The 47,826-nt window shown below is 59.3% G+C and carries 40 protein-coding genes and 1 pseudogene; 30 read left to right on the plus strand and 11 right to left on the minus strand.

Annotated elements, in window-relative coordinates:
- Positions 1-24 precede the first annotated feature (24 nt).
- From NKI20_RS25625 to NKI20_RS33805, 4 genes and pseudogenes are all read left to right on the plus strand, one after another.
- Positions 25-279 carry a hypothetical protein gene (locus tag NKI20_RS25625; protein WP_502898159.1) on the plus strand — a complete coding sequence of 85 codons (255 nt, stop codon included), beginning with the start codon at positions 25-27 and terminating at the stop codon, positions 277-279.
- The gene (locus tag NKI20_RS25630; RefSeq protein ID WP_352835566.1) at positions 269-856 is read left to right on the plus strand and encodes a type II toxin-antitoxin system VapC family toxin; all 588 of its coding nucleotides are present in this window, start codon (positions 269-271) and stop codon (positions 854-856) included. Before NKI20_RS25625 ends, NKI20_RS25630 begins: the two co-directional genes overlap by 11 nt.
- Before the next feature lie 152 nt (positions 857-1,008).
- Positions 1,009-1,262: pseudogene (locus NKI20_RS25635) on the plus strand (SMC-Scp complex subunit ScpB); the annotation flags it as partial.
- A 41-nt stretch (positions 1,263-1,303) separates the two neighbouring features.
- On the plus strand, positions 1,304-1,597 hold the full coding sequence (locus NKI20_RS33805) for a hypothetical protein (RefSeq protein WP_502898160.1): 294 nt from the start codon (positions 1,304-1,306) through the stop codon (positions 1,595-1,597).
- Here NKI20_RS33805 and NKI20_RS25645 read toward each other — a convergent pair.
- A complete protein-coding gene (locus NKI20_RS25645; RefSeq protein ID WP_352835572.1) occupies positions 1,588-2,931 on the minus strand; it encodes a D-tagatose-bisphosphate aldolase, class II, non-catalytic subunit in 1,344 nt (447 codons plus the stop codon). The two genes, NKI20_RS33805 and NKI20_RS25645, sit on opposite strands and share 10 nt — an antisense overlap.
- Positions 2,928-3,908, minus strand: coding sequence for a tagatose kinase (locus tag NKI20_RS25650; RefSeq protein WP_352835575.1), 981 nt, complete (start codon positions 3,906-3,908; stop codon positions 2,928-2,930). The genes NKI20_RS25645 and NKI20_RS25650 overlap by 4 nt, the downstream gene beginning before the upstream one ends.
- Before the next feature lie 307 nt (positions 3,909-4,215).
- Between NKI20_RS25650 and NKI20_RS25655 the strand changes: the two genes are divergently transcribed.
- From NKI20_RS25655 to NKI20_RS25700, 10 genes are all read left to right on the plus strand, one after another.
- The gene (locus NKI20_RS25655) at positions 4,216-5,535 is read left to right on the plus strand and encodes an ABC transporter substrate-binding protein (RefSeq protein ID WP_502898158.1); all 1,320 of its coding nucleotides are present in this window, start codon (positions 4,216-4,218) and stop codon (positions 5,533-5,535) included.
- Between the two features lie 235 nt (positions 5,536-5,770).
- A complete protein-coding gene (locus NKI20_RS25660; RefSeq protein ID WP_352835578.1) occupies positions 5,771-6,541 on the plus strand; it encodes an L-iditol 2-dehydrogenase in 771 nt (256 codons plus the stop codon).
- 52 nt (positions 6,542-6,593) lie between these two features.
- Positions 6,594-7,607 (plus strand): zinc-dependent alcohol dehydrogenase family protein, encoded by a 1,014-nt coding sequence (locus tag NKI20_RS25665; protein WP_352835580.1) that lies wholly within the window; start codon positions 6,594-6,596, stop codon positions 7,605-7,607.
- 153 nt (positions 7,608-7,760) lie between these two features.
- The gene (locus tag NKI20_RS25670) at positions 7,761-8,768 is read left to right on the plus strand and encodes a LacI family DNA-binding transcriptional regulator (RefSeq protein ID WP_352835658.1); all 1,008 of its coding nucleotides are present in this window, start codon (positions 7,761-7,763) and stop codon (positions 8,766-8,768) included.
- A gap of 439 nt (positions 8,769-9,207) precedes the next feature.
- Complete coding sequence (locus tag NKI20_RS25675) at positions 9,208-10,872, plus strand: N,N-dimethylformamidase beta subunit family domain-containing protein (protein ID WP_352835582.1); 1,665 nt, start codon at positions 9,208-9,210, stop codon at positions 10,870-10,872.
- An 83-nt stretch (positions 10,873-10,955) separates the two neighbouring features.
- On the plus strand, positions 10,956-12,545 hold the full coding sequence (locus tag NKI20_RS25680; protein ID WP_352835584.1) for an ABC transporter substrate-binding protein: 1,590 nt from the start codon (positions 10,956-10,958) through the stop codon (positions 12,543-12,545).
- Between the two features lie 172 nt (positions 12,546-12,717).
- On the plus strand, positions 12,718-13,659 hold the full coding sequence (locus NKI20_RS25685; protein ID WP_352835587.1) for an ABC transporter permease: 942 nt from the start codon (positions 12,718-12,720) through the stop codon (positions 13,657-13,659).
- A 9-nt stretch (positions 13,660-13,668) separates the two neighbouring features.
- Positions 13,669-14,559, plus strand: coding sequence for an ABC transporter permease (locus tag NKI20_RS25690; protein ID WP_352726486.1), 891 nt, complete (start codon positions 13,669-13,671; stop codon positions 14,557-14,559).
- Between the two features lies 1 nt (position 14,560).
- Positions 14,561-15,556 (plus strand): ABC transporter ATP-binding protein, encoded by a 996-nt coding sequence (locus tag NKI20_RS25695; protein WP_352835661.1) that lies wholly within the window; start codon positions 14,561-14,563, stop codon positions 15,554-15,556.
- Positions 15,553-16,551: an ABC transporter ATP-binding protein gene (locus tag NKI20_RS25700; RefSeq protein ID WP_352835591.1), complete on the plus strand. Its 999-nt coding sequence runs from the start codon at positions 15,553-15,555 to the stop codon at positions 16,549-16,551. The genes NKI20_RS25695 and NKI20_RS25700 overlap by 4 nt, the downstream gene beginning before the upstream one ends.
- Before the next feature lie 358 nt (positions 16,552-16,909).
- Here NKI20_RS25700 and lhgD read toward each other — a convergent pair whose 3' ends face one another.
- The 3 genes from lhgD to NKI20_RS25715 all read right to left on the minus strand — a co-directional run bounded on the left by lhgD (position 16,910) and on the right by NKI20_RS25715 (position 20,743).
- A complete protein-coding gene (gene lhgD / locus NKI20_RS25705; protein ID WP_352835595.1) occupies positions 16,910-18,112 on the minus strand; it encodes an L-2-hydroxyglutarate dehydrogenase in 1,203 nt (400 codons plus the stop codon).
- 26 nt (positions 18,113-18,138) lie between these two features.
- Positions 18,139-19,605, minus strand: a complete 1,467-nt coding sequence (locus NKI20_RS25710; protein ID WP_352835598.1) for an NAD-dependent succinate-semialdehyde dehydrogenase — start codon at positions 19,603-19,605, stop codon at positions 18,139-18,141.
- A 268-nt stretch (positions 19,606-19,873) separates the two neighbouring features.
- Positions 19,874-20,743 (minus strand): SMP-30/gluconolactonase/LRE family protein, encoded by an 870-nt coding sequence (locus tag NKI20_RS25715; protein ID WP_352835601.1) that lies wholly within the window; start codon positions 20,741-20,743, stop codon positions 19,874-19,876.
- 385 nt (positions 20,744-21,128) lie between these two features.
- Here NKI20_RS25715 and NKI20_RS25720 point away from each other — a divergent pair, with 385 nt between their 5' ends.
- The 6 genes from NKI20_RS25720 to NKI20_RS25745 all read left to right on the plus strand — a co-directional run bounded on the left by NKI20_RS25720 (position 21,129) and on the right by NKI20_RS25745 (position 29,871).
- Positions 21,129-21,902 (plus strand): ATP-binding cassette domain-containing protein, encoded by a 774-nt coding sequence (locus tag NKI20_RS25720; RefSeq protein ID WP_352835604.1) that lies wholly within the window; start codon positions 21,129-21,131, stop codon positions 21,900-21,902.
- Between the two features lie 39 nt (positions 21,903-21,941).
- Positions 21,942-22,988 carry a sugar ABC transporter substrate-binding protein gene (locus tag NKI20_RS25725; protein WP_352835606.1) on the plus strand — a complete coding sequence of 349 codons (1,047 nt, stop codon included), beginning with the start codon at positions 21,942-21,944 and terminating at the stop codon, positions 22,986-22,988.
- Positions 22,989-23,109: 121 nt separating this feature from the next.
- A complete protein-coding gene (locus tag NKI20_RS25730; protein WP_352835608.1) occupies positions 23,110-24,096 on the plus strand; it encodes an ABC transporter permease in 987 nt (328 codons plus the stop codon).
- A gap of 400 nt (positions 24,097-24,496) precedes the next feature.
- Positions 24,497-25,789: an alanine racemase gene (locus NKI20_RS25735; protein ID WP_352835611.1), complete on the plus strand. Its 1,293-nt coding sequence runs from the start codon at positions 24,497-24,499 to the stop codon at positions 25,787-25,789.
- A gap of 387 nt (positions 25,790-26,176) precedes the next feature.
- Positions 26,177-26,911, plus strand: coding sequence for a GntR family transcriptional regulator (locus tag NKI20_RS25740; protein ID WP_352835614.1), 735 nt, complete (start codon positions 26,177-26,179; stop codon positions 26,909-26,911).
- Positions 26,912-28,260: 1,349 nt separating this feature from the next.
- Positions 28,261-29,871, plus strand: a complete 1,611-nt coding sequence (locus NKI20_RS25745) for an ABC transporter substrate-binding protein (protein WP_352835616.1) — start codon at positions 28,261-28,263, stop codon at positions 29,869-29,871.
- Positions 29,872-30,039: 168 nt separating this feature from the next.
- On the opposite strand, the gene NKI20_RS25750 is transcribed toward NKI20_RS25745, so the two are convergent.
- Both NKI20_RS25750 and NKI20_RS25755 read right to left on the minus strand, forming a co-directional pair.
- Positions 30,040-30,804: a GntR family transcriptional regulator gene (locus NKI20_RS25750; RefSeq protein ID WP_352726479.1), complete on the minus strand. Its 765-nt coding sequence runs from the start codon at positions 30,802-30,804 to the stop codon at positions 30,040-30,042.
- A gap of 301 nt (positions 30,805-31,105) precedes the next feature.
- Positions 31,106-31,888 (minus strand): HpcH/HpaI aldolase family protein, encoded by a 783-nt coding sequence (locus tag NKI20_RS25755; protein WP_352835619.1) that lies wholly within the window; start codon positions 31,886-31,888, stop codon positions 31,106-31,108.
- Positions 31,889-32,067: 179 nt separating this feature from the next.
- On the opposite strand from NKI20_RS25755, the gene NKI20_RS25760 reads away from it, so the two are divergent.
- On the plus strand, positions 32,068-32,982 hold the full coding sequence (locus NKI20_RS25760) for an SDR family NAD(P)-dependent oxidoreductase (protein WP_352835622.1): 915 nt from the start codon (positions 32,068-32,070) through the stop codon (positions 32,980-32,982).
- Positions 32,983-33,294: 312 nt separating this feature from the next.
- Here the strand turns inward: NKI20_RS25760 and NKI20_RS25765 are convergent, their stop codons facing one another.
- The 4 genes from NKI20_RS25765 to NKI20_RS25780 form a co-directional block, all read right to left on the minus strand.
- Positions 33,295-34,311 (minus strand): ABC transporter ATP-binding protein, encoded by a 1,017-nt coding sequence (locus NKI20_RS25765; protein WP_352835664.1) that lies wholly within the window; start codon positions 34,309-34,311, stop codon positions 33,295-33,297.
- A gap of 44 nt (positions 34,312-34,355) precedes the next feature.
- Positions 34,356-35,357 carry an ABC transporter ATP-binding protein gene (locus NKI20_RS25770; protein ID WP_352835625.1) on the minus strand — a complete coding sequence of 334 codons (1,002 nt, stop codon included), beginning with the start codon at positions 35,355-35,357 and terminating at the stop codon, positions 34,356-34,358.
- The gene (locus tag NKI20_RS25775; RefSeq protein ID WP_352835628.1) at positions 35,354-36,127 is read right to left on the minus strand and encodes an ABC transporter permease; all 774 of its coding nucleotides are present in this window, start codon (positions 36,125-36,127) and stop codon (positions 35,354-35,356) included. Before NKI20_RS25775 ends, NKI20_RS25770 begins: the two co-directional genes overlap by 4 nt.
- 92 nt (positions 36,128-36,219) lie before the next feature.
- Positions 36,220-37,239, minus strand: coding sequence for an ABC transporter permease (locus tag NKI20_RS25780; RefSeq protein ID WP_050578024.1), 1,020 nt, complete (start codon positions 37,237-37,239; stop codon positions 36,220-36,222).
- Positions 37,240-37,708: 469 nt separating this feature from the next.
- Between NKI20_RS25780 and NKI20_RS25785 the strand changes: the two genes are divergently transcribed.
- The 9 genes from NKI20_RS25785 to NKI20_RS25825 all read left to right on the plus strand — a co-directional run bounded on the left by NKI20_RS25785 (position 37,709) and on the right by NKI20_RS25825 (position 47,673).
- Entirely contained in the window at positions 37,709-38,749 is a 1,041-nt protein-coding gene (locus NKI20_RS25785) for a threonine ammonia-lyase (protein ID WP_352835631.1), read from the plus strand.
- Positions 38,724-39,185 (plus strand): RidA family protein, encoded by a 462-nt coding sequence (locus NKI20_RS25790; protein WP_352835634.1) that lies wholly within the window; start codon positions 38,724-38,726, stop codon positions 39,183-39,185. Before NKI20_RS25785 ends, NKI20_RS25790 begins: the two co-directional genes overlap by 26 nt.
- A gap of 49 nt (positions 39,186-39,234) precedes the next feature.
- Positions 39,235-40,914, plus strand: a complete 1,680-nt coding sequence (locus NKI20_RS25795) for a GMC oxidoreductase (protein ID WP_352835637.1) — start codon at positions 39,235-39,237, stop codon at positions 40,912-40,914.
- Between the two features lie 32 nt (positions 40,915-40,946).
- Positions 40,947-41,993: an amidohydrolase family protein gene (locus NKI20_RS25800; protein WP_352835640.1), complete on the plus strand. Its 1,047-nt coding sequence runs from the start codon at positions 40,947-40,949 to the stop codon at positions 41,991-41,993.
- A gap of 76 nt (positions 41,994-42,069) precedes the next feature.
- Positions 42,070-42,294, plus strand: a complete 225-nt coding sequence (locus NKI20_RS25805) for a transposase (protein WP_352835643.1) — start codon at positions 42,070-42,072, stop codon at positions 42,292-42,294.
- A 78-nt stretch (positions 42,295-42,372) separates the two neighbouring features.
- On the plus strand, positions 42,373-43,416 hold the full coding sequence (locus NKI20_RS25810; protein ID WP_352835645.1) for a zinc-dependent alcohol dehydrogenase family protein: 1,044 nt from the start codon (positions 42,373-42,375) through the stop codon (positions 43,414-43,416).
- Positions 43,417-43,726: 310 nt separating this feature from the next.
- Positions 43,727-45,268, plus strand: coding sequence for an acetolactate synthase large subunit (locus NKI20_RS25815; RefSeq protein WP_352835648.1), 1,542 nt, complete (start codon positions 43,727-43,729; stop codon positions 45,266-45,268).
- 202 nt (positions 45,269-45,470) lie between these two features.
- Complete coding sequence (locus tag NKI20_RS25820; protein WP_352835651.1) at positions 45,471-46,553, plus strand: LacI family DNA-binding transcriptional regulator; 1,083 nt, start codon at positions 45,471-45,473, stop codon at positions 46,551-46,553.
- Positions 46,554-46,719: 166 nt separating this feature from the next.
- The gene (locus tag NKI20_RS25825) at positions 46,720-47,673 is read left to right on the plus strand and encodes an ABC transporter substrate-binding protein (RefSeq protein ID WP_023704384.1); all 954 of its coding nucleotides are present in this window, start codon (positions 46,720-46,722) and stop codon (positions 47,671-47,673) included.
- Positions 47,674-47,826 lie beyond the last annotated feature (153 nt).

Consider the following 47,826-nt stretch of genomic DNA (forward strand, 5'->3'; position numbering starts at 1 on the left):
ACGGCCGCCGAAAGCCAGGAGCGGATCGCCCACACCCGGAACCGTCTGGTGCTCGAACAGGCGAGGGCCGTCGGCCTTCTTGGCGCGGCCAAGAACACACGCCTTTCCGGCAGGGTGCCGTCGGAACTGATCGAGGCGGCAAAGAAGCGCGCTCATGTGACCTCCGACACTGAATTGCTTGAGCTCGCATTGTCGCGGCTAGCTCTCGAGGACGATTTTGGCGCCCGGCTCGTCGGCCGCAAGGGCAGCATTTCCGCGGACATTGATCTTGACGTTTGATCTCGGGAGCGCACTGCGTTCCCTCAAACCACAGCGGCGTGCCGGAGGGCTGGAACGGCGGCCGGATTCCGCTCTGTCCTGGGCAGGTGATCAGCCGCCTGTCGGCGGTGCATTGCTTCTCGACACGAGCGTCTATCTGGATGTCCTGCAGGGGCGCACGCCTGAAGTGGTCGATGACCTTTTGACCTATCGGCTCTGTCAGCACTCGGCCGTCTGCCTTGCCGAGCTCAGCCATTTGTTCGGCCGGCTGGGCCATCCCACGACGAAGTCGGTCCTGAAAGTGGTTGCGGACACGATCGAAGATATTCCAGCGCACCGGCTGCACGCACCCGACGCCACCGCCTGGGGACGCGCCGGTATGCTTGCCGGCCTGCTGTTCCGGCTGAGCCGCCTGCCGAAAGGGGAGGGGCATGAACGCCGCTTCCTCAACGATGCGCTGATCTTTCACCAGGCCGGTCTGCTGGGCGCGACGGTCCTGACCGGCAATGTTCGGGATTTCGATTACCTCAACCAACTTGTTCCGTCGGTGCGTGTGATCTTCTACCGGCCGGTGACAGACTTGCGCCCGCAGGGTTGAAAGCGTCCATGGGAGATATGCCCGTGCACCGTGATCGTCCACCCTCCTTTGATGACCACCAGTCTTCAAAAGGCTCGCTGACACTCTCCTGCGACCGTTGAAACGCGGGCGGCAACGGCCATTTCTAACGTAAGGACCCACACAACCGATAACTGGATCACATGCCGCCGGAGGCGCGCTGGCGCGAATGGATGCATGGGGTCGAAGCAGCCATCTTTGCGTCGAGCGAGCCGTCGGCCGCGAAACACTCGCCCGGATCGTCGGCAAGAGTTGCAGCATCGACCTCCTCATCGACGACATCCGCGAGGAGTTGCGCGGCCGTCCCAATGATCTGGTTGCCGTCGGCGGCGGCTGGAGACACCTGACCCGGCCGGCCTATGCCGACGCCATCCACGCCACTGCCGGTGCCGCCAGTCCAAACGGCACGTTCACCGGAACTGGTATGGCATGGCAGCAGGTACCGCCAACGACAGTCTGCTACAAGATGCCAGACGGTTGGCAAGACCCACCACCATGGCCGAAGTTGTCGCCACCACGACCGGCGCGGCGAAGAACGAAGAAGCGGCGTCCAAGTCGGTATCCCTGGCCCAAGCCTCATCGGCAGGTGTAACCGCCATCGATGGGAAGGTGAATACCTGTGATCATGGATGCGGCATCGCTGAGCAGGAAGACGATCGGCCCGGCAACCAATATAGGCGTTGGTGGCGATCAGCACCGTTCTTGGCTGGTGACTACGGATGATTGCCTAACCGAGGGACACTCGATGGGGCGTCGTTGCAGCCCTCCGGAGTCGGAAGTGTGTCCCTACGGCAAGCCGCGTCGTAGTCGGCCAGTACCTGGCCGATCGCGACTTGAAGAATAGCGTCGGGATTCCCCGCGGACCCGAGCTCGATCGGGACCATCGGCAGGAATTGTCGCATCAGCGTTTCAGGAATGCTGACGCGGTCGAGCACCTCGCGCAGGCGGCCAACGGCAACGCCGGCCGTGGGATTGCTCCAATAATAGCGGATTCGGTCGCTGTAGCTGTAATGCCGCTGGAGGTAGATGCTCGCTTCATTGCCGTGATAATGACTGTGCCAATGGCCAGGTGCTGCCAGCATCACACGCTCCATGGTGCGGGCAAGCGACCTGTCGCCGTAATCCGCGATCATTTCGGACGCGATCAGGTCAAGCCCGTAAAGCGCCTCGCGCAAGGCAAATGTCAGGCCGGGGCCGACCTTGAGGATGGGAAAGCCGTTGCCGACAAGTGCTGTCAGCGCCGCGCGGCTCTGATAATCGGTGGAGTGCGCCTCGTAGACAAGCGACGGTTCGTCATCCAGCAGTCCGGTCAGCGCCTTCGACGCCTCCGGCCTGTAGGCGACGACGTTTTGGCTGCCGAATTCGACGCCCGGCTGCACGACCACCGCGATGACGCGGCCAAAGGTGTCGGTCAGGCCTTCGCGGGCAAAGATCTCGCGGTGAACGGCGATCGTGCGCCGCGCCGCCGCTGCCTCGGTAGGCTTCAGGTCGCTGATCGTATGGTCGACCCCGCCGGGGACAGGGACCTCGGTGCCGATGATGTAGGCCGGTAAGGCGCTGCCAGCCGCCCGCGCCGCCTTTTCGGCTGCCTTGGCCAGCCGCGCCGCGCGCGTGGCGATGGTCTCGTCATCAAGCGCCGCCGGTTCGCCGGCGCATCCCATCGACGCATCGAGATGGATCTTGCTGAAGCCGGCCCACACGTAAGCCGTGACCATGGCTTCGGCCTTGCTCATCGCTTGCGCCGCCGGCTCCGTGCGCCACGGGTTTGGTCCAAGATGGTCGCCGCCGAAGATGATGCGCGAGGGGTCCAGTCCCTCCCTGCTGGCGATCTCCAGCACGAAGGCGATGAACAGGTCCGGCGTCATCCCGGTATAGCCGCCGAACTGGTTGACCTGATTGCAGGTCGCCTCGATCAGCAGGATGGTTTCCTTGCTCCTGACGGCGCGCCGTATCGCCGTCTGGATCACGACGGGATGGGCCGAGCAGATCGACGTGATGCCGTAGGGCGATCCGTTTCTGCGCGCAGTGGCGAGGCCTGCAAGCGGGTTGGTCCTCATGTCACTCTCGCGGTCCCGGTGATGAAGTCGTCAAGCACGTCCAAGCCGGCGGTGCCTTCCATCGGGCCGCGCCGCGTGACGTTGCGGGCGCCGGCGGCATTGGCGTAAAACAGCGCCTTGCCAGGCTCCATGCCCTTGCGCCGGCAAGTCAGATAGGTGGCGCCAAAGCAGTCGCCGGCGCCGGTTGGGTCGACTTCCTCGACCAGGAAACCGGCACAGTCGATCCTGCTGCCATCCGCGGAGAAATAGCTAGAGCCAGCAGCGCCGCGCTTCAGCACGATCTCGCCGACGCCCCGGGCGATCAGCGCCTTTACCGCCTGGCATTCGTCATCGACGCCGGCCGCGGCAAGCAACTCGTCACCGGAAGGCAGCAGCAGATCCGCATCGTCGACCAGAGAGGTGAATTGCGCCCCATCTGCGCCGTCGATCAGTTCCTTGCGCATGTTCGGATCGAACGAGGTCGAGCCGCCATGGGCGCGCACGGCCTTCAAGGCATAGGCAACGATCTCCTTCAGCCCCGCCACAGACAGAGTGGACCCCATGACATGCAGGTGGCCGGCCCTGTCGGCCAGTTCGCGTGCTTGCGCAGTGAGGCGGATTTGCCCGGCTGCGGATTCAGCAATGTTGTAAACGAAGTCACGGCCGCCGTCGTGCCGGTAGCGAACGAAGGCGCTTCCCGTCGGGTAGCGGTCGCTGATCGACACGGCGGATACGTCGACCCCGTCGCGCCTCAACCTTTCCAGATTGATCGTGCCAAAATCATCGCGGCCGACGCAGCCGATGAGCCCGGCGGCGGCGCCCAGCCTTGCGACCTGGTCGATGAAGATGGCGGGAGCGCCGCTCGGATAAGGGCCGACCAGCGTCAGCGGTTCGAGAAAACCCAGACCCCGAACCGTCGCCACAATCTCGACCAGGATCTCGCCGGCGGCAATCGTCGGCCCCGCGGATTCGGACGCGATCTCCCTTCGCCTTCTCATTTCTGCAATTCCTTTTCTCCCTAACCGGAGCGAATGCCGCTCACGGCGGTGACCGGCGCACGACAGCGCCTGACCGTAGCTGAGGTAAATCGCAGCGAGAGTGAAGTCAACACAAACTGAACACATGTACATTTTGTCTGCTACGCATGTGTGTTTCGTGGTCGCGCCGAGCTCTGAGCCAGCGCATAGCAAGCGTCGACGCCATAGCAAAATCGGACAAACCACGCTTGACTTGGCTTTCCTGTAGCGCAATAGAATATGTACGCATGTTCACTTACACATGCGCATTCGTAAAGGAGGAGACGAAATGCCAATTGGTAAGCATATAGGAATTCTTGGCCTGTCGGTCGCCGCTTCCGCACTGACGGCAAGTGCCGCCTTGTCCGCGGAGATCACGGTAGCCACGGTCAATAATGGCGACATGATCATCATGCAGAAGCTGTCGCCGGAATGGGAGAAGGCGACCGGAAACAAGGTCAACTGGGTGGTGCTGGAGGAGAACGTCCTGCGCGAGCGGGTCACCACCGACATCGCCACCAAGGGCGGCCAGTTCGATGTCTTGACCATCGGCGGCTACGAAACGCCGATCTGGGGCAAGAGCGGCTGGCTGACGCCGCTCAACGATCTCGGCGAGGACTATGATTATGACGACCTGATCGCGCCGGTGCGCAGTGGCCTGACGGTCGACGGCAAGCTCTATGCCGTGCCGTTCTACGCCGAAAGCTCGTTCACGCTCTACCGCAAAGATCTGTTCGATGCCGCCGGCCTGAAGATGCCGGAGCAGCCGACCTATGACCAGATCACCCAATTCGCCGACAAGCTCACCGACAAGTCGAAAGAACAGTACGGCTTGTGCCTGCGCGGCAAGCCGGGCTGGGGAGAGAACATGGCCTTCCTTGGCACGCTGGTCAACACGTTCGGCGGCCGCTGGTTCGACATGGACTGGAAGCCGCAGCTCAATTCGGACGCGTGGAAGAAGGCGATCGGCTGGTATGTCGACACGATGAAGAAGGATGGGCCTCCGGGCATCAGCTCCAACGGCTTCAATGAAAACCAGACGCTGTTCGCCTCCGGTCATTGCGCCATGTGGATCGACGCCACATCGGCGGCGGGCCGTGTCTATGATCCCAAGCAGAGCAAGGTTGCCGACAAGGTTGCCTTCGCCAAGGCGCCGGTGGCAGTCACACCCAACGGTTCGGCCTGGGGCTGGGCATGGAGCCTGGCCATCCCGACCTCGACCAAAAAGGCGGACGCGGCAAAGTCCTTCGTTAAGTGGGCGACCTCGAAAGCCTATGTCCAGCGCGTCGGCGAGACCGAAGGCTGGGTTGCCGCACCTCCGGGAACGCGTAAGTCCACCTATTCCAGCCCGGACTACCAGAAAGCAGCACCCTTCGCCGCAACGGTGCTTTCGGCGATCGAATCCGCCGATCCGACCAAGCAGACCAAGGACCCGGTTCCCTATACCGGCATCCAGTTCGTCGCCATCCCTGAATTCCAGGGCATCGGCACCGAAGTCGGCCAGGCGATCGCCGCCGCGGTCACCGGTCAGCAGTCGGTCGATGATGTGCTCAACGGCGCCCAGACCGCCGTGGAGAAGACGATGACGGAGGCAGGCTACATCAAATAGTCGCTTTCAAGCCCAGAGAGGTCAGCCAGGAGGCGGAATGAGCACAGCCTCCTGGCGATCCGGGCCTGAAAAACCTCCCATTACAGCAGGCCTGGAGGATGCACGGATCCGCCACAGCGGGTCCGTGCGTTTCTCGGGTAGCGTCAGGGATTCGATGGGCCATCTCGATGACGTCGCGTCGGACGCCATCTGGTCCTCTGATACCGGTTCAAGGTTTGCGGAATTGGAATTGGACATGAAACTGAAGAGCAAGATTGCCCTCATTACAGGTGGTGCGCGCGGCATTGGCTTGGGTTTCGCGCAAGCCTATGCGCGCGAAGGCGCCAAGGTAGTGATTGCCGATATCGACATCGAACGCGCGGAGCGGGCCGCAGCCGCGATCGGTGCGGCGGCCTGCGCCATCCTGCTTGACGTCACCGACCTCGGTGCGATCGACAGGGTCGTGGCGGAGGTCGACCGCAATTTCGGCGGCATCGATATTCTCGTCAACAATGCGGCCATCTTCGATATGGCGCCGATAACCGACATCACCGAAGCGAGCTATGACCGCGTGTTCGCCATCAATCTCAAGGGGCCGCTGTTCATGATGAAGGCGGTGGCCAATGTGATGATTGAACGCGGCCGTGGCGGCAAGATCATTAACATGGCGAGCCAGGCCGGGCGGCGCGGCGAGGCGTTGGTGACGCTCTACTGCGCCTCCAAGGCAGCGATCATTTCGGCCACGCAGTCGGCGGCGTTGGCGCTGGTCAAACACGGCATCAACGTCAATGCGATTGCGCCCGGCGTGGTCGATGGCGAGCATTGGGACGTTGTCGATGCGCATTTCGCTCGCTGGGAAGGCCTGAAACCAGGCGAGAAGAAAGCGGCCGTGGCCAGATCGGTTCCGATCGGCCGCTTCGCGCAACCTGAGGATATTGCAGGGCTCGCCGTTTTGCTCGCCTCGTCCGACAGCGACTATATCCTGGCGCAGACCTATAATGTCGACGGCGGCAACTGGATGAGCTGACGCGCCAAGCCGCGCCGTTCTGGACAAGGTCGTCCAAGCAGGGGAGACTGACATGAAGGCCATCCGATTCACCGCCGCGGGCGTCGCCGGCATGGCGGATCTCGACCTGCCCAAGGTCGAGCCCGGACACGCTCTGGTACGGGTCCGGGCCGCCGGCCTTTGCCATACCGACATCGAGGTGTTGCATGGCCGTTACGGCGAAGGCGCGTTTCCGCTGGTACCCGGCCACGAATATGCAGGCACTGTCGAGGCGGTCGCCGATGATGTCACCACCGTCAAGCCGGGCGACAGGATTGCTGTCGATCCCAATATACCGTGCGGGCACTGCGCCGCTTGCCGGAAAGGCCTGACCAATCTGTGCGCCAGCCTGAAGGCCTACGGCGTCACCGAAAATGGGGGCTTCGCGGAATTCAGCGTGGTTGCCGTCAACCATCTGCATGGGATTGGCGATCTCGGGTTCGCCACGGCAGCCCTTGCCGAGCCGCTCGCCTGTGTCCTCAACGGTCTCAGTGCCGCTGGGCTCGAGGCCGGCAAGAACATGCCCGGCAACGCGCTGGTCTTCGGCGCCGGGCCGATCGGCCTGCTGCTTGCCCTCTCGCTCAGGGCCAAGGGCGTCAAGAATGTGGCCGTCGCCGACATTAGCGAACAACGGCTCGCCTTTGCAGAAGCGCTCGGGCTGGAGCCGCTGGTGTCCGGATCGCAGGCCCTGTCGGCGCGGGCGCGCGGCTTTGATTTCGTCGCCGACGCCACCGGCGTCGCCAAGGTGGTCGAAGGCATGGTCGGCTTCACTGCCGATGGCGGCACGGCGCTCATTTTCGGGGTCTGCGCGCCCGACGCGAGGATCTCCGTCGCACCGTTCGAGATATTCCGCCGGCAGATCAGAGTGGCGGGGTCGCACTCGTTGAACCGGAACATCCCACAGGCGCTCGACATTCTCAGCCAGGATGACGGCACGATGGCGCGGCTTGTCAGCCATCAGCTGCCCCTTTCCGAACTGTTGCCGTTCTTCGCCAAAGCCGGCGGCGATCCAACAACGATGAAAGTACAGTTCTCCTCGGAGTCATAGTCTCCAACAGTATAGCCGCGCCCTTGGGTCACGGGCAGTCTCCAGCTCTCGCAAAGAACATTCCACCTCCTTCCGGAGAAAGGGTGACTCAAGTAGACAGTGGCGACGGCAGTTCGAGCAAGGAGCCCATTAATGGCAAAGACGATCAGGACGATGGAGGATTTCTCGGCCTTTGTCGGCTTGTCTCGCACGACGGTTTCCAAATATTTCAATGACCCCAATTCGGTCAGGAAAAACACTCGGAACGTGATCGAGGCCGCGCAAAGGAAGTCCGGCTTCCGGCCGAGCATGTTCGCCGTCAATCTCAATCGCCGCCGCAGCAACATTCTCGGCGTCATCATTCCGAATTCGACGGATCCGTTTTACATGGCGCTGACGCGTCGCATTGAAACGATCGCCAACGAAGCCGGTTTCCTGGCGTTTGTGCTGTCTTCCGACGGACATGCCGAAATGGAAGACCAGGCCATTCAGACGTTCAAGTCGATGAACATTGCTGGTGCCATCATAGCGCCGCTCGGCGTGCAGTCCCACCACCGGATCCTAGCCGAACTCGGGTCGAGCATCCCCCTGATCTACGTCGATTCGCCGCTGGACGAGACCTCGTCTTTCGTCGGCACCGACAACAGGCAGAGTTTCAGGCTCATGGTCGATTATCTCTGCAGGTCCGGCGAGCCGCCCTGCTATTTCGCCATGCCGTTGGTCAACAACAATGCCCAAGCCAGACAGTACGCCTATGTCGAGGCAATGCAGCAGTTCAAAATGACGCCTGAAATCGTGCCCGTCACCGATGCGCGGTCGTGGGATTTCGAGAAATTCGGCTTCGACGAAGCGTTTCGTATCCTGAAGGGGCAAGGTTTTCCGACAAGGACCGTGCTTTGCGCCAACGACCGTGTTGCCTTCGGCGTGATCGCGGCCGCGTATCAGCTGGGCCTGAAGGTGGGCCATGGGGTGGACTGCGACATGCGGGTCGCGGGACACGACGACCATCCCTTGTCGCGCTACGCCTGTCCGCCGATTACGACGGTTGCGCAGAACTACAACGAGATAGGCCGCCTGGCCATCGAACTTCTCCTCGAAAGGCTGGATGAAAAATCGTCGGCCAAACCAGGCAGCGGACGCGTTCTGCTCAACGCAGAACTGATGCTGCGAACCTCAGCCTGATACATGTCGGCCTAAAAATGCGGTCGCAGCCCTGAAGGAAGGACCCGACCTGGCTCCAGTTCATCTCCGCGCGGCGTTCCTAAAGGCTCCATCAGGCTGGTCGCGTAGGCGCAACGCGGGCTCGTCCCAAGCGGATTTTTATATATCAAAAATGGCACTAATGGGAGCGACAAGGTTGAGTCGATATTGATATAAGAACCATATATATTGCAATTCCGACTCCGGGTCGGCGCGCGCGAAGGCTGTAGATTCTGGCTATACCCTTGTAGTTAAACGGTTTTCTATACAAAGATCTGACTCGGATATATAGATGTAGCAGGTGGATCAATCACGTAGGCGTTAGCCTGCGCCCTTGCATTTGCTATAGCGTATATGGTAAGGCCGTGATGCGGCAGGTCGTGAACCTGATTGCTAGTCCCGTGTCATCGTCGAGGTGCGAATGAAGACCACTGGATGGGTGCCCCCTGAACTCGGTCCGCACGCGATCGCCCCGAGGCGCGTGCGCAAAGGTTTCGCCGACGAGTCGTTTTTGTCTGATTTCCGTTTCCAGGCTCCACGTGAGGATCGGGATTTTCCTGAGGTCTTCGTCTGCACCGAAAGGATGTCCTACGATCCCGGCGACACCGTGGAATTTCTTGCCTCGACGACCGCCGATCGCTGGTCGATAACCATCTACAGGGACGGTCATGCGCCGGAATTGGTCGAGCAGGCCGATGGCCTTGCTGGCGTCTTCGCCGCGACGTCGCCCACCGCCTATATGGATGGATGCGACTGGCCCATCCTGCATACTTGGCGCATTCCGCACGACATGCGCTCTGGTTTTTACCGTGTCGTGTCGACCTGCGAGCGTGCACAGGGCGAGCGGTTCGTCCAGCATCATTTTGTGGTCGTTCGCCCCACTCCGCAGACGCAGAAGGGGCGTATTCTGTTCGTCCTGGCCACCGCCACCTGGACCGCCTACAACGATTGGGGCGGCGCCAACCACTATTTCGGCACCTGGGGTGTAGACCGGAACGAGGGCTCGCCGATATTGAGCCTGCGGCGGCCTTGGTCGCGCGGCTTCGTCTGGCTCCCCGACGGCGCGCCGCGGATCACGCTGGACCGCGTCCCACGCATGAACGAGATGCCTCGTTACCCGTCCAAGGAGTGGGGCTACCCGGGCGGATGGGCGCAAAATTATGCCTGCGCCGGATGGGCTCAGTTCGATCGCCATTTCGCGGTATGGGCAGAATCGCAGGGGTACGATTTCGACGTAATCACCCAGACCGATTTGCACGCCCGGCCCGAAACTCTCGACCGCTATAGTTGCGTCGTGACGGTTGGGCACGACGAGTATTGGTCTTGGGATATGCGCCAGGCCATCGAGTCCTTCGTCGAGCGCGGCGGCAATTTTAGCCGCTTCGGCGGCAACTTCCTCTGGCAGATCAGATTTGAAGAGGATGGCGGCAAGCAGATTTGTTGGAAATCCAAGGCGCCGAAACAGGATCCGTTGCGCGATGACCCCCAGCGCAAGCATCTGGTCACATGCGCTTGGGAAAGCCCGGCCGTCGGCTGGCCTGGCGCCTCGACAGTCGGAGTCAACGGCTACCACGGCATGTATGCGAATTGGGGCAGCTTTACACCTCGGGGGTCGCGAGGGTTCACCGTCTTCCGCCCTCATCACTGGGCCTTCGCCGGGACGAATTTGAGTTATGCGGACGTTTTCGGTTCGGAGGCGGGCGTGTTTGGATACGAGGTTGACGGGCTCGATTATACATTCAGCGAGGGGCTCCCACACGCCGTTCCCGCCTCCGGCGTGCCCGACAACATCGAAATCCTGGCCATGAGCCCTGCGGTTCTGTTCGAGCATGAGCAGGTCGGGTCCGGCTTCCGCAACTACATAGGAGACGACGATCTCGAGACCATAGTTTCAATGGCGGGCGACGCGCCGGACGTCGCTCGCCGCAAGCTCCGCTATGGCTCGGGTATGATGGTCTCAATGCCGCGCGGCAAGGGTCATGTGGTCACCGCCGGATCGTGCGAGTGGATCGTTGGACTCACGCGCAGCGAACCATTCACCGAGAAGATAACCAGAAACATATTGGATCGATTTTCGGCTGAGTAACCCCGAAAGCTATTTGGCGTCAACAACAGGGCACTTATGCCGAAGATGTCTGTCACTTAACAAAAAAATGGGAACGGAGTTCGATGAAAATCGCTAGACGTACGCTGCTTAAAGCTACAGCGGCAACCGCCACCATGATGTTCGCGCCATCAATAGGCAGAGCGCAAAGTCAGTCTGTCATCAAGTTCATTCCCCAGGCCGACCTATCGGGGATCGATCCCGTTCAGACCAACAGCCTCGTCTCTCGTCATCATGGCATGATGGTGTTCGACACCTTGTATGGCCTGGACGCAAACTTCAACTTACGGCCGCAGATGGCGGCCGGGCACACCTCTTCGGATGACGGGCTTACCTGGACAATCACGCTGCGCGACGGGCTGCGCTTCCACGATAATGAACCGGTTCTGGCACGTGACATTATCGCCAGCATGCGGCGTTGGGGCAGCAAGGACCCGCTCGGCAAAAACTTGCTGGCAAACACCGACGAACTGAGCGCCAAGTCTGACAAGATCATCGAGTTTCGCCTCAAGACGCCGTTCCCGCAACTGCCCTTCGTGTTCGGAAAGGGCTCGTCTGTATGCTTCATGATGCCGGAGCGGCTGGCGAAGACCGATGTTTCGACGCCAATTTCCGAGATAATCGGCAGCGGGCCATTCCGCTTTCTCGCCAGTGAGCGGATGGCTGGGCAGCTAAACGCCTACGAGAAATTCAAGGAATATGTGCCTCGCGACGAGCCTCCGAGCTTTATGTGCGGGGGCAAGGTGGTCAAGGTGGACCGGGTCGAATGGCACACAATTCCGGACGCCTCGACAGCGGCGGCCTCGCTGCAATCGGGCGAGATGGATTGGTGGGAGCAGCCGACGCCGGACCTCCTTCCGTTGTTGCAACAGATCCCTGACATCGCCGTGGAGGTCAAAGACAAGAGCGGTTTGATGGGCCACATCCGGCTCAATCACCTTCAGCCGCCGTTCAACAACCCCGCCATCCGCCGGGCGCTTCTCGCCGGCATCAACCAGGCGGATTACATGACCGCGGTCATGGGCAACGATCGCAGTCTTTGGCAGGACAATGTCGGATTCTTTACGCCCGGCTCTCCATTCGTGAACGACGCCGGCATGCAGGCTCTGACCGCCCCGCGCGATCTAGAGAAGGTTAAAGCCGACCTGAAGGCCGCGGGCTACAATGGCGAGAAGGTCGTTCTGCTCGTCCCGACAGACCTCCCTGCGTTGAATGCAATGAGCGAAGTCGCCGCGGATATGTTCCGTCGGGTCGGCATCAACCTCGACTATCAGGCGCAGGACTGGGGAACTGTGTATCCGCGTCTGAACTCGACGGAACCCGTCGAAAAAGGCGGCTGGAGCGCGTGGTGCAACTACCTCGCGGGCGTGGTGTGCATCAATCCGATAGGCAACTCATATCTTCGGGGAATCGGCAAGGAAGGCGCCGTCGGTTGGCCTGCCAGTGAACGGATCGAAACACTGCGCAAAGAGTTCATGGCGACGGACGACGCCGCCGAACAAATGCGCGTAGCGAAGGATCTGCAGACACAGTACTTCGAGGACCTGCCCTACATACCGACCGGTTTCTATAAGCAGCCGACCGCTTACCTCAAGACCCTCAGCAACATCGTAGAGGGCTTCCCGTTGTTCTACGGGGTCGAGAAGTCCGCCTGAAGTGTCGAGCGAGGCTGTGCGACGACTGGTCTTGCACAGCCTCTTTGATTCGAACGTCCTCGCGCGAAGTTGCTTCGGCTCTCGTTCCACATCGTTCGTGCAGCGAATGATTTCTTTTATCGCGCCAGCCCTGCCTGGGGCAGCGTCTCACCGGAACCCTAGGAACGAACGCATGTTGTCTTACGTTACAAGGCGAACGATGACGACGATACCGGTGATGGTGTTCGTCGCATTTTTCGTCTTCAGTCTTCTCTATATCGCCCCGGGAGATCCGGCAGCCATTATCGCCGGCGACCAGGCGACGCAGCAAGACATCGCTCGCATCAGAGAAAGCTTGGGGCTCGACCAGCCGTTCCTGATACGCTTCGGCGTATGGTTCGTGGGCCTGCTTCACGCCGATTTGGGAACCTCTATCTTCGCAAACGTCCCTGTCAGCACGATGATCGTGCAACGGACCGGGCCGACTCTATCGCTGATGGTCATCACGCTTGTTTTCGCGGTGCTCGTCGCGGTGCCGCTGGGAGTCGTGGCCGCTTGGCGACAAGGCACGCTCGTCGATCGCATCGTTATGGGCGCTGCGGTGGTCGGCTTTTCGGTGCCCGTCTTCGTCGTCGGCTATGCACTCTGTTATGTCCTGGCGTTGCATTTTCAGATACTGCCCGTCCAAGGATACGCCCCTCTCGAGAGAGGATTGTGGCCTTGGTTCAGATCGCTGATTCTGCCTTCCCTGACCTTATCCACGGGCTACATCGCGTTGATCGCACGCGTTACCCGCGCAGCGATGCTGGAAGTCGTGCAGCAAGACTACATACGCACAGCCAAGGCCAAGGGCGTCGGCCAGCGGATGATCCTTTTCGTTCATGCACTGAAGAACGCGGCGATTCCGATCGTGACGGTGATTGGAATCGGGGTCGGGCTTTTGATCGGAGGAGCTGTCGTCACCGAGAGCGTGTTCGTCATCCCTGGCCTGGGCCGCCTTACGGTCGACGCCATCCTGCGGCGCGACTATCCCGTTATCCAAGGCGTCGTCCTCCTCTTCAGTTTCTCTTATGTGATCGTCAACCTCCTGATCGACCTGCTTTACACGGTCTTCGATCCACGAGTGAAATACTAGGAATGAGCGATGAGTAGCGACATTGACGACGGCATACCCGCGGACTTTCTGCCGCCGGTAAAGGTGCGAACAGGTGTTCTCGGCTTCGCGCTCCGCAACCCAACCATCACGATCGGCGCAACGCTCTTGACGTCGATTGCGGCCATCGCCGTCGCCGCTCCGATCCTATGGACAGTAGACCCGACGGCGCTCGCCCCCTCGCTCAGAACGCTCGCGCCCTCCGCCGAGCATTGGTTCGGAACGGACATGCTTGGCCGTGACGTTTATTCGCGCGTCATTTATGGCACCCGTGTTTCACTTGTCGTCGGGCTGGCCGTCGCCGTCATCGCATCCGTTTTGGGTTTATTGATCGGGCTGGTCTCGGGTTTCTTGCGAAGCGCCGATTCCATAATCATGCGCGTGATGGACGGTCTCATGTCCATCCCGCCCATTCTCCTGGCGATAGCTCTCATCGCTCTCATGCGCGGCTCCATCGTAAATGTGATCTTTGCCATTAGCGTCGCGGAAATACCCCGGGTCGCTCGACTCGTGCGCGGAGTGGTTCTGTCATTGCGCGAACAGCCCTATGTCGACGCCGCAATCGTTTCGGGGACTCATAGGGCGAAAATCATATACCGCCACATCATGCCAAACACGCTGGCTCCGCTTCTGGTGCACGCAACATATGTCTGCGCCTCGGCGATGATCACCGAGGCTGTCCTTTCGTTCATCGGCGCCGGGACGCCACCGACCACACCGTCTTGGGGCAACATCATGGCTGAGGGGCGTGCGCTCTGGCAGGTGAAGCCGTACATCGTGATGTTCCCGGCGGCTTTTCTTTCGGTCACCGTGCTTGCCATCAACATGCTTGGCGACGGTATGCGCGACGCGCTTGATCCGCGAATTGCAGGGAAAGTCTAACATGCGTCTGTTGGAAGTGTCGCGGCTGCAGACGCACTTCAGGTCGCGGGACGGCATCACTCGCGCGGTCGACGGCGTCTCATTCGGCGTTGACGCCGGGGAGACACTCGCGATCGTTGGAGAATCCGGGTCCGGAAAATCCGTCACCGCGATGTCCATTCTCGGCCTGATCGATGCGTCGTCCGGCGGGTCGCGCGGGTCGATCAAATTGATGGGCAGGGAATTGCTGGGACTGCCGGAGCGAGACATGCGCCGGATCCGTGGCAAGGACATGGCCATGATCTTTCAAGAGCCGATGACGAGCCTTAACCCGGTTCTCTCGATCGGCTACCAGCTCTCCGAGTCGGTGCGGCTTCACGAGGGTCTGGGAAAGAAGGAAGCCGAGCGCCGCGCTATCGAGATGCTCGATCTCGTCGGAATCCCGGAAGCGCGGCGTCGCATCAACGACTATCCGCATCAGCTGTCTGGAGGAATGCGTCAACGGGTGATGATTGCGATGGCCATCGCCTGCAGTCCGAAGCTCCTGATCGCCGATGAGCCTACGACCGCGCTTGACGTCACCATCCAGCTTCAGATCCTCAATCTGATGCGCGAGCTGAAACGCAAGGTCGGCGCCGCGGTCGTCATTATCACGCACGACCTGGGTGTGGTCGCTGAGATCGCGGACCGCGTAATGGTCATGTATGCGGGGCGTGTGGTCGAGGCGACGACGGCGACCGAACTCTTCGAGCGTCCCCTGCATCCGTACACGATCGGCTTGCTCGGATCGGTTCCGAAACTGGGTTCTTCCCTGGCGGGCGAAACAAGCCGTCTTGCAGACATTCCCGGCATGGTTCCGAGCCTGAAGCGCAGGATCGACTACTGCGCTTTCGCGTCAAGGTGCATTCGGGCGACGGAGATATGCCGCAATACCGTCCCGCCGCTAATCATGAAGGCGCCGGCGCATGAGGTCGCCTGCCATCACGCGGTAGTCGACGCAATGGAGCAGCCGATATGACGGTGCCGATACTTCAAGTCCTTGGGTTGAAGAAATACTACCCATTGTCATCGACACCTTTTTGGGGGACCAAGAGCTTCGTGCATGCAGTCGACGATGTGTCGTTTGAGCTTCATCGCGGTGAAACCCTGTCGCTGGTTGGAGAGTCAGGCTGCGGAAAGTCCACGGTCGGACGCTCGATACTCGGTCTTTCCAGGCTGACTGCCGGGCAAATCTTCCTGGACGGTACGCGTATCGACGCATTCAGCCAAAGCGCGTGGCGGCCGCTGCGCAGGCGCATGCAGTTCGTATTTCAGGACCCGTTCAGCTCATTGAACCCACGTATGCGCGTGGGGGACATTCTGGCCGAACCACTGCGCAATTTCTCACTTGCGACCAATAGCAGCGAGATCGACGCTAAGGTCGGTAAGCTGCTCGAGACGGTGAGCCTGCCGAAAGACGCCGGTTCCCGATGGCCGCACGAGTTCTCCGGCGGTCAGAGGCAGCGGATCGGTATCGCGCGGGCCCTGGCGACCAATCCCGACGTCATCGTATGCGACGAGGCAGTCAGCGCCCTCGACGTCTCGGTCAAGGCGCAGATCATCAACCTTCTTCAGGATCTACAGGCTGAACTGGGCGTCGCCCTGCTTTTCATCAGCCACGATCTCGCCGTGGTCGAGCACCTGACGCACCGCGTGGCTGTGATGTATCTTGGCAAGATCGTTGAACTCGGCTCCAAGCGAGACGTTTTCGCGGCTCCCAGGCATCCATACACGGAGGCGCTGATGTCGGCCGTTCCCGTGCCGAAAGTGGGCGACCAGAGGCGGCGAATCGTCCTGAACGGCGATATACCGAGCCCGATCAACCCTCCAACCGGCTGCTATTTCCACACTCGATGCCCGCACGCCTTCGACAGGTGCGTTCGGGTGGAGCCTGCGCTGAAAGAGGTGACGCCCGGACGCCTCGCCGCATGTCACCTGAATGATGAGTCACCTCAGGCGGGAGCCTCGCTGTAGATGCCGCGACGCGAACTCGGCGCTGTCCGATGGAGGCTGGGATTGCGATCACGTCGGAACTCGGCGCATCCACATCAGTTCCGTCAGGGCGGAGACTTCGACAGGATCCGGCGATTGCGTTTTGGTATCGAACAGCAAAGGCCGTAGACGGCCGGACCTATGCCCTGGGGACATTCGTCCTAGAAGCAACCAGCTCCGGCTTAGGCGTAGCGAGCCAGTCATTTTTCATTTGTGCGCCGGTTTTAACATCCTACTAGCATGACGGCGGATGTTAGCCGCAGATCTTCCGGTGCGTATGAATGCCTTCTCGGCCGATCAACTCTGCACAATGGCCGCGGGACGCGCTGGGATGCCCACCTCACCAGCCGAATTGTGTTGCCGCGCGGTCAACGACCGCGCGAGCAATTGGCATGGAGGACGTCGCTGCCGGGGAAGGCGCGTTGCAGACATGCACGATCCGGGCCGTGGAGCGTATGATGAAGTCATGCTCGATCGTCCCATCGCTCATTACCGCTTGGGCGCGGATACCCGGACGGTAAGGCTCCAGGTCGTCGATCTTCAGTTCGGGGCAGTACTGCCTGCAAAGCGCCAGATAGCGTCGTTTGCTCAAAGAATTGGCCATCTCCGACAGACCCAAACGAAGATTGTTCTTCGCAAACACGCGGAACCCACGGTACGAGAATATCTCGGCTACATCTTTGAAGCTGAAATCGCCAAACCTGTAGCCTTCGCGCGCGAACGCGAGCACGGCGTTCGGTCCCACGGTGACGTATCCGCCGATCATGCGCGTTAGGTGGACGCCGAGGAATGGCAAGGCGGGATCCGGTACGGGATATATCAGGTGGCTAACGATGTCGTTTTTGTGCGGGCCGAGCCTGTAATACTCGCCGCGAAATGGCACCAGTTGAAAATCCAGGGTCAGTCCACTGAGCTTGGCCAGGCGGTCCGCCATAATCCCGGCGCAGACGATCAGGTGACGTGCCTTGATTGTCCTCGGGCCCGCCTCGATCGTGACCCCGTTCGGGTCCTCCTTGATGGCCTCGACCTTCAAGCCGGTGAGGATTTCACCACCGTGGCGCACCACTTCCGCACCCATTTTGCGGGCGATTACGGCATAGTCGACGATGCCAGTGGTCGGCACGAATAGCGCCCCGAGGCCTGTTATCCTGGGCTCACGCCGCGCAAGCTCCTTTGCATCGAGAACTTCGACATTCAGGCCATTCTCCTTGCTGCGTCCGTGGAGAGCGGTCATGCGCGGGAGATCGTCCGGCTTTGTCGCCAAGATCATCTTTCCGCATTGATCGAATGGTATGGAGTGCTGGCGGCAGAAAGCTATGGTCGCCTCGACCCCCTCCTTGCAGAACAAGGCTTTCAAGCTGCCTGGCTTGTAGTAGACGCCGGCATGAATGACGCCGCTGTTTCGCCCAGTTTGATGCTGGGCGAGGTCCGCCTCCTTTTCGATGATCGCAACTGAAAAACCAGGATAGCGGTCACTTATCCGCATTGCGGTCGCAACGCCAACAATGCCGCCGCCGATGATCACGACGTCGTATGTGCTCATGGATTGGTTCCGTCTGTTTTGGGAAGTCAGTCGATTTGCAAATGGGAAACAAATTTGGAGTTCAGATAACTTTCCAATGCGTCGGCCCCGCCCTCAGTGCCGTAGCCCGAGTCATTGATGCCACCGAACGGCACTTCTGGGAGCGCCAACCCAGGATGATTAATCGACATCATGCCCGAAGCGATATCATCGCCGATCCTTGCGGCGCTGGCTGCCGACCGGGTGAACCCGTATGCCGCCAGACCGAAATTCAGCCTGTTTGCTTCGACCATGATTTCGTCAATCGACCGCATCGGGATCATGAGCGCCAGGGGGCCAAATGGTTCGTCGTTCATGACGCGCGCCGATGTGGGCACATTGGAGAGGACCGTCGGCTGAAAGAAGAAGCCGGTATTGCCTATCCTTTCGCCTCCAGTCACCACTTCGGCTCCGTGCTGCACCGCGTCTTGAACGAACATCTCTGTCGCTTCGACCCGTCGCGCGTTGGCCAGCGGACCCATGCCTGTCTCTGCATCGAGCCCGTTGCCGATCCTGATCTTGCTGGCAGCGTCGCTGAACTTCGCCACGAACTCGTCATAGACGGGCTCCTCAACGAGGAAGCGTGTCGGCGCAACGCAGACCTGCCCCGCATTGCGGAACTTGGAGGCAACCATCGTCGACACGGCGCGTGACAGATCAGCGTCCTTGAGAACGACCACCGGTGCGTGACCACCCAGCTCCATAGTCACTCGCTTCATATGCTGGCCAGCCAGAGACGCCAACTGCTTGCCGACGGGAGTCGATCCAGTGAACGATATCTTCTTGATCACCGGATGGGGCACGAGATGCTGTGAGATTTCAGCCGGTGTTCCGTACAGAAGACCAATGACGCCGTCCGGCAAGCCGGCATCGATGAACACGCGTACCAGTTCGGCTGGCGCTGCAGGCGTTTCTTCGGCGGCTTTGATGATGATTGAACAGCCTGTGGCCAAGGCGGCGGCAAGCTTCCTCGCAAGCTGGCTGACGGGGAAATTCCAGGGTGTGAATGCAGCAACCGGCCCGACCGGTTCCTTAATCACGAGTTGGCGAACAGCGCTGGAGCGGGCTGGAATAATACGCCCATAGGTGCGCCGCGCCTCCTCGGCGAACCAATCGATGATGTCGGCGGCACTCAGCGTCTCTGCCTTGGCTTCGGCGAACGGCTTTCCCTGTTCGAGTGTCAGCAGTCGCGCAACATGCTCAGAGCGGGCTCTCAGCAGTTCGCCGGCTTGCCGCATCAACTTGGACCGATCGAACGGCGAGGTCGCGCGCCACGTTTCGAAACCCTTGCTCGTGGCCGCTATCGCAGCTCTAATATCAACCTCTCCAGCATGGGCGAACACGCCCAGCACCTCGCCAGTGGCCGGGTTGACGACGGGAGAGGTTCGGCCGTTGCTTGCCTGACGCCAATTCCCGTCGATATGCAAAAGAACGTCGTGATAGGCGATTTCGGTCGAGGGTAAAGGCTTGGTCACGTCTATATCCTCTTGGCTAATAGGGTCGCGGCCATTGAGTGGTTGGCATTGCACCCCGGTTTTTCGGGCATCCAGGTCGAGACTGGACCCACACTGTCTGCCAGCAGTGAGGGCTGCTTTCGGTTTTCACAGGGCGCGCAGGCGCGACGATGCTTCGGTTTGCTGGAAGAGGACGTGTGCCCAGCCGAACTCCGGCGTGGCGAGTTCGACAAGAAAAGGCCTGCGATACGCGGGTGTCGGGTCTCGTCGAATATCAGTGAGCTCTCCATCACCCAAACTTCCCGATTGGCGCGCCAGGTACGTCCATCCGGCAAGAGATCAGGGTTCCCTGGTCCGGCTTGCCGTTGCGGGCTGTCGAGAGCGACGTTATGAACAAGGTTCGAAGATCGCGCCCCCCAAAGCACGGCATCGTTGGCGCATCGGTGGGCACCGGCATCGAGGCCACGATGCCGCCGGCCGGTGAAATCTTGTTGACGCAGCCTGCTGTTACTCCGGCGCTCCAATAGAAGCCATCGACATCGACCGCGGCACCATCGGCCAGACCTTCTGCCTCACTGGGCGTGACCAGCACCCGCATTCGGGACATCTGGCCGCTGGCGGGATCGAAATCATATGCAGAGACCGAACCTCTCGAGTCAGCGTGATACATCGTTGTGCCGTCAGGGCTCCAAGCCAAACCATTCGACACGTTGATTCCGCCCAACATCCGAGTACACCGGCCGTCCGGCGTGATCCTGTAAAGTGACGCGGTAGGCAAGCGGGGAACGGAATCGTGCATGCTGCCCACCCAAAAGCAGCCGTCCGGACCGACTTTGCCGTCGTTGAGACGATTGATCGAGACATTCGGCTCAGGATGAACGAGAAACTCCAGCGATCGGGACGCCGGGTCGTAAAGGTGTACTCCGCTTCGAAGCGCGACGATCAAGCGTCCGCTCTGCGCCATGCCGACGCTGCCGACCGCCGCAGGCATCGGATGAGCGGTCAATTGTCCCGAAGCTGGATCGAGTTGATAGAGCGCCGGCGCCAAGATGTCGACGAACCAAAGTATCTGCCGGTCGTCGTCCCAAACCGGACTTTCCCCGAGGGCGAGTTCGAAGGAAACATGTCGCGTGAACGACTGGGTCGAATCTAAGTGCAAACGATACTCTCCTTCACCCCGCCGGCGGCAACCAGGAAGTGCAAAAAATTAGCACGTCCAGAATTTATATCAGCCGACGTAAGTTTGATATAGCAAATTTCGAACTTGTCGAGCCGATTTTGTCCTGCGACAGAACGAAATATGAGATGCAAACATCAAATTGCTACGGCCATCCGCCCTTCCGGTGAGGAATTCGGCGCCGCCGAAACACGTTCCGCGTTCAAAATGAACGCTGCGGCTCCGGGATTCCGAGTAGCTGCAAGGTTTTATTTTTTCTCCCGATGTGACTGCCTGACTCATAGTGCGACGCTTTGAGCCAGTTTCCTAAATATCAGCTTTGACCATTATGAAATATCGTATATGGTCGATCAATGGCGGAAACAGCATGAGGGACGCGGCTGCCGTGAGCGATTTATTGCACCTGAAGGACATCAGTATGCATTTCGGCGCTGTCATGGCGCTGGATCGAGTGGATATTTCCGTCGGTCGAGGCGAGGTGCTGGCCCTGCTGGGTGATAACGGCGCAGGCAAGTCGACGTTGATCAAAGTAATCTCTGGCGGACTGAAGCCGTCAGGCGGCAAGATCTTCTTCGAAGGCGAGGAGCGCGTCTTCGAGTCTCCTCACGACGCCAAGCAGATGGGCATCGAGACCGTCTACCAAGACCTCTCCGTTTGCCTGAATGCCGACGTTGTCGCGAATTTCTTCATGGGACGCGAACTCGCTCGCCGATTTCTTGGCATCCCGATTCTTCGGGAGGGCGAGATGAAGGCAATCACTGAGAAGGTGCTGAGTGCAGGAGGTACGCGCATCCGTTCTGTACGACTTAACGCAGAGCATCTCTCGGGCGGCCAACGTCAAGCGATCGAACTTAACCGCTTTGTCCACTGGGGTGGAAAGCTCGTCGTGCTAGACGAGCCATTTGCCGCGCTGGGCGTGGAGCAAGTGCGACGGGGCTTGGAAACAATCGCGCACGTGCGCGATCAGGGTATCGCGGTGATCATCGTCACCCACAATATGACCCATGCCTTCGAGATCGCGGATCGCATTGTAGTCATGCATCAGGGGCGGGTTGCAGGGAACGTGCCGACTGCCCAGACAACTCACGAGGATGTCATTCGAATGATTACCGGAGATGCGGCTCGCCGATCCGCATCCTGATCGTTTGTCCTCGGCAATAAGAAAACAGGGAGCGCAGCAATGAATTTTTCGAGAAGACAGATAGGCGGGCTTGCCTTGGCAGCCATGGCCGGACTGGCGTCCAGCCGCGTGTCGGCTGCCAGTAAAGGAAAGGTGTACTTCCTAATTCCTGATTCGGGCGGCCCGTTCTATCCGGCGTCCGCAAAGGTCGAGGCCGCCTTCCTTCAGCAGATCGGCTACGAGATGATCACCTTGGATGGCGGCAATAAGTCCGATCTGCAGCTGAACCAGATAGACAACATTATCAATCTAAATCCAACGGCGATCGTCCTCGCCGCCGTCGACTACGACGCAGCCGTGCCTGGCGTCGAGAAGGCTAGGGCCGCCGGAATTCCGGTGATCGCATTTGATCGCGAGATCAAGAGCACCAAGCTCGACTTTACCTCTGTGGCTGGCACAATTGAGATCGGCCGCATTGCTGGGGATGAGGCGATCCGGCTTCTCAAGGAGCGGAAGGGTTCGCTCAAAGGCAAAGTGCTGCAAATCATGGGAGATCCCGGCGACTCGTACGTTGTGGGCCTGGCAAAGGGTTTCGGCGAGAAGTTGTCGGGGCTTCCCAACGTGACGCTTATCACTAAGCCGACGCCGCAGTGGGAACCAACCAACGCCGGCAGCACGGCACAGAACCAGCTGCAGGCTAACTCCGACATCGATGTTATTTTCTATCACTCGGGGTATCTGGCGTCCGCAGTTCAAGGAGCGCTCGAAGCGGCCGGAAAGAAGCCAGGCGAGGTCATGTGCCTGGATGGCGACGGCGACCCCGGTGGATTGGCTCAGATTCGTGCCGGATGGCAGCAAGCGTCGGTTGCGCAGCCCATGTATGCGCAAGCATTGGCCGTGGCTGAGGTGTTGGATAAGCTTGTCAATAAACAGCCTCTCAACGTCGGCACTTATCAGGTTCTTGGCCTTGACGCTGCGCTGACGATCGAGTCATGGGGTCCTTATTTCAAGATACCTGGAAAGGTCGTGACAAAGGAAAATGTTGACGACCCGGACGTTTGGGGAAATGGCAAGATCCCGGACGTCAAGGTCACTCCAATCGGTTGACGTTTTGATTTGACCCCCTGGGGACCGAGTACGCTCGCTCGGCCTCAGGCTTGCTTTCGAGGCAACCATGACAAGTTTAAGTGACCAGGAGACCGTTCGCCCTCGGCAGATAGGGCAGGGAATGAAGCGGACGCTTATCGAAGCCGCACTCGAGAACATCGTATGGCTGATCCTGCTGACCATTCTTGCGGTGTTTTGTGTCGCAATTCCTGGTTATGCTCAATTCGGCATCTTCTTCAATATCATCGAGCAGGCCACGTTTGTCGGCATCCTCGCGGTCGGCCTATCGATCACGATCATCGCCGGGCAAATGGATCTGTCGATCGAGTCGACCATGGCTCTTGCCGCCATGGTTACCGCGACCTTGGTTAGCACCGGCCCGCTCGGATGGGGATGGGGGCAAAGCCCAGGTTGGCTGATCATTCCAGGGACGCTGGCGGTTGCTCTTGGCTTGGGCGTTGCCATCGGTCTCGCCAACGCCCTCCTCGTTATTAAGCTGAAGATCAATGCGTTCATTGCGACGCTCGCGACATATATCTTCCTTCGCGGCGCTGTCGTAGCGTTCAATGGCGGTTCGGCTGTATTTGGATTGCCCGCTTCGCTGAGGTCGATCGCCCTAGTCAAGTTAGCGGGAATCCCGCTCTTTGCCTGGCTGACGGTCGCCATTTTCTTGCTATTTTCATTCGTCCTGAAGAAGACGCCGTTTGGCCGCTATCTCTACCTTGTGGGCGGCAACCCCATCCCGCCATTCCGGGCCGGAATCCCTGTAGAAAAGATCGCCGCATGGAGCTTCGTGCTATCGGCTGCACTCGCGGCTTTTGCCGGATGGTTGCTCGCAGCTCGAACATCCGGGGCGACCCCGAACCTTGGTATTGGGATGCTGTTCGAAGCGTTTGCAGCGGTGGTCATCGGTGGAGTGAGCCTAAAGGGTGGCGTCGGCAGATTGTCCGGGGTCTTTGCCGGCGTGCTTCTATTGAGTGCAATCAGAACTGCGATCAACCTCCTTTCGATGCCGCCGCAATACACTCAGATGATTCAAGGCGCTCTGGTTCTCGCGGCGATGTTGCTGGATGCCCTGAAGACAACAGTCCGGAGGCGATACCTATAAACAGAATTGGCTGCGTGGAGGGCACTGTCTGTCAACGAGGAGGGCACAACTTCAGTCATCGACAGCGCTGGAGCGGTCATTGGTCCTGGCTTCGTTCTTCACAGCGAAGAGGACGGGGCTCCCACCGCCGGACTGGCGAGGCATCTATCATGGCGCGCTACTGAGTTTAGTTGGTTCTTTGGGAGAGGATGCAGAAGATCCGCTCTGACCCCTGCCGCGCGGCGAGAATCAGTGGCGCACCTGTGCCAGGGGCAGGGTGGGCAGCCTCCGGCGTGCGGTGTATCGCAGCGCGGTCCGCCGCCAGATCTGAGCGGCCCCGATAGCGTTGGCCCCGTAGCCAGCGTCGAAGGCAACGAGATGTCAGACAAGCTTAGACTGCGATTTCCAACGGAGTGCGACAATGAAGTTGCTGGACTTTAATGAAGCCGCGGGCCTCGAGCTTGATGGGAGCGTACGAGGCGTTCCGCCCGGGGTCGTGATATCGAACGGAAGGCTCACGGCGATGAATTGGTCGCCGCACGACGGCAGCATGACACTGCCCGTGCTGACGTTGGACGAGGAAGCTCTGTTATCTAATGCCACCAATTTCCTGCAATTCGCCGAGAACGAGAAAGTGCTCCTCGCGCCTCACGCCAAGACGCCCATGATGCCAGGCTTAGCGGCCTCGCTCATCACCGCCGGCGCTTGGGGGGCGACCGTGGCGAATGTTCAGCAGCTGTCTGCACTAATGGCTGCAGGCGTGAAGCGCATCATTTACGGAAGCCCCCCCGGTGGAATGACCGGCTGTACTCACCTGGCCGCGGCCCTGGCGCTCTTTCCGGACGTCGACGCGTATGTCTTCCTGGATTCGGTCGAAACCGTAAGGGCTCTGCACCGTGCCCTTCGCAAGAGAGGCGAGGCCAGAGCCTTCGGGTTGATCGAGGTCGGGTTCGGACGGACCGGCGCCAGAGACATCGGTACCGCCATGGCGATCCGCGACGCAATCATCGCCACGAATGGCGCGATCAGACTGGCAGGCGTCGCAACCTACGAAGCCGGCGCTGCGGCCGGAAGCGGCGTCGACTATCAGGTCGTATTTCGCCAGCTTTTTCGACTGGTTGCTGACGCGCATCGTTCGGCCAGAGAAGCCGTACCGTTGGGCGAGCACTTGATCATTACCGCAGGCGGCTCGAGCTATTTCGACGAGGTGATCGACGCTCTGCGGCCAGTGGCGGAAACTCAAGGCCCGACCTCACTGGTGCTGCGCTCCGGAGCCATCTTCTTCTCTGACGACGGAATGCAGCAGCGGGCTCTCGCGGCAATAGCAGCAAGAAGTCGCTATGGATCGATAGGAAATGCGATCAGGCCCGTGTTGTCACTTTGGGCGGAAGTCGTATCTCGGCCGGAAGCGGGTCTTGCCATAGCAGGGTTCGGAAGGCGCGACGCGCCAACCGACCAAGGGGTCCCTATCGTGCGGCAAATCTACCGTGATGGCGTCAAGGTTACCTCAGTAGATGACCAACTGCCGGTCGTCGCGAAGGTGAACGACCAACACGCCTTCATTTCCGGACCAGGCGTCGAAGGCCTCTTGGTGGGAGACATCCTTCAACTTGGCATCTCACATCCCTGCACGGCGCTCCAGTGTTGGAGCGTCGTCTACGGCACCGACGATCAATACCGGGTCCAATCCGCGTTTAAAACCCATTTTGGCTAAGGAAAAGGCCGGGAATGATTAGATCTGGCGGCGGGGGGCATGGGAGCGATCCTCGACTTGGAAAATCGGCCATCTGCATGTTCAACGATAGGCCGACGATGCTGAATTGATGCATTCCTTGACGCCCACCTTCGGTGGCTTGCCGTTCGTCAACTTCGAGGCCGCACCCGCCCATGGCTGGCCCGTCAACGCTCAGTGGACGCTCATTGGATCGGCAGACCTGCACAGGGCAGCTGATCCGTCATCGGGACTGCTCTAAAACATGTTGCGGCTGACTGCTGCATGTGGATGATCACAGACTCCGACAGTGAATCCTGCCGCTACAGGTTTTGAGAGGCACGAGATTGGGATTCTGGTATTGTGGTGCCCGGCTACGGGCAGGGAGAAATGATGCTTGCGACAAAGACGGATGTTGAACGCTCGGATGAGGAAACTGACGACCGCATAGGGTTGAATCGCGACAGCTTGGCTGATCAGATTTATGCCAAGCTGCGCAGTGCACTGATGACCGCTCGGTATGAGCCCGGTAGCCGTTTAAGCATCCGAAAGCTGGCCGCGACCTTTAACACCTCGCCGACACCCGTGCGTGAAGCAGTTATGCAGCTCGTAAGAGAGGGAGCACTGGAACTGCGGTCGGGTTACCAGCCTATCGTGCCGGTTCTCTCGATTGCACAGTACATCAAGATCCGCGACACTCGCATACCTCTTGAGCGGCTGGCAGCTGAACTTAGCACAGTCAATATTACAGACGAGGGTATCCGACACATTCGGGAGATCAATAACAAGTGGATGCAATTCGAAGCTGAGGGGGATTGGCAAGCGGCAATTGCTGCTAATCATGAGTTTCATTTTACGGTGTATAGGGCATCCATGAACGATATTTTGGTTCGCATCATCGAGAACCTCTGGATGTTGTCTTACCCAGTTGTCTATTATCAATATCGGAACATACGCCTGAGCAGGTCTGGAGTGCACCCACATCTGCTGCTGATCGACGCGTTGGAGCGGCGGTCTCCGGCCGAAGCAGGCGAAATGGCGGTGCGCGATTTGCGCGAGGGTTCTTCCAGGATTATCGAACTGCTCAATTCGAAGAGAGAGAATCCGAAACAGAAGGTGATATAAGGCCAAGGGAGCGGATTGCCCTAGCCGCCGGTTCGGCGGCTACTCGCCGCGCCTAAGGCCGGGTGGAGTTCGGCTGCGCGAGTTCTAAGGCTTTCGATGGCGAGATCATCATGATCGAAACTCTTACGTCGCATTCCCCAGGCATGCGGTCACAGTAAAGGGGGCGCCAACGCGGTTGCATGGGACGTTCCGTAGGCGATGCCACCGAAACCACGCACTTGTCGACGCCGAAGCTCGCCGATTTGCTCTCGTACCGACGCGGGCAGGTTGAAGTCACGACTCGGCGAGATTTCGTTGCCTCTACCTCGGCGGAGAGGGCACGAATAGCGTGCCTGATCGTGGGCGGGATATGAGGCTTGAGTAAGTCCAGCACTGCGCGGCGAGTTTGACGTCATGCGCAGTTTAGACGCATCGCTGCGGCGAGACCACAAAACTTGCTCGCCGACCAAGCAGCCATTTGGCGGTTTGAGCCGACTGGCTGCGTCCATCTGCCATGATTGTGCGCCGGAAGGTATAGGGCGGTCCCGCTTGTCAAATCGGCTACAACTGCGGTCGCAGCAATCGCCGCCTTCTTTGTCGCGGCGCCAGGCTCCCCTATGCAGCTTAGCAACTCCAGAGACATTTGATATATCGTGGACCACAATTGAAATTACGCCGAGCTGCTTGAGAGGAAAGCCCATTGCATTGGGAGCACTGCTTCCATTCGCGGACGTTCTCGATCATCCGGGCGTGGCCAAGCTCATCGGAATTGTATCGCAATTCCGGAGCCCGCTGTCTCGGGGTTCCATCGTTTACGAGGGGTTTACCGCGCGGCGGTTGTGCGCTGCCATTCGCGGGACGCAACATCAGTTGCGCTCCTGATGGATGTGATCCGCCCTCTTCAGATTGAAGGGCATGGCGTGCTCCCCGGCATAATCCCGTCATCGAGGTTGAAATTGCAAGCGCGTCGCCCAGCCTTGCGGCACACCGTGTGCCCCACTACTGAGCCAGAATCCCATCGTTTCAAGTTCTGTGTTGATATATCAAATGAGCGTTGCGCGGTACCGCCAAAAACGTCATTGCCAAAAGCGGCGATTATGATATACCAAAATGACAGACCCGTTGGGAGGACGGACAGAATGCCGCCACACTCGCAGTTGGCTAGGACGGGGCCGTCGCGCCGGCGCGCGCGTTCAGTCCCGCGTTAGCAGAATCTGCCAGTCACCGCTCGTCCGGCTTCTCCGAAGCATCCATGAAGCCATCGCCGGATGTTCACGACCAGCATCCGGTCCGAACGCCCGATACGGCCAAGTCAATGTTGCGCGGCCGACTGGCGAATGAAAAGCGCACAAACAAAAAAGGGGAAGACCATGAATATTTCCTTGAAATCCCGCCCTTACCCGAACGGGTTGAGGCTCGCCGCGATTGCCGCGTCGTTGATCGCTCCGGTCGCGGCTCCCACCTTCGCCTGGGGACAGGACAGGCCGCTCGTGATTGCCCGGAATCTAGACCTGAACTCACTCGATCCGTCGCGGGCCGGTTGCGACACGTGCATGATTTACCTGACGGCTACGTACGAAACGCTTGTTCATCTCGGCAAAGACGGGAGGTCCGTGGAGCCGGGACTGGCAGAGTCATGGGAGGCCAACGAGGACAACTCGGCTTTCGTGTTCAAGCTCAATCCCAAGGCCGTCTTTGCAGACGGTACTCCGGTGGAGGCAAAAGATGTCATCTGGTCCTGGAACAGGCTCATCAATGGCCAAGGCGGTAACGCCTGGACGCTGGGCACGATCAAGTCAATGGAGGCGCCCGACAGCCACACCGTCAAAGTCCAGCTGACCCAGCCGGATGGCGAGTTCCTTGGCAAGGTCATGGTGAGCAGCTCTGCGATCATCAATAGTGATCTGGCCGAGGCACACGGCGCACGGGCGGGGAAAGACGCCGGCACCGATCCTGCCGAGCCATGGTTCCTGTCCAACTCGGCTGGCAGCGGTCCCTTCGTGTTGGCGGCATACAGTCCCAATGCGGAGTTGCGATTGAAGCGGAACGATAAATATTGGGGGCAACCAGCAGGCGTCAGCGAGGTGCTCTTCAAGCAAGTGAAAGACTCGGTTGCGCAGGCGCAGTTGATCCAGAACGGTGATGTGGACATCGCGATGCAAATCGATCCTGACACAGCAAAGACTATATCATCCCCCGATATCGTCGTAGATTCTTTGCCATCGGCAAACTATATCTATATGGCGCTTAGCCCTGGGGCGAAGGCTAACCCCGTTCCCATGACGAAGGAAATTCGACAGGCGATCGGCTATGCGGTGGATTACAAAGGCCTTGTCGAGTTCACCGTCGGTGGCGCCGGTCGGCTGCAGCCGTCTCCGGTTCCGAACGAATGGCCAGGCACGCAAGGCTTGCCGGAGCCTGAATACAACGTCGAAAAGGCTAAGGAACTGCTGGAAAAGGCTGGATTGAAAGACGGGCTCGATCTTGAGGCGAAGTTTCCAAACATGAACTATTACGGGGTGGATATGTCCACTCTCATGCAGAAGCTTCAACAGGATCTGTCCAAGGCCAACATTCGTATCAAGCTTGAACCGCTGACCTTTCCAGTCTGGCTTGATACCGTCCGTGGAGACGGCACGCCACTGACCGCCTCATTCTATGCCCCTGACTATTATGGGACGGGGCAGTATATCGACAATTTTGGCATGATCCCCGGGACACGGTGGGCAAAGCGGTCAGGCGCCGAGCGCCTCGGATTGCTGAACGCCAAGGAGAAGGAACTGCTGGACAAGGCACTGGCGGCTCCCGAGGACAAGCGTGACGAATTCTTCAAGCAGGCTGCCCTGGAAATGACAGGGGATCGGATCATTATCGGCCTCGTCAATCCCGACAACATTTACGTCTATAACAAACACGTGCAAGGCGTTCGTTACAGCCTCAACGACTTGATGCCACTGCGTGAACTAAGCTTCAAGCAATAGGTTGGTACCGCCAACCCCCAGCCCGAGGATAGTCGATCGGCCGGCGAGGTGCTTCACCCGCCGGTCGATCAAAGTTTACCTGCGGGGCGTTGCGCCGAGACGTCGGCCGACATTGTCTGTTTTCAACCAGACAGAACATCTTGCTGTAAGCTGGCGCTGAATGCGGGTTCAATCGAGCGTTTGGCCGTTTTTCTGCTTCGCTGCCGTCTTCTTCTTGCCGAGCCGCTGCGTTTCCTTCAACTGTTGAAGGATCAGGTAGGAGCCTTCGCGTGTGTCGCGCAAGACGAGGTCGCCGACCTCGCTCGGCGACCTGCGCACGAGCGCATCTATGATCAACACGTGCGGATGCACCTTCGATGCCGCTTGCAGAATGTTTGGATACTGGTTGTTCACGAACGGTCCGGAAAGTAGCCACAGGTTTTCGATAACGTGAACCAGGACCTCGTTTCCTGACGCCCGGTAGATCGTAAAATGAAACTCCTGGTTAGCAGCAAGAGCAGCTTTCCATTGCTCCTGCGCCTCAGACTTCACCCAGGTATCGTGAAGTTCGCGCAGTCTTTGGATTTCCTCGTCGGTAATGTTAACCGCACCCAATTCGGCAGCAAGCCGCTCCAGCGGAGCGCGTGTTTCCCTGATGCTGATGTATCGCGGAATTGACAGCACTGGAACCCGCGGTTGGTATCCAAGCCGCAATTCCAAGGCCCCCTCCCTTACGAGCTGAACAATCGCCTCCCGGACTGGCGTTGGAGACGTATTGTAGCTGACCGCCAGCTTGCGGATGCTCAAACGGGCTCCAGGCCCGTAGAGACCTGTCATCAACGCAAGGCGCAGCCGCGCATAGATTTGTTCCGAAAGGCTATCGCGGTTTCGGTCGATGGCTTCGTCTGCCTCCTGGGCAGCGTCGTCGTCATCGTAGCTCTCGGTAACAGACATCGACTTCCTTTCCCAACGTTCAGCCGATCGGCTTGCCCTGACGAAGGGGCAATCCTTTGTGACCTTCGCTCGACACAGGAGTTTGCGCCAACCAGTATATTCGAAACGGCGGCAGAAACACCACAGAGATGTTTACAACGCCGATGGGCAGAGGCTTTGCCTTTACACTATCACGCTGGCAGGCCCGAGCCGTTCGGCTTCCAGTTGGGGCACTCCAATTACCCTTCTGTTTGGCCACAAAGGCGCGGCGGTTGCGGCTGCTTTTGCTCTTGGTCTTCGGACAGATGATCGGGAACGGCCGCTATCGGCTCAGGTCGCCTGCGGAGGTCTGGATCTCCTTGACTGTTTCCCGCGCGATCTGGCCAAGGAGCGTGGCGTCGCTGGTAATGGTCACGATGCGGAACCCCATATCGATCATCCTTGCCGCATAGGCCGGAGCCGCACAGTGGAGGCCGGCAATCAGCCCCCTCTTGCCTGTCTCCTCGATTATGCGTGCGTAGACAGCAAGGAATCTCGTATCCTCCAGGTCTAAGGTCGGTCGCAGGCCAAACGAGAAGGCCAAATCGCTTGGGCCGACATAGACGCCGCTAATGCCAGGAACGTCCAGGATTTCATCAAGGTTCTCGACGCCCTGGCGTGTCTCTATCATCGGCAATACAACCAGTTCCTCGTTTGCGAATTCCTGATAGAGGTTCCCAGGCTCTCCATAGCCACCTGCCCGAACCGGGCCGTTCGATCGGTTCCCAGCAGGGGGGTAGAGACAGGCAGCGACGAAATCCCTCGCCTGCTCCGCAGTGTTGATCATCGGGCAGATGACGCCCCAAGCGCCAGCGTCGAGTACTTTGCCGATAATGCCAGGTTCGTTCCACGGAACTCTAACCACGGCCGTCACCGGATAGGCGCCGATCGCCTGAAAGCACTGCACCATAGTGAGGTAGTCCTGGACCCCATGTTGAAGGTCCACCGTGATGCTGTGCCACCCGGCCCTGGCCATGACTTCGGCGGAGAATCCCGAGGGGATAGCCAACCAACCGTTTAGACAGGCCTTGCCGCTCGCAAGACGCGCGTTCAGGGCGTTTTTCAAAAAAGTCTCCTGTGAGTCTTGGCCGTTTGATATATCCAAAGGTGCTCAGCTCTCGAAACTGAAAGGCCCTGCAAAAGCTGGCTCAACAAGAAACGATTGGACAAAGTACCGCCGGTTCGACCTTTTCTACTTGCACCCTCTCGCACAAAATGCAAGTATGATATATCGTTTTACCCAAAATGTGGCCCTCGATCGCTCTTGGTCTGGCGACAGCCGATCAAAGGGCTATCTGGAGCGAGCATTCTGGAAGCGATTTAGGCGTGCCACACGAGGGAAAAACAATGTCCAAATCCAAAGTGTTCCTAATCACCGGCGCGGCGAGCGGCATCGGCGCGGCGTTGGCCAAGCGGGCAGCCGAAGCCGGCAATACCGTCATTCTGGCCGACATCAACTTGGCTGGCGCAACAAGCGTCGCACAGGGAATTGGGCCAAAGGCAGAAGCTGTTCGGCTCGATATCTGCTCGTCGCAGCAATGGGACGACGTTCTCGAAGGAGTCAGGACGAAATTCGGCCGCTTGGATGTGTTGGTCAACAATGCCGCCATTGTCCACACCGGATACGCCCGCGATTTGAAGATGGAGCAGCATGAAGACACGATGATGACCAACTTCTTCGGGCCTGTCAGAGGGATGATGGCGGCACTTCCCAAGTTCAAGGCGCAAGGCCACGGTCATCTCGTGACGATATGCAGCATGACCGCCTTCCTGCCTTTTCCCGGCATCGCCAGCTACGCGGCAGCCAAGCATGCGCTTCGTGCCTATCACCTCGCGCTTGCGCTAGAGGAGCGAGAAAGCCCTTTAAAATTCACGATTGTCCATCCAACGTCGACCGAGACGCCGATGCTCGACAAGGAAGCGGAAGACGACGCGATGGCCTTGTCGTTCGCGGGGACTCCCGTCACCGCGGAGTTTGTCGCTGACATCGTGCTTGAGGCGATCCGGAAGAATACGGTCGAGGCATTTGCACCTCCTGAACGGGGCAAGGCTGTCAAGAAGCTTGGCGCCAGCCCACGCAGTCTTTGGAAAATGATGGAGCGAAACGCCGCGATTGGGGCCGAAAAACTTCGCGCGCGCCGGGCGGCCAAAAAAGGGTAGACCGATCAGGCTGCGAGGTGGAGTTGTGCGGAGCGGTTCCGCACCGCAGGCGGCCTGTGAACCTTGACCTAGTAAATAGGTGCGGGCGCGCCACGTCCGTAGGGGACAGCCCCGATCGCAGGCAGCCCATACATCGCGCCAGTCGAGTGCAGGGTCTTGGAAGAGGGCGGCCACGTGCGGCGTAGATGTGGCGCGAAGGTTCTGCCTCAGTTCGGCGGAACGCAGATAAGCTTAGCACAGCTCGGCGCGGCCTCTTAGGCTTCAATGCGCCCGCCCCTGTCTCGCCAGGCGCCTAAAAAGATCTCAACCGAACTATTGCGCTTGGGATTGCGATGCACGGTCCGGCTCAGGGAAGTGGCATGCTACACGGGAATTCCCTAATTCGCGCAGAACCGGGTCTTCTGTTGCGCATATGTCGCGTGCTTTCCAGCAACGCGTTCGGAATCGGCAACCGCTTGGAGGATTCACGGGATTTGGCAAATCGCCGTGAAGGACGATTCTTTTTCGGCGACGCTCGGTTCGGGGATCAGCCGTCGGAACGGCCGATAGCAACGCAACCGTGTAGGGGTGCCGAGGATTGCCGAAAATTTCTTCCCTGGAGGCGATCTCGACGATCCTTCCAAGATACATGACAGCGACCCTGTTAGATATGTGGCGGACGGTGGAAAGATTGTGAGCGACGAATAGGTAAGCGAGGCCGAGGCTCTCTTGCATATCGGCGAGAAGGTTCAGGATGCCCGCCTGGATACTGACATCGAGCGCCGAGACGGGCTCGTCGAGGATAATGAGTTTCGGGTTGACCGCGAGTGCCCTCGCTATACCCACACGCTGGCGCTGGCCTCCCGAGAGCTCGTGTGGAAAGCGCTGAAGGTGCTCTTTGTTCAGCTTCACCAATTCGATCAGCTCGCGGACGCGGCTCTGCCTCTCGCTTTTCGTGAGATCAAGCAGGCCGAGAGGTTCGGCAACGATTTCGCCAATCCGCATTCGTGGGTGCAGCGATGCGAAGGGATCCTGAAATACGACCTGAAGATGCCGGCGCTGCTGGCGCATCTCGTCATTGCTAAGCTTTGACAGGTCGACGCCATTCAAAAGGACTGCCCCGGAGGTCGGTTTGGTCAGCCTCAAAATACACCGCGCAAGCGTCGATTTTCCGCAACCGGATTCTCCGACCAGGCCAAGCGTCTCGCCGCGCATCAGATCAAAACTGACGCCTGCGACGGCTCGTACAACGGGGGCGCCGACGCCGGTCGCAAAGGCACCCCCTAGGCCGAACTCCTTGGTTAGGTTTTGCACGGAAAGCAGGACGGGCGCCGGCGCCTGGCCAGCCATTTCCGTATCACCACAGGGGGCCGATAGATTTTGGAGAATGTCCGTCATGCCGCTTTCCTTGGACTGCGGTATGCCGGAAGGCCATTTGCCAGGTGACATGCGACAGCTGAATTGCCTACTTTGGTGAGCAAAGGAGATAGCGCGCGACACTTCTCGATGGCGAAACTACACCGCGGGTGAAATGCGCAGCCATTCGGAATTGTTTGAGGCGTTGGGGGGGCGCCGCCGATGTCCGTCAGGCGTCCAATCTCCCCATTGATCTCCGGCAGCGAGCCCAGAAGGCCGCGGGTGTAGGGATGTGCGGGATTGTCGAAAAGGTCGTCGACGCTCGCCTGCTCGACGACCGACCCGGCGTACATCACGGAGACGGCTTCCGCCATTCCAGCAACGACGCCGAGGTCATGGGTAATCAGCACCAGCCCAGTGTTGTTGCGATGGCAGAGCTGCTCCAGCAGCTCAAGAATCTGGGCCTGTACCGTGACATCCAAAGCCGTGGTCGGTTCATCGGCGATGATCAAGTCGGGCTTGTTGGCGATGGCGATGGCGATCACCACCCGTTGGCGCATTCCGCCCGAGAACTCATGAGGATATTGCTCCATTCGCTTCTCAGGGAACGGAATTGCCACCTCGGCAAGCAAATCCATGGCTCGCCTGCGGATGTCGGTGTCCGACATCGCGGAGTTGTGAATGCGGATCGCTTCCATAACCTGGTCGCCGACTGTCAAGACTGGGTTGAGTGCGGTGAGAGGATCCTGAAAGATCATTGCCATTCGAGAGCCGCGCAGCCGTTGCAGCTCTTTCGGGGCGATGCCAACCAATTCGGTTCCAAGCAGCTTCGCAGAGCCGCTGATCAGGGTCGACTGGGGCAGGAGGCCCATGAGCGCGCGCATCGTCACACTCTTTCCCGATCCTGACTCGCCAACCACGCTTATGATCTCGCCCTTTCGCAGCGAGAACGTCACGCCCCTGACAGCGTCCACATGAGCTTCGGGAGTGTCGAAGGCGACCTTGAGGTCTCGAACCTCAAGCAGGACAGCATCGCTCATGAGCCTTTCCTCGGGTCAAGGATGTCACGCACTCTGTCACCGATGAAATTCAGCGCCAGCACGACGGTGAGAATGGCTAATCCCGGTGCTGTGGCGATCCACCAGTAATAGTAATTGACAGCACCGTCGGAGACCATAGCGCCCCATTCGGGCGCAGGCGGGGCGGCGCCCAGCCCGATAAAGCTGAGCGAGGCCGCAAGCAGCACGACCTGGCCGAAATCCATCGTGGCGTTGATCAGGATCGGCGTCCAGCAGAGGGGCAGAATATAGCGAGTCAACAGCCTCCGCGGCCTGACTCCGGACGAAATAGCCGCGTCCACATGTTCCATGTGTTTGACGCTTATGACTTGTGCTTGCATTAGCCGGGCATAAAGCGGCCACCAAACCACAATCATCGCCAGTGTCGCCGTCCACAGGCCGGGTCCCAGGGACGCCGCTACCGCCATGGCCAACAGCATCGGCGGGAACGACAGCGTTATGTCCACCATGCGCATGATCAAGGTGTTGGTCCATCCTCCGAAAAAACCGGCGATGGCGCCGAGCGCGCTACCGAAAAGAGCACCCGCAACCACCACCGTCGTTGCGATGGGGATCGAATATGACGCGCCGGCCATTGTTCGGGAAAATACATCCCGGCCAAGCGAGTCCGTCCCAAACGGATGTGAATAGCTGGGCGGCTGCAGGCGATGCCCGACCATATCAAGAGACGGGTAAGGCGCCCAGAATTGCGAAGTCATCGCAGCGAAAATCCAGAACAGAATAATGACCAAGCCGATGTAGCTCGGCGCGCTCGACCAAAGGTTACGACGGCGCCTCGATCCCGTCCGAGGCAAGGTGGATGGGATGCTTGTCATCTGCATACCTATTGTAGCTTGATCCTGGGGTCGACGGATACGTATGTCAGGTCGGTGACGAGGTTTGTCAGGAGGAAGAACGCGCCACCGAGCAAGGTCACCCCCATGATCGCGGGGTAGTCAAGCGCCCGCGCGGAGTCGACTGCATACGAACCAATTCCAGGCCAGGAGAAAATCGTTTCGGTCAGAACGGCGCCAGTAAGAAGAAATGCGAAAGAATATCCAATAACCGTTATTGCCGGAATGAGTGCGTTTCTCAAGGCGTGATGGAAGAGAACGCCCCTGTCGGTTGCGCCTTTGGCCTTGGCCATCAAAATGTAATCCTGACCGAGAACATCGAGCATGCTGGCGCGGACCAAGCGTGAGATGATGCCCGTAATTGACCAGCCAAGCACTGCGGCGGGCAATATCAGGTGCGACAAAGCCTCGAGGAAGGTCGAAAACTTGCCCTGGAGAAGCGCATCCACCGTGTAGAATCCTGTGAACGTGTCCAAGGCCGGCGAGCGCGAATCGAGGCGGCCAGGGCCTGGCATCAGCCCGAGTTGAACCGAGAAGATAGACAAGGCGGCCAGACCCGACCAAAAGACTGGCAGCGAAGAGCCAAGCAGTGCGAATAGCCTGACGAGATGGTCGACTAGCGTGTCACGCATTCTCGCCGCCAGGACCCCCAGCAAGATCCCGGAAGCAGACCCAACCAGCAATGCGGCCACAACGAGTTCCATAGTCGCGGGGAGGCGCTCCAGAAGGTCCTGGGACACTGGGCGCTTCGTCCGGAAAGACGTGCCAAGATCGCCGGAAGCGATGTTCTTGATGTACACGACGTATTGCTCAATTGGGCTTTTATCCAGGCCCCATCTTGCCTTGGCCGCCGCTACGGCCTCCGGATTGCTGAGCTGCCGTTCCGGTAGGATCGATGTCAAGGGATCTGCCTGCGCCAGATGCGATAGAATGAAAGCGATAGTCACCACGCCAAGCAGAAGCGGAGGCAGTCCGGCCAAACGCCTCAACATGTATCTATAGGCTTGCATCGGCTGCTCCTGTGCTGATCCCGGAGATCATCGCCTTCCAAGTCGCGACTTTCCCAGGAACTGCGACACAGCGTCGGGCGATATCTGCTGTTGCCATGGCCTATGTCCTCTGGCGTGCCGAGCTGGCAGGGCTTCATTTGATATATCATAAGTGCCAGTTTCGAGCGTCTGTCAATTTCTTTTTCGAGCGGTCGTCGTGATTTCGGCTGGGCAAAGTGGCGAGACAATACCACCTCCCGCCGCGACACACCTCAAGACGCAGGGGCTGGGGCGGTGTCGAAGCATGCCAATGCCAGATTGGGGCAAAGCGTGGCCGTTATGCCCTTACAGAGCGCCGGAACTCGCCGGCCCATCGCGCCCGCCCCTGACGGTCCGGTGGGCCTAATACCCTCCACAAGGGCGGTATTCCCCCCGTTGACACTAAAAATCAGCAACGCTATACGATATATCAAATTCACGGGATGGCTTTATGAACGCCGCGCAAAACTCACTAGAGGTACAGATTCCAGCATTCGGAGAAATTGAGGAGGCGGCCAAACGCTTAAGGGGCGTACTCCCGCGAACCCGCTTGTTTGAAAGCGAAACCTTGAATCAGCGGGCAGGCGGGAGGTTGTTGATCAAAGCGGAAACATTGCTGCCTACCGGCAGCTTCAAGGTGCGCGGGGCATGGAACACGGTTTCGCAGCTCTCAAGCGAGGCGAGTCGACATGGTATCGTGGCACTTTCTTCCGGCAATCATGGCCAGGCGGTTGCCTGGGCTGCACGCAAAGCTTCGATCGCGCGGACAGTCGTCTTCATGCCGTCAACCACACCGGCGGCCAAACTCGATCGGACGCGCGCATGGGGCGCCGAAATCAGGCTGTTCGACCGGGACAGCGCGGATAGGCAATCGCTCATTGAAGGCGCCGTCGAGAAGGAAGGCCTGCATTATATACCGGCCTTTGACCATCGGCACGTGATCGCCGGCGCCGGCACCGTCGCGCTTGAGGTCGCGGAGGAATTAGCAGGCACCGCCATAGACACGTTCGTCGCCGCGTGCTCGGGCGGTGGGCTCATGGCCGGCTGCGCGCTTGCCATGGAAGCGCTTTCCTACGCTACCGAAGTATGGGGGGTCGAGCCCGAGGGCTATGACGACACCGCCCAGAGCCTGCAGCAAGGGCACATCGTAACGCTTCCGTTCACAAACCGCAGCATCTGCGATGCCATTCTCTCCCCATCTCCTGGTCCGCTGACGTTCCAGGTCAACAAGAGGCTCCTGTCTGGTGTCATGACGGGCACCGACGTGCAGGCAATGCAGGGCATGAAAAAAGCGTTTGAGGAGTTCGGCTTGGTGGTCGAGCCGGGCGGCGCCTTGGCGCTTGGCGTCCTCTTGGCCAATCGCGAGCGGACCACTGGGCGTACAACCGTCGTCGTCTTGAGTGGACGAAATGTGGACCCGGACCTGTACGCCGACGCGATACTTGCAACATCCGATGGGAGGAGAGATGACGTTTACCAAAGGCAGACTTGAGGAGCTTGGGATTGAGCTTCCGCAAATTGTGCCAGCTTCTTATAGCTACGTGCCGTTCAAGAAGATCGACAGGCTGATCTTCATTTCGGGACAAGTCCCGCGTTTGTCCGACGGTTCCTTTCTGACAGGGAAGGTGGGGCTTGACTGCAGCTTTGACGAGGCCCGCGAGGCTGCGCGGCTTTGCGGTAAGCATCTGCTGTCAGTTGCACGGTCCGTGACAGGTTCACTCGATGACATCGAGTTTCTGAAGGTGTTCGGCATGGTGAATGCCGTTCCCGATTTTCGCGACCACGCCCGGGTGATGGAAGGGTGCTCGCAGCTTTTGGTGGAAGTCTTGGGGGATCGCGGCCGCCACGCCCGCTCCGCGGTTGGCATGGGATCGCTGCCGGCGAACGTCCGGGTAGAGATCGAAGCGGTTATAGCAATCGTTAATTGAAATGCGGCCTGTCGCTCAGCACAGAGCCGAAATTGGAGCTTTTTGCAGAGTGAAGAAGTTTATCGACGATCCGGAAATACTCTCGCGTGAGTGGGATGTCATTGTCATAGGGACAGGTGTCGGGGGCGCAACAGCAGGTTATGCTCTTGCCAAGGCCGGAAAGTCAGTCCTCTTCTGCGAGAGGGGACGATATCATGTCGACTCGCCGGATTCATTGGCGGGAGACTGGCTGGAGGCTCTGACAGGGAGCGGATCCGGCGGCCTTACCGCTGAACAGAAGCGTCGTGGCGGCCGCTTCACAGGCTCCATCAATGACGTCACAGGACCCCACACACGCCAAATCTGGCCCGTCCTGGGCATTGGTACGGGCGGCAGCAGCGCGCTCTACGGCATGGTCATGGAGCGCCTGTTCCCGTCCGACTTCACCCCGGCGTCCCACTATCGCGATGCCGAGGACGCCAATTTGCCGACCTCCTGGCCGATCTCTTTCAACGAGCTCAATGAATACTATTCAAAGGCCGAGGGTCTCTACGGCGTGCGTGCGACCGTGGACCCGCTGCGTCCGCCAGGTGAAACACGCAGCATCAGAGTGCCGCCCGCTTTCACCGCCTCTGTCGAAGAACTGGCCGAGAACTTCCGGAGCAAGGGCCTTCATCCCTACCATGTGCCGGTGGCCTGCGAATACCTCCCGGGATGCCGTGAGTGTGTGGGCTATATATGTCCGCAGCGCTGCAAGCGGGATAGCGTCACCGCCTGTCTTGAGCCGGCCCTCGAACAGCATGGAGCCGCGCTGTTGTCGGAATGCGAGGTCGATACTCTCGACTCCGCCGACGGGCGGGTAACGGCCGTCAACGCCCGTTGGCGTGGAAAGCAAATTCGCCTGTCCGGCAGGAAGGTCATTCTCGCCGCCGGAGCCGTGCACACGCCTGCTATTCTCTTGCGCTCGAATGGAGCGGGCGGTCTCGCCAATGGCTCTGGCCAAGTGGGCAGAAATCTCATGCGGCATTTCGTCGATTATTACATCGTCTATACTAAGACGCGATATACGAGGGGCCCGCAAAAGCAAATTGCTATGAATGATTTCTACTTGATCGATGGCATGAAACTCGGGACGATCCAGTCAAACGGACGAATGCCTCCGGCCAGAAGCATAGCGGCCGGGTTCAAGGAGACGTTGCAGGAGGTCTGGCGACCCCTTGGCCTCCTGTATCCTGTCATCCGAGCGATTGTAGAGTTTCGCGTTCAGCGCATGTTGTCGGGCGCACATGCTCTTGTATCGTTCATGGAGGATCTGCCGTATCAGTCCAACCGTATCGGGCTCTCGGAAGACAAGCAGAACATCACACTCGAATATTCAATCGGACCGTTCGAAGCGAGGCGCCTGGCGCAGTTCAGATTGCATATCGCAAACGCGCTCAAGCCGCTCAAATTCAAGAAGATCTACCGCGCCAGCGAGAACCGGGTCCTCGGGCATGTCTGCGGGACATGCCGGTTCGGCATGGATCCGCAGACCAGCGTCTTAAATCGCGACAATCGCGCCCATGAGATCGAGAACCTCTACGTGGTCGATGCCTCCTTCTTTCCCACCAGTGGCGGAATCAACCCGTCGCTGACAATCGCCGCAAATGCACTGCGCGTGGCTGACCGGATAGTTGCGCTCGACGATGGGACCGTATCCCGTATCGCCGGCAACTCACCAAACATTGCGGAAGCCAGGAAGCATTCGTAATCCACAAGGATCCGATCAGGAAGGGAATTGCTTTGACCATCAAAGAGATCGAGAAGTCCATGTTTGCCATATCGGAGGAATGGCTCGCCAAACACCGTGAAGAGATACTGGAGCCCGACCTTCCAATCATCGACGCTCATCATCACCTTTGGGATAGAGGCCATCGCTACATGCTGGCGGATATGCTCGCGGATATAGATGTGGGCCATAATATAGTCGGCACGGTCTATGTCCAATGCCGCTCAATGTATCGCGAGGGAGGTGATCCTGACTTGGCGCCAGTTGGCGAGGTCGAGTTCGCAAACGGAGTAGCCGCCTGTGCTGCGAGCGGTACCTATGGGCCTGTCAGGGTCTGCGCAGGAATTGTCGGATTTGCCGACCTGTTTTTAGGGGAACGTGTCGACCGCGTCCTTGAAATGCATATGCAGCGCGGCGGAGAGCGGTTCAAGGGCGTGAGGCATAATTCGCCTTGGGACGCTGATCGAACCATCAAATCGACCCCGCTCGACTATCCCCCGAGGCTGCTGATGGATCCAGCTTTCCGGGCCGGGTTCTCGCGTCTGGAGCGGTATGGACTATCGTTTGACGGCTGGCTCTATCATCCGCAAATCGCCGAATTTGCGGATCTGGCGCGGACTTTTCCCGGAACCACCATGATCCTCGACCATCTTGGCGCCCCCCTCGGGATCGGGGTTTATGCCGGCAAGAGGGAGCAGGTTTTCGCCGACTGGAAAGCGAGCATGCAAGAACTTGCCCTATGCAAGAACGTGTATGTAAAGCTTGGGGGGCTAGGTTTGCACATAGCCGGTCTTGATCTTGATTTCCGACATCTGGACAAACCATCGACGTCTGCCGAGCTAGCCGAGGCGTGGCGGCCTTACATCGAAACGGCGATTGAATTGTTCGGTCCCGACAGGTGTATGTTCGAGTCAAATTTTCCGGTAGATAAAAGATCATATAGTTATCATGTCCTTTGGAATGCATTCAAGCGGCTAGCAAGCAGCTATTCAGCTTCAGAAAAGGATAACCTTTTCGGCGGAGCTGCCAAGAGAGCTTACCGGCTTAAACAAATTACTTGAAGCCGGTGTAATAGAGGCTGAAGCGAGGGCTCGATGACCAACCAACACAGTGCTGACGAGATCGCCGCAAAGTTGCGTGAGGTTGACGTCTCAAGGGCTCAGCGTCGCTGAAGCGGTTCGGCTGATAGGCGTGACGCAAGCGACGTACGAGCGGTGGCTTCGGGAGTATCACGTCCAAACGAGCCACCAGTTGTTGCGCTTGGAGGAATTGGAAGCCGAGAACACCCAACTTAGGCAAACGGTTGCTGAGCTGACGCGGGAAAATATGATCTTGGCCGAGGCTGCGCGCGGAAACTATTAAGCCCGCTCTGGCTCTCAAGTGATCGAGACGCGCGGCGCTCAAGCCGGGCCTATTCGGGCAAAACCAGGAGGCAGGTAAGTGAAAGCAGTTGTATACGAGACTTTTTCGGGCCTGCCAGAGATCAAGACTGTCCCCGACCCGAATGGGAGCCCGGGCGGCGCGGTCATAAAAGTCGAGGCTACCGGTGTCTGCCGTAGCGACTGGCACGCATGGGTGGGGCACGATCCGTCCATCGTTTTGCCGCATGTGCCTGGACACGAGTTCGCCGGCACTGTGGTGGCGAAGGGCAAAGATGTCACGCGGTGGCAGGTTGGCGATCGCGTCACGATGCCGTTTTCGTCAGGCTGCGGCCACTGTCATCAGTGCCGAACCGGCCATCAGCACATCTGTAACGTGCCATTTACACCAGGATTCTCGCATTGGGGATCCTTCGCGCAGTATGTCGCCGTGGAGCAAGCCGACTTGAACCTCGTCCGCCTGCCCGACGCGCTCGAATTCAAGGCCGCGGCAAGCCTCGGCTGCCGTTTCGTCACTTCGTTCCGGGCCGTCGTCGAGCAGGGGCGTCTGAAGCCGGGCCAGTGGCTCGCAGTCTACGGATGCGGCGGCGTCGGCCTGTCGGCGATCATGATCGGCCATGCCATGGGCGCCCAGATCGTTGCGGTGGACATCACGGCCGAAAAGCTCAGCCTTGCCAAGTCCCTCGGCGCGACCATCTGCATCAACGCCAATGATTTCCAGAACGTCCCAAAGGCGGTCGTCGATGCCACCGGCGGTGGGGCACACGTTTCAATGGACGCGCTTGGAAACAAAGTCACCTGTTTCAATTCGGTCAAGAGTCTGCGCAAGCGGGGACGCCACATCCAGGTCGGTCTGACCCTCGGGTCTCAGAGCTCTCCCGAGATACCAATGGAAGACGTCATCATGGGGGAACTGGAGATCTACGGAAGCCTCGGCATGCAATCTCACGCCTATGAGCCGATGTTCACCATGATCGGTCAGGGACTGCTTCCTATCGACCGCCTTATCGGTTCCACCACCGATCTCGCGGGCGCCATCACGGCTTTGATGAAGATGGACAAGACGGATGAGCCGGGCGTGATTGTGGTCACCGACTTTGGTTGATCCTCAAGTTTATGCAAACTTGGGTCCAATCCGTCGTCGGGAAAGGGATAGCGGGAAGGGCCTATGGGGAAATTCTTGGCGGCGAATGTTGACAAACGTACATTCTGCGTACCTGGCGAATGAATTGCGCCACTTAAGTTGCAGGGCCAAACGTGTAGGTCGACCCGTCTATCCCCCGATTCGCCCCTGAGACCTGCGGCAGAACCGCCACCGCAGGCGATCGCTTTGCAAGCTGAGCGCGGCTGTTTCAAATTTTGCGGAATGACCGCCCTAGGGTGGCATGTCCGCGACGATATGGGAGTTTTCGAAGATGAACGGTGCCGAAAGCTTGGTTCGGACGCTGCTCGCATCAGGGGTTGACACATGCTTCGCCAATCCGGGCACGAGCGAGATGCATTTCGTGGCAGCGCTCGACCAGATCCCGGGAATGCATTGCGTTCTGGGCCTCCAGGAGAACGTCGTCACCGGTATGGCCGACGGATATTTCCGGATGGCAGGAAAGCCCGCCTGCACGCTGTTGCATTGCGGGCCTGGCCTGAGCAACGGGCTCGGCAATCTCCACAACGCCCGCCGGGCAAAAAGCGGCGTTGTCAACATCGTCGGTGACCAGGCGACATATCACCGGCCCTTCGATGCGCCACTAACTGCCGATACCGAAGCACTCGCCCGCACGGTTTCCGGATGGGTTCGTACCAGCTTGTCATCGGCAAATGTCGGGCGCGACGCCGCAGTGGCTGTGCAGGCAGCGCACTTGGGCGGAGGTAGCATCTCGACCCTAATCCTACCCTCTGACGCATCATGGGACGAAGGCGGTGAAGTGGCCGAGCCTTTGCCAAAAGCAGGGTTCTCGCCGATGGATCCGCACGCGGTCGAAGTTGCAGCTCATATCCTGCGCGACAACAAGGACGTACTGCTGCTTTTGGCTGGCGGAGCCGTTCTCGCGACGGCGCAGGCACTCGTCGACCGCATTGCGCGTGCCACCGGCGCCAGCGTCATGGGCGATTTCGTGAACGCGCGCCTGGAGCGCGGCCAGGGGCGCATGCGACTTGAGCGTGTGCCTTATAATACAGATGAGGCGGTGAATGCCCTGGCGCGTTTCCGTCACATCATTCTCGTCAACGCCCGCGCTCCAGTCGGCTTCTTCGCCTATCCAGGGAAGCCTTCCCGTCAGTATTCCCCAGAGGCCCAGATCCATGTTCTCACTCGGCCCGAGCAGGATCCAATGGCTGCATTGGAGGCACTTGCCGCTGCGTTAGGTGCAGCCAAGGCTACAGCGTTTGTCTCAGGGCGCCGGCCTGAACGTGTCACTGGCAAACCATCTCCAGAGGGCTTGGCCCTAACATTGGCCGCTGTGATGCCGGAGCACGCAATCATATCAGACGAAAGCGTCTCGTACGGGCGGGGCTTCTACCAACACACTTTCGATGCGCCGCCGCATGATTGGCTTCATCTGGCGGGGGGCGCCATAGGGGATGGGCTGCCAGTAGCGACAGGTGCAGCAATCGGAGCGGATGGCGAACGCCGCGTCATCAGCCTCCAAGCTGATGGGTCGGCTATGTATTCTCTGCAATCACTTTGGACGCAGGCGCGAGAGCGACTGCCCTGTACGACGATCATCCTGAGCAACAGAAAATACAATATACTAATCGGCGAGTACAAGGGTGTCGGGGCGGTGCCTGGGCCGGTTGCCATGGATATGCTGGATCTGTCGAACCCTGACATCGATTGGGTCAAGCTCGCAAACGGTATGGGCGTTGAAGCAGCTCCCGCCGCCACCCTCGAACAATGCGCTGATCTGATGCGGCAAAGTTTCAAGCAGAAAGCACCGTTTCTGATCGAATTGGCCATCTAGCAACGAGAGCGAGCGCTTTCATTGGTCTCAGGCCTTAGTAGCTTGATCGGATCAAGTTGGCGGCCGCTTCTGCATTGCTGCGGCTACTCGTCAGACCGACCGTTGACAACGCACTGAGCGCTGGGGTATTCATCCTAATCGTTTAGGTTACGCCTGTGGGCTGACTTGGCGACCGGAGGATCGACCCTTGGCAAGATCAACGATGCGCGACATCAGTCGCGCAACAGGCCTATCTGTATTCACGGTGTCGCGCGCTCTGAGCGGAGCCGACGGGGTCTCCTCGGCAAGCCGACAGCAGGTGCTGAAAGCTGCGAGCGACCTCGGATATGTCCTTAACCGCGCTGCCCAGGAACTGCGCCGGGCCAGCCGAGACTCGGTTGCCGTCATTACTGCAAGTACTTCCAATTCCTATTATCTCGATCTGATGGCAGGCATACAGCAGGCGCTGGAACCTTCCGAGTGGACGGTGGTTGTCGGCGACGTCGCGGTCAACGGGCTGTATGATGCCCGTCTGGAGGACAGGATGATCCACCGCTTAATCGAGTCGAGGACCGCCGGCGTAATTTCGACGCTGACACTGACGGCCGAGAACACACGACTGCTTGAGCGCTGGGATATTCCGCTGGTCTTTGTCGACTCCTCGCCGCCTGCCGAGGCCTCGCATACGCCAAGTGTGACGACCGACAATTACAACGCCAGTCTGATGGTGGGCAAACATCTCGCCGAGCATGGGTACAAGGACTGGCTGTTTCTGGTTTATCCGTCAAAATGGTCGACGCGCTTCGATCGTGAGCGCGGCATAAGGGAGGCAGCGCGGAGCCACGGGGCCGACCTCTTGGTCCTGGAATCGGAGAACGACGCACGGTCGGGTTACAGCACATTGGCGCGTCATCTCGACGTCACCGGCAAAGTTCCGCGGGCGCTGATCGCAGGCAACAACCCGCTGCTGCTCGGCTCCATGAAACTTGCCGCTGAAAGGCGCATCGCAATACCGCAGGAAATGGCTGTTGTGGCGTATGACGAATTCGCATGGTCGGAGCTTACCGATCCGCCGATGACGGTGTTGAACGAGCATAGCGAGCAGATCGGACACCTCGCGGCGGTGACCCTGCGCAGGATTATTGACAAGCAGGTCGAAGCCGAGAAGCAGGGCAATGTTGTCACCCCAATCTATCTTCCCGAGGATCAGCAGCGTGTGCCTGCCCGTCTGACAATCCGCAGCTCCTGCGGGTGTTCGAGAGACGGAGCGCATGCGCGCGGGCCGATGGCCTCACAAGCAGCCTAACTACAACTTGAATTGGAAAGATGATGACCGAATTTTTCGCGCCCGTACCTAAACGATTAGGGTAATCGAAACTCGGAGTCTAACCGCGGTGATTGTCGCGGCTCGGCAGTCAAGGAAACCGAATTTGCCATCACATCACGATGGCAGACTACAAGGAGGAAACGCCATGAAAGCAACCACTAATATCCGGCTAATTGCCGCCGCATCCCTTCTGACGTTCGGCCTGTCCTGCGGGGGATCACCGGCAAGTGCCGAAGGCAAGCTTCCCAGCAAGATCGAGAAAATCGGCCTGATGGTGCAGGACATGTCCAATCCGTTCTTCTCCGCCATGACGAAAGGCGCGGAAGATGCAGCCAAGCAGATCGGCGCCACCGTCAACGTGCAGGACGCGCAACTCGACCTGGCTAACCAAAACACCCAGATCGATGCCTTCATGCAGCAGGGCGTCAATCTGATCGTCATTTCTGCGGTAGACGAAGCCGGCATCGAGCCGGCTATCCAGCGGGCCAAGGATGCCGGCATCATTGTCATCGCAGTCGATACTCCGGCTCACGGTGCCGACGCGGTGATCATGACCAATGCCGTACAGGCGGGCGAGAAATCATGCGAGTACCTGTTCCAGCAAATGGGCGGAAAGGGTCAGGTGCTCCTGGTGGACGGCACGCCCATCCAGACCATCATCGACCGGATCAATGGCTGCAAGACTGTCGCCGCGAAGTTTCCCGATATCAAGATCGTTGGCCAGCAAGCCTCGAAGAATGACCGGGCCTCTGGCCTCGCCGTGACAACCGACATGCTGACGGCCAACCCGGACGTCACCGGTATCTTCGGCATGAACGATCCGTCAGCGCTCGGCGCGGTGCTCGCAGTCGAACAGGCTGGCAAGACCAGCCAGATCAAGGTCACCGGCGTGGACGGCAGCCCCGAAGCGGTCGCCGAACTGAAGCGGGAAGGATCACCGTTCATCGGCTCCGCCACGCAGAACCCGGCGGAGATGGTGCGCCAGGCGGTCAAGGTCGCGCAGGACATGATTGCGGGCAAGGCGCCGAAGGACAAAACCATCCTTATCGAAAGCGTTCTCGTCACTCGCGACAACGTCACCCAGTATCCCGGCTGGTAAAGTCTCCCAGACCAGCCCCTGCCGGGCGCCCCCCGCGCGCCCCCGCCCCCCCCCCCCCCCCCCACATCCCGACCGGGAGGCTCAGGGAGGGAGGCGAGGCAAGGCCGGACACGGGCCCGCGCGGTGGAAGAATAAAAAAAGCCACCGCCGCAC

The sequence above is a fragment of the Mesorhizobium sp. M0830 genome, assembly GCF_040319965.1.
Taxonomy (GTDB): Bacteria; Pseudomonadota; Alphaproteobacteria; order Rhizobiales; family Rhizobiaceae; genus Mesorhizobium.

Bases quoted from the DNA above. Each gene is read 5' to 3' on its own strand.
- NKI20_RS25745 (WP_352835616.1), top strand. From the start codon at position 28,261: ATGAATATTTCCTTGAAATCCCGCCCTTACCCGAACGGGTTGAGGCTC.
- NKI20_RS25750 (WP_352726479.1), bottom strand. From the start codon at position 30,804: ATGTCTGTTACCGAGAGCTACGATGACGACGACGCTGCCCAGGAGGCA.
- NKI20_RS25735 (WP_352835611.1), top strand. From the start codon at position 24,497: ATGAAGTTGCTGGACTTTAATGAAGCCGCGGGCCTCGAGCTTGATGGG.
- NKI20_RS25815 (WP_352835648.1), top strand. From the start codon at position 43,727: ATGAACGGTGCCGAAAGCTTGGTTCGGACGCTGCTCGCATCAGGGGTT.
- NKI20_RS25725 (WP_352835606.1), top strand. From the start codon at position 21,942: ATGAATTTTTCGAGAAGACAGATAGGCGGGCTTGCCTTGGCAGCCATG.
- NKI20_RS33805 (WP_502898160.1), top strand. From the start codon at position 1,304: ATGGCAGCAGGTACCGCCAACGACAGTCTGCTACAAGATGCCAGACGG.
- NKI20_RS25825 (WP_023704384.1), top strand. From the start codon at position 46,720: ATGAAAGCAACCACTAATATCCGGCTAATTGCCGCCGCATCCCTTCTG.
- NKI20_RS25740 (WP_352835614.1), top strand. From the start codon at position 26,177: ATGATGCTTGCGACAAAGACGGATGTTGAACGCTCGGATGAGGAAACT.
- NKI20_RS25680 (WP_352835584.1), top strand. From the start codon at position 10,956: ATGAAAATCGCTAGACGTACGCTGCTTAAAGCTACAGCGGCAACCGCC.
- NKI20_RS25695 (WP_352835661.1), top strand. From the start codon at position 14,561: ATGCGTCTGTTGGAAGTGTCGCGGCTGCAGACGCACTTCAGGTCGCGG.
- NKI20_RS25665 (WP_352835580.1), top strand. From the start codon at position 6,594: ATGAAGGCCATCCGATTCACCGCCGCGGGCGTCGCCGGCATGGCGGAT.
- NKI20_RS25760 (WP_352835622.1), top strand. From the start codon at position 32,068: ATGTGGCCCTCGATCGCTCTTGGTCTGGCGACAGCCGATCAAAGGGCT.
- NKI20_RS25675 (WP_352835582.1), top strand. From the start codon at position 9,208: ATGAAGACCACTGGATGGGTGCCCCCTGAACTCGGTCCGCACGCGATC.
- NKI20_RS25700 (WP_352835591.1), top strand. From the start codon at position 15,553: ATGACGGTGCCGATACTTCAAGTCCTTGGGTTGAAGAAATACTACCCA.
- NKI20_RS25655 (WP_502898158.1), top strand. From the start codon at position 4,216: ATGCCAATTGGTAAGCATATAGGAATTCTTGGCCTGTCGGTCGCCGCT.
- NKI20_RS25645 (WP_352835572.1), bottom strand. From the start codon at position 2,931: ATGAGGACCAACCCGCTTGCAGGCCTCGCCACTGCGCGCAGAAACGGA.
- NKI20_RS25765 (WP_352835664.1), bottom strand. From the start codon at position 34,311: ATGGCTGGCCAGGCGCCGGCGCCCGTCCTGCTTTCCGTGCAAAACCTA.
- lhgD (WP_352835595.1), bottom strand. From the start codon at position 18,112: ATGAGCACATACGACGTCGTGATCATCGGCGGCGGCATTGTTGGCGTT.
- NKI20_RS25690 (WP_352726486.1), top strand. From the start codon at position 13,669: ATGAGTAGCGACATTGACGACGGCATACCCGCGGACTTTCTGCCGCCG.
- NKI20_RS25670 (WP_352835658.1), top strand. From the start codon at position 7,761: ATGGAGGATTTCTCGGCCTTTGTCGGCTTGTCTCGCACGACGGTTTCC.
- NKI20_RS25720 (WP_352835604.1), top strand. From the start codon at position 21,129: ATGAGGGACGCGGCTGCCGTGAGCGATTTATTGCACCTGAAGGACATC.
- NKI20_RS25650 (WP_352835575.1), bottom strand. From the start codon at position 3,908: ATGAGAAGGCGAAGGGAGATCGCGTCCGAATCCGCGGGGCCGACGATT.
- NKI20_RS25730 (WP_352835608.1), top strand. From the start codon at position 23,110: ATGAAGCGGACGCTTATCGAAGCCGCACTCGAGAACATCGTATGGCTG.
- NKI20_RS25780 (WP_050578024.1), bottom strand. From the start codon at position 37,239: ATGCAAGCCTATAGATACATGTTGAGGCGTTTGGCCGGACTGCCTCCG.
- NKI20_RS25790 (WP_352835634.1), top strand. From the start codon at position 38,724: ATGACGTTTACCAAAGGCAGACTTGAGGAGCTTGGGATTGAGCTTCCG.
- NKI20_RS25660 (WP_352835578.1), top strand. From the start codon at position 5,771: ATGAAACTGAAGAGCAAGATTGCCCTCATTACAGGTGGTGCGCGCGGC.
- NKI20_RS25820 (WP_352835651.1), top strand. From the start codon at position 45,471: ATGCGCGACATCAGTCGCGCAACAGGCCTATCTGTATTCACGGTGTCG.
- NKI20_RS25785 (WP_352835631.1), top strand. From the start codon at position 37,709: ATGAACGCCGCGCAAAACTCACTAGAGGTACAGATTCCAGCATTCGGA.
- NKI20_RS25770 (WP_352835625.1), bottom strand. From the start codon at position 35,357: ATGAGCGATGCTGTCCTGCTTGAGGTTCGAGACCTCAAGGTCGCCTTC.
- NKI20_RS25685 (WP_352835587.1), top strand. From the start codon at position 12,718: ATGTTGTCTTACGTTACAAGGCGAACGATGACGACGATACCGGTGATG.